The organism is Escherichia sp. E13S3 (assembly GCF_004212325.1).
Classification (GTDB): Bacteria; Pseudomonadota; Gammaproteobacteria; order Enterobacterales; family Enterobacteriaceae; genus Escherichia.
The window spans coordinates 1-42,932 of sequence record NZ_RHJR01000026.1; the positions used below are offsets into that span (position 1 = coordinate 1).

37 protein-coding genes and 1 pseudogene are annotated in these 42,932 nt (G+C 51.6%); 7 read left to right on the forward strand and 31 right to left on the reverse strand.

All coding sequences use genetic code 11. The features are described from left to right. Window positions 1–363 (reverse strand): helix-turn-helix domain-containing protein (locus D9597_RS22585; RefSeq protein ID WP_165383565.1); only part of this gene is annotated, 363 nt, incomplete at its 3' end. 22 nt (window positions 364–385) lie between these two features. On the opposite strand from D9597_RS22585, the pseudogene tnpA reads away from it, so the two are divergent. After that, window positions 386–804 (forward strand): annotated as a pseudogene (gene tnpA / locus D9597_RS22590) (IS200/IS605 family transposase). Between the two features lie 82 nt (window positions 805–886). Beyond that, window positions 887–1,732 carry an N-hydroxyarylamine O-acetyltransferase gene (nhoA, locus tag D9597_RS22595; protein WP_130224839.1) on the forward strand — a complete coding sequence of 282 codons (846 nt, stop codon included), beginning with the start codon at window positions 887–889 and terminating at the stop codon, window positions 1,730–1,732. Window positions 1,733–1,840: 108 nt separating this feature from the next. Here the strand turns inward: nhoA and D9597_RS22600 are convergent, their stop codons facing one another. The 7 genes from D9597_RS22600 to yddG form a co-directional block, all read right to left on the reverse strand. After that, window positions 1,841–2,734, reverse strand: coding sequence for a PhzF family isomerase (locus D9597_RS22600; RefSeq protein ID WP_130224841.1), 894 nt, complete (start codon window positions 2,732–2,734; stop codon window positions 1,841–1,843). A gap of 79 nt (window positions 2,735–2,813) precedes the next feature. Then, the gene (narI, locus tag D9597_RS22605; protein WP_130224843.1) at window positions 2,814–3,494 is read right to left on the reverse strand and encodes a respiratory nitrate reductase subunit gamma; all 681 of its coding nucleotides are present in this window, start codon (window positions 3,492–3,494) and stop codon (window positions 2,814–2,816) included. Continuing rightward, complete coding sequence (gene narW, locus D9597_RS22610; protein ID WP_130224846.1) at window positions 3,491–4,186, reverse strand: nitrate reductase molybdenum cofactor assembly chaperone; 696 nt, start codon at window positions 4,184–4,186, stop codon at window positions 3,491–3,493. Before narW ends, narI begins: the two co-directional genes overlap by 4 nt. Then, window positions 4,186–5,730: a nitrate reductase subunit beta gene (narH, locus tag D9597_RS22615; protein ID WP_130210513.1), complete on the reverse strand. Its 1,545-nt coding sequence runs from the start codon at window positions 5,728–5,730 to the stop codon at window positions 4,186–4,188. Before narH ends, narW begins: the two co-directional genes overlap by 1 nt. Beyond that, window positions 5,727–9,467 (reverse strand): nitrate reductase Z subunit alpha, encoded by a 3,741-nt coding sequence (gene narZ / locus D9597_RS22620; RefSeq protein WP_130224848.1) that lies wholly within the window; start codon window positions 9,465–9,467, stop codon window positions 5,727–5,729. Before narZ ends, narH begins: the two co-directional genes overlap by 4 nt. Window positions 9,468–9,548: 81 nt before the next feature. Continuing rightward, a complete protein-coding gene (narU, locus tag D9597_RS22625; protein ID WP_130224850.1) occupies window positions 9,549–10,937 on the reverse strand; it encodes a nitrate/nitrite transporter NarU in 1,389 nt (462 codons plus the stop codon). 278 nt (window positions 10,938–11,215) lie between these two features. Further along, entirely contained in the window at window positions 11,216–12,097 is an 882-nt protein-coding gene (yddG, locus tag D9597_RS22630; RefSeq protein WP_130210507.1) for an aromatic amino acid efflux DMT transporter YddG, read from the reverse strand. 231 nt (window positions 12,098–12,328) lie between these two features. Here yddG and fdnG point away from each other — a divergent pair, with 231 nt between their 5' ends. Genes fdnG through fdnI form a run of 3 tightly spaced genes read left to right on the forward strand, consistent with a single transcriptional unit; the run spans window position 12,329 to window position 16,919 of the window. Further along, on the forward strand, window positions 12,329–15,376 hold the full coding sequence (gene fdnG, locus D9597_RS22640; protein ID WP_138211548.1) for a formate dehydrogenase-N subunit alpha: 3,048 nt from the start codon (window positions 12,329–12,331) through the stop codon (window positions 15,374–15,376). 12 nt (window positions 15,377–15,388) lie between these two features. Beyond that, the gene (gene fdnH, locus D9597_RS22645) at window positions 15,389–16,273 is read left to right on the forward strand and encodes a formate dehydrogenase N subunit beta (RefSeq protein ID WP_001240583.1); all 885 of its coding nucleotides are present in this window, start codon (window positions 15,389–15,391) and stop codon (window positions 16,271–16,273) included. Next, window positions 16,266–16,919: a formate dehydrogenase-N subunit gamma gene (gene fdnI, locus D9597_RS22650; protein ID WP_000045648.1), complete on the forward strand. Its 654-nt coding sequence runs from the start codon at window positions 16,266–16,268 to the stop codon at window positions 16,917–16,919. Before fdnH ends, fdnI begins: the two co-directional genes overlap by 8 nt. 227 nt (window positions 16,920–17,146) lie before the next feature. Here fdnI and D9597_RS22655 read toward each other — a convergent pair whose 3' ends face one another. From D9597_RS22655 to bdm, 6 genes are all read right to left on the reverse strand, one after another. Beyond that, window positions 17,147–17,431 carry a HigA family addiction module antitoxin gene (locus D9597_RS22655; RefSeq protein ID WP_000781370.1) on the reverse strand — a complete coding sequence of 95 codons (285 nt, stop codon included), beginning with the start codon at window positions 17,429–17,431 and terminating at the stop codon, window positions 17,147–17,149. Continuing rightward, on the reverse strand, window positions 17,431–17,709 hold the full coding sequence (locus D9597_RS22660) for a type II toxin-antitoxin system RelE/ParE family toxin (RefSeq protein WP_000605676.1): 279 nt from the start codon (window positions 17,707–17,709) through the stop codon (window positions 17,431–17,433). Before D9597_RS22660 ends, D9597_RS22655 begins: the two co-directional genes overlap by 1 nt. A gap of 185 nt (window positions 17,710–17,894) precedes the next feature. Beyond that, the gene (adhP, locus tag D9597_RS22665) at window positions 17,895–18,905 is read right to left on the reverse strand and encodes an alcohol dehydrogenase AdhP (protein WP_130224852.1); all 1,011 of its coding nucleotides are present in this window, start codon (window positions 18,903–18,905) and stop codon (window positions 17,895–17,897) included. Between the two features lie 133 nt (window positions 18,906–19,038). Beyond that, window positions 19,039–20,736, reverse strand: a complete 1,698-nt coding sequence (gene maeA, locus D9597_RS22670) for a malate dehydrogenase (RefSeq protein ID WP_000433464.1) — start codon at window positions 20,734–20,736, stop codon at window positions 19,039–19,041. A 156-nt stretch (window positions 20,737–20,892) separates the two neighbouring features. Then, the gene (sra, locus tag D9597_RS22675; RefSeq protein ID WP_000841557.1) at window positions 20,893–21,030 is read right to left on the reverse strand and encodes a stationary-phase-induced ribosome-associated protein; all 138 of its coding nucleotides are present in this window, start codon (window positions 21,028–21,030) and stop codon (window positions 20,893–20,895) included. A 101-nt stretch (window positions 21,031–21,131) separates the two neighbouring features. Then, window positions 21,132–21,347 (reverse strand): biofilm-dependent modulation protein, encoded by a 216-nt coding sequence (gene bdm, locus D9597_RS22680; protein ID WP_000495763.1) that lies wholly within the window; start codon window positions 21,345–21,347, stop codon window positions 21,132–21,134. Between the two features lie 345 nt (window positions 21,348–21,692). On the opposite strand from bdm, the gene osmC reads away from it, so the two are divergent. Continuing rightward, on the forward strand, window positions 21,693–22,124 hold the full coding sequence (osmC, locus tag D9597_RS22685; protein ID WP_000152305.1) for a peroxiredoxin OsmC: 432 nt from the start codon (window positions 21,693–21,695) through the stop codon (window positions 22,122–22,124). A gap of 34 nt (window positions 22,125–22,158) precedes the next feature. Here osmC and D9597_RS22690 read toward each other — a convergent pair whose 3' ends face one another. Genes D9597_RS22690 through D9597_RS22715 form a run of 6 tightly spaced genes read right to left on the reverse strand, consistent with a single transcriptional unit; the run spans window position 22,159 to window position 27,872 of the window. Further along, on the reverse strand, window positions 22,159–22,929 hold the full coding sequence (locus D9597_RS22690) for a 3-hydroxybutyrate dehydrogenase (protein WP_130224854.1): 771 nt from the start codon (window positions 22,927–22,929) through the stop codon (window positions 22,159–22,161). Between the two features lie 11 nt (window positions 22,930–22,940). Further along, window positions 22,941–24,332 carry a GntP family permease gene (locus tag D9597_RS22695; protein ID WP_130224856.1) on the reverse strand — a complete coding sequence of 464 codons (1,392 nt, stop codon included), beginning with the start codon at window positions 24,330–24,332 and terminating at the stop codon, window positions 22,941–22,943. A gap of 45 nt (window positions 24,333–24,377) precedes the next feature. Continuing rightward, complete coding sequence (locus tag D9597_RS22700) at window positions 24,378–25,301, reverse strand: 3-hydroxyacyl-CoA dehydrogenase family protein (RefSeq protein ID WP_130224858.1); 924 nt, start codon at window positions 25,299–25,301, stop codon at window positions 24,378–24,380. After that, complete coding sequence (locus D9597_RS22705; RefSeq protein ID WP_130224860.1) at window positions 25,291–26,496, reverse strand: acetyl-CoA C-acetyltransferase; 1,206 nt, start codon at window positions 26,494–26,496, stop codon at window positions 25,291–25,293. The genes D9597_RS22700 and D9597_RS22705 overlap by 11 nt, the downstream gene beginning before the upstream one ends. A 9-nt stretch (window positions 26,497–26,505) precedes the next feature. Further along, window positions 26,506–27,162: a CoA transferase subunit B gene (locus D9597_RS22710; RefSeq protein WP_130224862.1), complete on the reverse strand. Its 657-nt coding sequence runs from the start codon at window positions 27,160–27,162 to the stop codon at window positions 26,506–26,508. Between the two features lie 2 nt (window positions 27,163–27,164). Next, window positions 27,165–27,872: a CoA transferase subunit A gene (locus D9597_RS22715; RefSeq protein ID WP_130224864.1), complete on the reverse strand. Its 708-nt coding sequence runs from the start codon at window positions 27,870–27,872 to the stop codon at window positions 27,165–27,167. 141 nt (window positions 27,873–28,013) lie between these two features. On the opposite strand from D9597_RS22715, the gene D9597_RS22720 reads away from it, so the two are divergent. Then, entirely contained in the window at window positions 28,014–28,904 is an 891-nt protein-coding gene (locus D9597_RS22720; protein WP_130224866.1) for a LysR family transcriptional regulator, read from the forward strand. 55 nt (window positions 28,905–28,959) lie between these two features. On the opposite strand, the gene D9597_RS22725 is transcribed toward D9597_RS22720, so the two are convergent. From D9597_RS22725 to D9597_RS22775, 11 genes are all read right to left on the reverse strand, one after another. Further along, window positions 28,960–29,886 (reverse strand): ABC transporter ATP-binding protein, encoded by a 927-nt coding sequence (locus tag D9597_RS22725; protein WP_130224868.1) that lies wholly within the window; start codon window positions 29,884–29,886, stop codon window positions 28,960–28,962. After that, window positions 29,879–30,865: an ABC transporter ATP-binding protein gene (locus D9597_RS22730; protein WP_130224870.1), complete on the reverse strand. Its 987-nt coding sequence runs from the start codon at window positions 30,863–30,865 to the stop codon at window positions 29,879–29,881. Before D9597_RS22730 ends, D9597_RS22725 begins: the two co-directional genes overlap by 8 nt. Then, window positions 30,862–31,758 carry a D,D-dipeptide ABC transporter permease gene (ddpC, locus tag D9597_RS22735; RefSeq protein WP_130210485.1) on the reverse strand — a complete coding sequence of 299 codons (897 nt, stop codon included), beginning with the start codon at window positions 31,756–31,758 and terminating at the stop codon, window positions 30,862–30,864. Before ddpC ends, D9597_RS22730 begins: the two co-directional genes overlap by 4 nt. Next, complete coding sequence (locus tag D9597_RS22740; RefSeq protein ID WP_130210483.1) at window positions 31,755–32,777, reverse strand: ABC transporter permease; 1,023 nt, start codon at window positions 32,775–32,777, stop codon at window positions 31,755–31,757. The genes ddpC and D9597_RS22740 overlap by 4 nt, the downstream gene beginning before the upstream one ends. Window position 32,778: 1 nt before the next feature. Continuing rightward, the gene (locus tag D9597_RS22745) at window positions 32,779–34,329 is read right to left on the reverse strand and encodes an ABC transporter substrate-binding protein (RefSeq protein ID WP_130224872.1); all 1,551 of its coding nucleotides are present in this window, start codon (window positions 34,327–34,329) and stop codon (window positions 32,779–32,781) included. A 13-nt stretch (window positions 34,330–34,342) separates the two neighbouring features. Then, window positions 34,343–34,924, reverse strand: a complete 582-nt coding sequence (gene ddpX, locus D9597_RS22750; protein WP_130210479.1) for a D-alanyl-D-alanine dipeptidase — start codon at window positions 34,922–34,924, stop codon at window positions 34,343–34,345. A gap of 257 nt (window positions 34,925–35,181) precedes the next feature. Next, the gene (gene dosP, locus D9597_RS22755) at window positions 35,182–37,581 is read right to left on the reverse strand and encodes an oxygen-sensing cyclic-di-GMP phosphodiesterase DosP (RefSeq protein WP_130224874.1); all 2,400 of its coding nucleotides are present in this window, start codon (window positions 37,579–37,581) and stop codon (window positions 35,182–35,184) included. A gap of 24 nt (window positions 37,582–37,605) precedes the next feature. Then, window positions 37,606–38,988, reverse strand: coding sequence for a diguanylate cyclase DosC (gene dosC, locus D9597_RS22760; RefSeq protein WP_130210475.1), 1,383 nt, complete (start codon window positions 38,986–38,988; stop codon window positions 37,606–37,608). 344 nt (window positions 38,989–39,332) lie between these two features. Next, complete coding sequence (locus D9597_RS22765) at window positions 39,333–40,652, reverse strand: glycoside hydrolase family 10 protein (RefSeq protein ID WP_130224876.1); 1,320 nt, start codon at window positions 40,650–40,652, stop codon at window positions 39,333–39,335. A 130-nt stretch (window positions 40,653–40,782) separates the two neighbouring features. Then, window positions 40,783–42,318: an acid resistance gamma-aminobutyrate antiporter GadC gene (gene gadC / locus D9597_RS22770; protein WP_130224878.1), complete on the reverse strand. Its 1,536-nt coding sequence runs from the start codon at window positions 42,316–42,318 to the stop codon at window positions 40,783–40,785. A 154-nt stretch (window positions 42,319–42,472) separates the two neighbouring features. Further along, window positions 42,473–42,932: pyridoxal-dependent decarboxylase (locus D9597_RS22775; protein ID WP_240780460.1), on the reverse strand; the 460-nt coding region annotated here is incomplete at its 5' end.

Sequence of the window (42,932 nt, forward strand, 5' to 3'; positions counted from 1 at the left end):
ATCGAGCTTAACGCCCTGCGGGTAGCGGAATGCATCATTCTGTCCCCGCTTTTTGAATCGGGGAAAAGCCGCACGCTTCTGGAAGAAATTTTTGTAGGCTCGCTCAAGGTCTTTCAGTGACTGTTGCAATGGCTGTGATGGGGCATCTTTAATCCATTGCGTTTCAGTGGCATTTTTCCACTCAACCAACCAGGAAGCCATTTTCGCGTAAGGGATGTATTTATTACCGGCCTCATGATTCTCATTCTGAAGCGCCAGAGCACGATTGAAAACGAAACGACATGCGCCTGCGAAGCGCCTCATTTCACGCTCCTGTTGACCACCGGGTCTTAACTGGAATTTAAATGCTTGTAGTCGCTTCACAGGGCAAACTATACTTTGGTCTATGAAAAAAGAAACCGATATCCGACGCGGAAGGCACTGTGTTTTCCTGATGCATGTTCACCTGGTCTTTGTCTAACCAAATACAGACGCCAGATTTTTGACCATGACGCGACAGAAAAACTACGCACTTACTTTTCAAATGTATGTGCTGATTTTGAAGCTGAACTGGTTGAAATGGATGGTGAACAAGATCATGTCCATTTGTTAATTAACTATCCACCCAAACTGGCGATATCCAGTCTGGTAAACAGCCTCAAAAGCGTATCGAGTAGATTGCTGCGACGAGATCGACCAGATATTGCAGTCAGGTATTACCACAAATGCGTTTTGTGGAGTCCCGGCTATTTTGCCAGTAGCTGCGGATGTGCGCCAATATCCGTCATCCGCCAATACATTGAACAACAGCAAACACCTGGTTAGGTGGAAAACCGCGCCTTATATCCCCACCCTGAAGGACGGGGTTTTATGGCGCACTGGATAAAACCACTAACGGAAACGCCTGATGACGCCCATTCTGAATCATTATTTTGCCCGCATTAACTGGTCGGGAGCTGCTGCGGTCAATATCGATACGCTTCGTGCATTACACCTGAAACACAATTGCACCATTCCATTTGAAAATCTTGATGTACTGCTGCCGAGGGAAATACAGCTTGATGATCAATCTCTGGAAGAGAAATTGGTGTTCGCCCGGCGTGGCGGTTATTGCTTTGAACAGAATGGCGTGTTTGAGCGGGTATTACGCGAGCTGGGTTTTCATGTACGTAGTCTGTTAGGGCGCGTGGTGTTATCTAATCCACCATCCTTACCGCCGCGCACTCACCGTTTGCTGTTGGTAGAACTGGAAGGTGAACAATGGATTGCCGACGTTGGTTTTGGTGGTCAGACGCTGACCGCGCCAATCCGTTTAGTGCCGGATATCGCACAAACAACGCCACATGGCGAATATCGGCTGTTACAGGAAGGGGGCGACTGGGTGTTGCAGTTTAATCATCATCAGCACTGGCAGTCGATGTACCGTTTTGATCTCTGCGAGCAGCAACAAAGCGATTATGTGATGGGTAATTTCTGGTCGGCGCACTGGCCGCAATCGCATTTTCGCCATCATTTGTTAATGTGCCGCCATTTGCCGGACGGTGGCAAGCTGACGTTGGCCAATTTTCATTTCACCCATTATGAAAATGGTCACGTAGCAGAGCAGCAGAATTTGCCAGATGCGGCGTCGTTGTATGCCGTGATGCAGGAGCAGTTTGGACTGGGCGTGGATGATGCGAAACATGGGTTTACTGTGGATGAGCTGGCGCAGGTGATGGCAGCGTTTGATACGCATCCGGAGGCGGGGAAATAGTTTGTGCCAGAGTGCCGGATGCGGCGTAAACGCCTTATCCGGCGGTTGTAGGCCTGATAAGCGAAGCGCATCAGGCAATTTGTTTTTCTGCCGTATATGGCAACGGTTTTAAAGATCAATTGCCCACTCGGCATGAAATAAAATCACCGCTGTACCAGAAATGGTGACATTCTCCGGCTGGTTATCGCGAATTGTCACCGTCACATCAATCACTCCATCGCGACCCAATGCGCGCCCCTGATGGCCTTTAACACGCAACATGCTGCCATCGTGGGGCAATACGTTGTGATATACCAACCATGCACCCATCGGACCATTGGCATTGCCGGTCACTGGATCTTCCACAATACCAATCGCAGGCGAGAACATGCGACCATCAGTTTCATTTTTGCCTGGACGGATCTGGAACGGAAAGAATCCATTGCAGCCAATCTGTTTACTGATAGCGGTTAGCGCAGCAAGGTCAGGCGAAAGGGCGTCGATATCCACTTCTGTTTTCAGCGGAATCATCACTTTTGAGTGTCCTGTTGTTGCGACCTGAATTGGCAAGCCTGGCAAAATATCGTCTTCAGTGAGATGAAGCGCGTTGATAATCGCCGCACGTGTCTCACCTTCCAGCGGTGGCTCAAAGCCAGGAGAACCTTGTTCCAGCGAAATACGATAATCATCGTTGTGCTTTTCGATAGTCACGCGGTGTTTTCCTGCCAGCGACGTTTGCCAGACGGTGCAATTTCCCAAACCTAAGACCTTCGAACGTACATAATGTGCTGCCACGGTCGCGTGACCACAAATCGGCACTTCAACTGTTGGCGTAAAGTAGCGGATGTGCACATCGCTGTCGTCGCTGTGCAGCAGAAAAGCAGTTTCCGAATGCCCTAATTCGCGGGCGATAAGTTGCATTTGCGCTTCACTGAGATTATCGGCAGGGAAAACAACACCGGCAGAATTGCCGCGAAACGGTTGAGAGGTAAAAGCATCGACGTGGTAAACCTGCGGTTTCATTAACGTTCTCCTGTGGCTGGAGAACTATCATAGCCTGCAACAGGCCGGAGAGCGAAGGGCTATCCGGCCAGGGTAATGATTATCGCCGCGAACGCACAATCTGATACCGACGAGTAAAGTACTCAAACGGCGCGCTCCAGACATGCACCAGTCGGGTGAACGGGAAGAGCAGGAAGATGGTCATCCCCAACACCAGATGCAGGCGAAAGATATAAGCTACACCATCAAGATGCGTCGATGCACCGCCCTGGAAAGTGACGATGCTTTGTGCCCATCCCACCAGCTTCATCATTTCACTGCCGTCCGGATGTTGTGCTGAAAAGGGAATGGTGGTTAACCCAAGAATGCACTGAATTAACAAGATGGCGAGGATCAGGATATCCGCACCAGAAGACGTCGCCCTGATACGCGGATTTGTTAAACGACGCACCAGTAGCCCCGCACCGCCAATCAACGTCAATACACCGCAAATACCACCGAGCACCATCGCCATCTGCTGTTTTACCGCCACCGGCAGAAACCACGCGTACATCCAGTGCGGCGTTAACATGCCAAACAGATGACCGAAGAAGATCCCCAGAATGCCGATATGGAACAAGTTCGACCACAGCACCATCCCGCGTTTATCCAGCATCTGGCTGGAGGCGGCGCGCCAGCTATACTGCCCGTAATCGTAGCGCAACCAGCTTCCGAGGATAAAAACCGTGCCACACAAGTACGGGTAGATATCGTAAAAAAAGACGTTCAGATACTGAATCATTTCCCACCTCCCGCACTGATGTCGACATACTGCGGTGCGACATCCTGGCTAAAGCGTCGCTGATATTGATTAAGCGGCGAGCTGTCACACGCCGTGGCGTTATCTTCAATAAACTTCACCTGTTCCTCTTCCCACACCGCATCCAGCGCCTGACGGGTGTCATCGCGCTCTTCGCTGCGAATTTGTTTAGTGACACTGTCACTTGAAAGTGTACTTCCCGCCAGATGCAGTAGGGCGTCAAACAACGAATACCACGGTGCCTCGCGTTGTTTTAAGCGTCCGCCAAGCAGGGCGAGGATCGGCGCAACGTTGAGTAACCCTTCTTTCGCCTGGTCGTCCGGCAGTACGCTTAAATACTCCAGATACAGCGGCAGATAATCAGGCAGTTCCCGACAATCCAGTTGCAGACCGACCTTTTCATATTCCGCCAGCAGGTTCACCATTGCCTGGCCTCGATCGCGGGACTCGGCATGAACGTGTTCGAACAGCAGTAGCGATGTGGTACGTCCACGGTCAAACACTTCGCACCATTCGGCCTGTTTATCCAGCAGCGGCGCGTCAAGCAGGTTACGGGTGAAATCCGTAAGCATCGGCGCGTCGCGGCGGATCAACGCCAGCGCGTCCTCCTTGCATTCCCATAACAGCTCGTCCGGATACTCCATCAACAGACCGATCACTTTGAGGATCTGCATTATTCGCCCTCCGCTTTATTGCGTACTTCGGTAATGTCGATGGCATCAATCCGGCTACTATTGAACAGGTTGAATTTGCTGTCCGAGCCGTGGCAACCGTCGCCAAAAGTAAAGCCGCAGCCGTTGCGTTCTGCGAAGGCGTCGCCCGCCATTTCACGATGACTGGTCGGAATGACAAAACGATCTTCATAGTTGGCGATAGCGAGATAGCGATACATATCTTCGACCTGAGCGACGCTCAAACCCACTTCGTCGATGGCGCGGGTATCCGTTACGCCTTCCACGGTTTGTGAGCGCATATAGTGGCGCATTGCCATCATCCGTTTCAGCGCCCGCAGTACAGGGCCGGTATCGCCGGCACTCAACATATTGGCGAGGTATTGCACTGGAATACGCAGGCTTTCGATGGCGGGGAGCACGCCTTCGCTTTTCGGCAAACCGCCCGCATCAGCGTAAGACTGAATCGGCGACAACGGAGGAACATACCAGACCATCGGCAAGGTGCGATATTCAGGGTGCAACGGTAGCGCCAGTTTCCAGTCCATCGCCATTTTGTAGACAGGCGAACGCTGAGCAGCTTCAATCACATTTTGCGGGATACCTTGTTTCAGGGCTTCCTCGATCACAGAGGGATCGTGCGGATCGAGGAATACTTCGCACTGGCGTTCATAGAGATCAACCTCGCGCTCGGTGCTCGCCGCTTCCTCGATGCGGTCGGCGTCGTAAAGCAGCACGCCCAGATACCGGATGCGACCCACGCAGGTTTCTGAGCACACGGTGGGTTGGCCTGACTCAATTCGCGGATAACAGAAGATACATTTTTCTGACTTGCCGCTTTTCCAGTTGAAGTAGATTTTTTTGTACGGACAACCGCTAATGCACAAACGCCAGCCACGGCATTTATCCTGATCGATCAGCACAATGCCATCTTCTTCGCGTTTGTAGATAGCGCCGCTGGGGCAGGTCGCCACGCAGCTGGGATTGAGGCAGTGTTCGCACAGGCGCGGTAGATACATCATGAAGGTGTTTTCAAACTGCCCGTACATCTCCTTTTGCATGGCCTCGAAGTTGCGGTCGCGGGCGCGTTTTTCGAACTCGCCGCCCAGCAGTTCTTCCCAGTTTGGGCCCCAGATCACCTTGTCCATCCGCTTACCGTCAATCAGCGAACGCGGGCGGGCGGTGGGAATATGTTTACCTTCCGGCGCGCTATGCAAGTGTTCGTAGTCGAAGGTGAAAGGTTCGTAGTAATCGTCAATCTGCGGGACGACCGGGTTGGCGAAAATTTTGGTAATCACGCCCATCTTGCTGCCCAGACGCGGACGGATCTTACCGTTGACATCGCGGACCCAGCCGCCTTGCCACTCTTCCTGATCTTCCCAGTTTTTCGGATAACCAATGCCCGGTTTGGTTTCGACGTTGTTAAACCATGCGTACTCCATGCCTTCGCGTCCGGTCCAGACGTTTTTGCAGGTCACCGAACAGGTATGGCAGCCGATACATTTATCGAGGTTAAGCACCATGCCGACTTGCGAACGTATTTTCATTTTTTCGCCTCCTGTACCTGATCGCGACCTTCATCATCCAGCCAGTTAACGTTCTTCATCTTGCGGATCATGATGAATTCGTCGCGGTTCGAGCCGACGGTGCCGTAGTAGTTGAAGCCCCAGGCCAGTTGCGCGTAACCGCCAATCATATGCGTCGGTTTCGGGCAAACGCGGGTGACCGAGTTATGAATGCCGCCGCGCATGCCGGTTACTTCCGAGCCGGGGATATTCATAATGCGTTCCTGGGCGTGATACATCATAGTCATACCCGGCGGTACACGTTGGCTGACCACCGCGCGGGCAGTCAGCGCGCCGTTGGCGTTAAACACTTCCACCCAGTCGTTATCGACAATGGTCAGTTCACGGGCATCGGTTTCGCTGATCCAGACAATCGGCCCGCCGCGAGAAAGCGTCAGCATCAGCAGGTTTTCACTGTAGGTGGAGTGAATGCCCCATTTCTGGTGCGGCGTCAGGAAGTTAAGTGCTTTTTCCGGGAAGCCGTTTGGCGGGATCTGGCGCATTTCACTGACGCTGCGGGTATCGATAGGCGGGCGATAAGCCACCAGACTTTCACCGAAGGCACGCATCCACGGATGATCCTGATACAGCTGCTGACGGCCCGACAGCGTGCGCCACGGAATTAACTCGTGGACGTTGGTGTATCCGGCGTTGTAAGAGACGTGATCGCTTTCCAGACCGGACCAGGTGGGGCTGGAGATAATTTTACGCGGCTGCGCCTGAATATCGCGAAAGCGAATCTTCTCGTCCTCTTTGTGCAGCGCCAGATGGGTATGTTCGCGTCCGGTGATTTCGCCCAGCGCCTGCCACGCTTTGACCGCCACATGACCGTTGGTTTCCGGTGCCAGCGCCAGAATCACTTCTGAAGCATCAATGGCGGTGTCAATCAGCGGACGCCCCTGCGCCGGGCCATCGCGTTTGGTGTAATTGAGTTTGCCGAGGAAATCGATTTCATCCTGGGTATTCCACGAAATCCCTTTACCGCCGTTGCCAAGTTTATCCATCAGTGGCCCGAGCGAGGTAAAGCGTTCATACGTAGCAGGGTAGTCGCGTTCCACCGCCACAATATTCGGCGCGGTTTTACCCGGGATCAGATCGCATTCGCCTTTGCGCCAGTCGAGCACTTCACACGGCTGGGAGAGCTCTGCCGGAGAGTCGTGTAACAACGGTTGCAGCACAACATCCGTTTCTTTGCCGAGATGTCCCACGCACACTTGCGAAAAGGCTTTGGCGATACCTTTGTAGATTTCCCAGTCGCTGCGTGATTCCCAGGCCGGATCGACCGCCGCAGAAAGTGGATGAATAAACGGATGCATATCCGAGGTATTCATATCGTCTTTTTCGTACCAGGTGGCGGTAGGCAGAACAATATCGGAGAAAAGACAGGTGCTGGACATACGGAAGTCGAGCGTCACCAGCAGGTCGAGCTTGCCTTCAATCGCTGCAGTTTGCCACTCAACTTCTTCCGGTTGGATTCCCTCCGTCGGTCCAAGTTCTTGCCCCTGAATACCACTTTCCGTACCCAGCAGATACTTCTGCATATACTCGTGGCCCTTGCCGGACGAGCCAAGCAGGTTAGAACGCCAGACAAACAGGTTACGCGGATGGTTGCTGCCGTTGTCCGGCTGTTCGCAGGCCATGCGTAACTCGCCTGACTTCAGTGCCTGGGCGGTAAATTCGGCGGGTGATAACCCGGCCTTGTCGGCTTCGGCTTTCAGGGATAGCGGGTTACGCCCCAGTTGCGGCGCAGAAGGTAGCCAGCCCATGCGCTCGGCGCGAACGTTGAAATCAATCAGATGACCGCTGTATTTACTGGCGTCGGCCAGCGGTGAGAGCAATTCCTGCGCGGTGACTTTTTCATAGCGCCACTGGCTGGAGTGATTGTAGAAAAACGAGGTGCTGTTCATCTGGCGCGGTGGTCGGTTCCAGTCGAGCGCAAAGGCCAGCGGCAACCAGCCGGTTTGCGGGCGCAGTTTTTCCTGACCGACATAGTGCGCCCAGCCGCCGCCGCTTTGCCCGACACAACCGCAGAAGATCAGCATATTGATCATCCCGCGGTAGTTCATGTCCATGTGATACCAGTGGTTGACGCCAGCACCGAGGATAATCATCGAGCGCCCATGCGTTTTATGGGCGGTATCGGCAAATTCGCGGGCGATGGTTTCAATATACTGGCGCGGTACGCCGGTAATTTGCTCACCCCAGGCTGGGGTGTACGGTTTGATTTCAGCGTAATCTTTCGCGCTGCTTTCATCTTCCAGCCCGCGATCGAGGCCGTAATTCGCCAGTACCAGATCATAAACGCTGACCACCGGACAGACACTGCCATCGGCTAATGTCAGGTTTTTAACGGGTAATTGACGCACCAGTACCGGATCGTGTTTTACGCTGCGAAAGTGCGGATTTTCAATGCCGCCAAAGTAGGGGAAGGCCACGCCTGCAACGGTGTCGTGTTGACCGAGCAGGGTTAACGACAATTCGGTTTCCGTACCGGCGGCAATGGATTCCAGATTCCATTTGCCTTTTTCTCCCCAGCGAAAACCAATCGAACCGTTCGGCACCACCAGTTCACCTGCGGTATTAACCGCCACGGTTTTCCACTGCGGATTGTTGCTTTCGCCCAGTCCATCCACCAGGTCAGACGCGCGGATCATGCGCCCGGGAACGTAGCTGCCATCGTCGCGAGGTTCAAGCATTACCAGCATCGGCATGTCGCTGTAGCGGCGGCAGTAGTTGATAAAGTAGTCGCTGGGATTATCGAGATGAAACTCTTTTAAAATCACATGGCCCATCGCCATCGCCAGCGCGCTATCAGTGCCTTGCTTTGGCGCCAGCCACTGGTCGCACAGTTTTGCTACTTCCGAGTAGTCAGGGGTAATGGCGATAGTTTTGGTGCCTTTGTAGCGCACTTCAGTAAAGAAGTGAGCGTCTGGCGTGCGCGTCTGCGGTACGTTAGATCCCCAGGCGATGATGTAGCTGGAGTTATACCAGTCTGCGGATTCCGGCACGTCGGTTTGCTCGCCCCAGGTCATTGGCGAGGCGGGAGGCAGGTCGCAATACCAGTCGTAGAAACTTAAACAGGTGCCGCCAAGCAGCGACAGATAACGCGTTCCGGCGGCGTAAGAAACCATCGACATCGCCGGAATCGGTGAGAATCCGGCAACGCGATCCGGGCCGTAAGTTTTGATGGTCCAGACGTTAGCAGCGGCAATCAGCTGGTTTAGTTCCTGCCAGTTGGAGCGGATAAAGCCGCCGCGCCCACGCACTTGTTTGTAGCTCAGGCACTTTTGCGGATCGTTCATAATCGATGCCCACGCCAGTACCGGATCGCTGTGCTGTTTAAGGGCTTCGCGCCACAGTTCAATCAGTCGTTTACGAATTAGCGGGTATTTCAGGCGATTAGCGCTGTAAAGATACCAGGAGTAACTTGCGCCGCGTGGGCAGCCGCGGGGTTCATGATTGGGCAGGTCAGGGCGAGTGCGCGGGTAGTCGGTCTGCTGGATTTCCCAGGTCACCAGGCCATTTTTAACGTAGATTTTCCAGCTACAGGAGCCAGTACAGTTAACGCCGTGGGTGGAACGCACGATTTTGTCGAATTGCCAACGCTGACGATAGCTATCTTCCCAGTCGCGGTTGCTATGCATCACCTGTCCGTGACCATCGGCAAAGGTTTCGCCCTTTTGTTTAAAGTAGCGAAAGCGATCCAAAAGTTTACTCATGACATGACTCCTGCTCCAGGAATGATTTGGGATCTGATGCCTTGTCGGATGCGACACGGTTGTACATCAGGCATCGATCTCTTATTTTTGGCTGAACTTCCGCCGACCATAAACCAGCCAGGTCAGCAGCACACAGATGATGTAAAAGATTAAAAACACTTTCATCGCGCCCACTGGCGAGCCGGTCATATTCAGCGACATGCCAAATGCTTGTGGAATAAAGAAGCCGCCCACCGCGCCGATGGCCGAAATAAAGCCCAGCGCCGCCGCCGTTTCAGTGATTGCTTCTCGCTGGGCCTGTTCATCGCTGCCGCCTTTCATCTTGACGCGATAAACCGTTATCTGGCGAAAGATGACAGCGATCATCTGGAAAGTAGAACCACTTCCCAAACCCGCGGTAAGGAATAACCCCATAAACACAGCGTAAAATGCGATGAAATTGCCGGAACCCGTGCCAGGTAGGGTAAGGAACAGCAGGGCGCTGAAAATCGCCATAAAAATGAAGTTGATCAACGTCACCCGCACGCCGCCAAATTTATCGGAAATAGCACCACCCACCGACCGCGCGATGGCACCGATAAACGGGCCAAAGAACGCCAGGCGCAGAATATTCACATCCGGGAACTGTGTTTTTGCCAGCATGGCAAATCCGGCGGAAAAACCGATAAACGAGCCAAAGGTAGCGAGATAGAGCAGACTCAGCAGCCACAGATGCAACCGTTGCAAAACGGGCAACTGGTCAGCAATTGACGCACGTGAACTGGCAATATCATTCATCCCTGACCAGGCGGCGATAGTGGCAATCGCCAGTAGCGGTACCCAAATCCATGCGGCATTCGCCAGCGACATCACAGAACCATCGGCCTGCGGTACGCCATTGACGCCAAGAAAAGCAAATACCGGTACAAAAATCACCAACGGCGCAACCAGTTGCATCACGCTGACGCCTAAATTCCCCAACCCGCCATTAATCCCTAATGCACTGCCTTGTTTGGCTTTCGGGAAGAAAAAACTGATATTTCCCATACTCGAAGCAAAGTTCGCGCCAGCAAAACCACAGAGCAAAGCAATAACAATAAATATCCCAAAAGGGGTATTCGGATTTTGCACAGCAATACCGAGCCAGACGCAAGGAATAATCAGAACCGCGGTACTAAAAACTGTCCAACGGCGTCCGCCGAATATAGGCACCATAAAGGAGTAGGGAACACGCAATAATGCGCCGGAAACGGAAGGTAAGGCGGTTAATAAAAAAAGCTGATCGGTAGTGAAATTAAAGCCGATTTTATTGAGATTAACGGCAACTGCGCTAAATAACATCCAGACACAGAAGGCAAGGAGTAAACAACTTACTGATATCCAGAGGTTTCTTCTGGCAATGTGTTTTCCTTTATTTTCCCAGAAGGCCGGATTTTCTGGCTTCCAGTCGCGCAAAAGGTAACGATTATTTTTCTCATTTTGTAGTGCCATATTCTTCCTCACATGCACACATTGTTAATGAAAAAAAGACAAGGCAGGACATTGGACGCAATGGTCCGTTATTAGAATTAAGAGTAAATAGAGTGGAGTGCTGATTGAAAGAATAGATAACAAAGCGAAACTGCGGGGGGAGAAAGCTGATTATCTGAATGGATATGTGTTACTGAATGTAACAGTGATGCATCATATTTGTTACTTATTCTTAGACTAACATACGGCAAACGTATTTGTTGCCGTATGAATCGTGGCTTTATTGTCGTAGCCTTTGCTTATCGTTGACGCGTTGCCAGCCAGCAGAGCAGGGAACCGCCGCAGACCATCAATGCGCCTTGCCAGAAAGAGAACGATAGCGGAGCACTGAGCAGCACGGCTGCAAGCGCTGAGGAAAGTACGGGCGTAAAATACGAACCGACTGCCATAATGGTGACGTTGCCATGTAAAATGCCGACGTTCCACGCCGCGTAAGCAAATCCTAAGGTAAATGCCGCTGAGATAAGTTTTATAATGACGGGCGTGCTAAATACCATCTCCGGTTGCGGCGTTAAAAAATAGTAAACCCACAAACTTGCTCCTGTCAGCAGGACGAAAACGGTAATACCATTAAATCCACGGGCATATTTATTGGTGACCGTGCAATAAGCGGCCCAGATAAAAGCACCAATAAAAGCCAGGCAATAACTCAACGGGCTGGTGGTGATATTGTTGATAATTTCATCCGGCTTGAGGCCATTTTCACCCCCTAATACCCAGCAGACGCCACCAAGGGCTAATAATAATCCTGGTACAATCAGCCAGTTGGTTTTCTGGCCATTAAACAGAATGGCAAAAAGTATCGTCAGACTGGGCCATAAATAGTTCACCATGCCTACTTCAATTGCCTGATGACGGGTTGCTGCATACCCTAAGGAAAGTGCCAGACAGATTTCATAGCTGACGAATAAGAAACTCCCCGCAAGTAAATAACCTTTGGGGATCTGCCGAATGCGCGGGAATCCTACGGTGAATATTAACAGCAGCCCGCTTAATGAATAAATAGCTGCGGCGCCGCCAACTGGACCGAGCCCCTCACTGACACCGCGAATCAATCCTACCATCGTGCTCCACAGGACGATCGCTATTAGCCCTATGAGCGTTGCTTTTTGTCGTGTCATGCTCGCTGTTTAGTCTCTCTTGCCGTTAAAAATTAAGCTGAAATTTATAGCATTTTTTTAACCAGGCTGTCAGGCAGTGGTGTGTTTTTCTACCGCCATTGAGGTAGGTCAATTTGCGCAGGCGGATTATTTTGTGGCAAACACGTGTTCTTTTTGATTTCGCGCAAAAAGATTCAGAATTTTACTGTTAGTTTCCTCGCGCAGTAATACCCCTGAAAAAAGAGGAAAGCAATGGACGTCAGTCGCAGACAATTTTTTAAAATCTGCGCGGGCGGTATGGCTGGAACAACAGTAGCAGCATTGGGCTTTGCCCCGAAGCAAGCACTGGCTCAGGCGCGAAACTATAAATTATTACGCGCGAAAGAGATCCGTAACACCTGCACATACTGTTCCGTAGGTTGCGGGCTATTGATGTATAGCCTGGGTGATGGCGCGAAAAACGCCAGAGAAGCGATTTATCACATTGAAGGTGACCCGGATCATCCGGTAAGCCGTGGTGCGTTATGCCCGAAAGGGGCCGGTTTGCTGGATTACGTCAACAGCGAAAACCGTCTGCGCTACCCGGAATATCGTGCGCCAGGTTCTGACAAATGGCAGCGCATTAGCTGGGATGAAGCATTCTCGCGTATTGCGAAGCTGATGAAAGCTGACCGTGACGCTAACTTTATTGAAAAGAACGAGCAGGGCGTAACGGTAAACCGTTGGCTTTCTACCGGTATGCTGTGTGCCTCCGGTGCCAGCAACGAAACCGGGATGCTGACTCAAAAATTTGCCCGCTCCCTCGGGATGCTGGCGGTAGACAACCAGGCGCGCGTCTGACACGGACCAACGGTAGCAAGTCTTGCTCCAACATTTGGTCGCGGTGCGATGACCAACCACTGGGTGGATATCAAAAACGCTAACGTCGTAATGGTGATGGGCGGTAACGCTGCTGAAGCGCATCCCGTCGGTTTCCGCTGGGCGATGGAAGCGAAAAACAACAACGATGCAACCTTGATCGTTGTCGATCCCCGTTTTACGCGTACCGCTTCTGTGGCGGATATTTACGCACCTATTCGTTCCGGTACGGACATTACGTTCCTGTCTGGCGTTTTGCGCTACCTGATCGAAAATAACAAAATCAATGCTGAATACGTTAAGCATTACACCAACGCCAGCCTGCTGGTGCGTGATGATTTTGCTTTCGAAGACGGCCTGTTCAGCGGCTATGACGCTGAAAAACGCCAGTACGATAAGTCGTCCTGGAACTATCAGTTCGATGAAAACGGCTATGCGAAACGCGATGAAACACTGACTCATCCGCGCTGTGTGTGGAACCTGCTGAAAGCGCACGTTTCCCGCTACACGCCGGACGTCGTTGAAAACATCTGCGGTACGCCAAAAGCCGACTTCCTGAAAGTGTGTGAAGTGCTGGCCTCCACCAGCGCGCCGGATCGCACAACCACCTTCCTGTACGCGCTGGGCTGGACGCAGCACACCGTGGGTGCGCAGAACATCCGTACGATGGCGATGATCCAGTTACTGCTCGGTAACATGGGTATGGCCGGTGGCGGCGTGAACGCATTGCGTGGTCACTCCAACATTCAGGGTCTGACCGACTTAGGCCTGCTCTCTACCAGCCTGCCGGGTTATCTGACGCTGCCGTCAGAAAAACAGGTTGATTTGCAGTCGTATCTGGAAGCGAACACGCCGAAAGCGACGCTGGCTGATCAGGTGAACTACTGGAGCAACTATCCGAAGTTCTTCGTTAGCCTGATGAAATCTTTCTACGGCGATGCCGCGCAGAAAGAGAATAACTGGGGCTACGACTGGCTGCCGAAGTGGGATCAGACCTACGACGTCATCAAGTATTTCAACATGATGGACGAAGGCAAAGTCACCGGTTATTTCTGCCAGGGCTTCAACCCGGTTGCGTCCTTCCCGGACAAAAACAAAGTGGTGAGCTGCCTGAGCAAGCTGAAGTACATGGTGGTTATCGATCCGCTGGTGACTGAAACCTCTACCTTCTGGCAGAACCACGGCGAGTCGAACGATGTCGATCCGGCGTCTATTCAGACTGAAGTATTCCGTCTGCCTTCGACCTGCTTTGCTGAAGAAGATGGTTCTATCGCTAACTCCGGTCGCTGGTTGCAGTGGCACTGGAAAGGTCAGGACGCGCCGGGCGAAGCGCGTAACGACGGCGAAATTCTGGCTGGCATCTACCATCATCTGCGCGAGCTGTACAAAGCCGAAGGTGGTAAAGGCGTAGAACCGCTGATGAAGATGAGCTGGAACTACAAGCAGCCGCACGAACCGCAATCTGACGAAGTGGCAAAAGAGAACAACGGCTATGCGCTGGAAGATCTCTATGATGCTAATGGCGTGCTGATTGCGAAGAAAGGTCAGTTGCTGAGTAGCTTTGCGCATCTGCGTGATGACGGTACAACCGCATCTTCTTGCTGGATCTACACCGGTAGCTGGACAGAGCAGGGCAACCAGATGGCTAACCGCGATAACTCCGACCCATCCGGTCTGGGGAATACGCTGGGATGGGCCTGGGCGTGGCCGCTCAACCGTCGCGTGCTCTACAACCGTGCTTCGGCGGATATCAACGGTAAACCGTGGGATCCGAAACGGATGCTGATCCAGTGGAACGGCAGCAAGTGGACGGGTAACGATATTCCGGACTTCGGCAATGCCGCACCAGGTACGCCAACCGGGCCGTTTATCATGCAGCCGGAAGGGATGGGACGCCTGTTTGCCATCAACAAAATGGCGGAAGGTCCGTTCCCGGAACACTACGAGCCAATTGAAACTCCGCTGGGCACTAACCCGCTGCATCCGAACGTGGTGTCTAACCCGGTGGTTCGTCTGTATGAACAAGACGCGCTGCGGATGGGTAAAAAAGAGCAGTTCCCGTATGTGGGTACGACCTATCGTCTGACCGAGCACTTCCACACCTGGACCAAGCACGCATTGCTCAACGCAATTGCTCAGCCGGAACAGTTTGTGGAAATCAGCGAAACGCTGGCGGCGGCGAAAGGCATTGCCAATGGCGATCGTGTCACTGTCTCCAGCAAGCGTGGCTTTATCCGCGCGGTGGCTGTGGTAACGCGTCGTCTGAAACCGCTGAATGTAAACGGCCAGCAGGTTGAAACGGTGGGTATTCCAATCCACTGGGGCTTTGAGGGTGTCGCGCGTAAAGGTTATATCGCTAACACTCTGACGCCGAATGTCGGTGATGCAAACTCGCAAACGCCGGAATATAAAGCGTTCTTAGTCAACATCGAGAAGGCGTAAGGGGGCGAACAGATGGCTATGGAAACGCAGGACATTATCAAAAGGTCCGCAACTAACTCCATCACGCCGCCTTCTCAGGTGCGTGATTACAAAGCAGAAGTCGCGAAACTTATCGACGTTTCCACCTGTATCGGTTGTAAAGCCTGTCAGGTGGCGTGTTCGGAGTGGAACGACATCCGTGATGAAGTGGGGCATTGCGTCGGGGTTTACGATAACCCCGCCGATCTGAGCGCCAAATCCTGGACGGTGATGCGCTTTAGCGAAACCGAACAGAACGGCAAGCTGGAGTGGCTGATCCGTAAAGACGGCTGTATGCACTGTGAAGATCCGGGCTGCCTGAAGGCGTGCCCGTCTGCTGGTGCGATCATTCAGTACGCTAACGGGATTGTCGATTTCCAGTCGGAAAACTGCATCGGCTGTGGTTACTGCATTGCCGGGTGTCCGTTTAATATTCCGCGCCTCAACAAAGAGGATAACCGGGTATATAAATGCACGCTCTGCGTCGATCGCGTCAGCGTCGGCCAGGAACCGGCTTGTGTGAAAACCTGTCCGACCGGGGCTATCCACTTCGGCACCAAAAAGGAGATGCTGGAGCTGGCGGAACAGCGTGTGGCGAAACTGAAAGCGCGTGGTTACGAACATGCTGGCGTCTACAACCCGGAAGGGGTCGGTGGTACGCACGTCATGTACGTGCTGCATCATGCCGATCAGCCGGAGCTGTATCACGGTCTGCCGAAAGATCCGAAGATCGACACCTCGGTAAGCCTGTGGAAAGGCGCGTTGAAACCGCTGGCAGCGGCTGGCTTTATCGCCACTTTTGCCGGGTTGATTTTCCACTACATCGGTATTGGCCCGAATAAGGAAGTGGACGATGACGAGGAGGAGCATCATGAGTAAGTCGAAAATGATTGTGCGCACCAAATTTATTGATCGCGCCTGTCACTGGACCGTGGTGATTTGCTTCTTCCTGGTGGCGCTGTCCGGGATTTCGTTCTTCTTCCCGACGCTGCAATGGCTGACGCAAACCTTCGGTACGCCGCAGATGGGACGCATTTTGCACCCGTTCTTCGGCATTGCGATTTTCGTCGCGCTGATGTTTATGTTTGTGCGTTTTGTGCATCACAACATCCCGGATAAGAAAGATATTCCGTGGCTGTTGAACATTGTCGAAGTATTAAAAGGTAATGAGCACAAAGTGGCGGATGTTGGTAAGTACAACGCCGGGCAAAAGATGATGTTCTGGTCGATCATGAGCATGATTTTCGTGCTGCTGGTGACCGGGGTGATTATCTGGCGTCCGTACTTTGCGCAGTACTTCCCGATGCAGGTTGTCCGTTACAGTCTGCTGATCCACGCGGCTGCGGGTATCATCCTGATCCACGCCATCCTGATCCATATGTATATGGCGTTCTGGGTGAAAGGGTCGATTAAAGGGATGATCGAAGGGAAGGTGAGCCGTCGCTGGGCGAAGAAACACCATCCGCGCTGGTATCGTGAAATCGAGAAGGCAGAAGCGAAAAAAGAGAGTGAAGAAGGGATATAATCTCTTTTGAACTTTAAGCTGAAAATGGCGCTGTAAAAGGCGCCATTTTCATATTGTAGACAACGTAGGCTTTGTTCATGCCGGATGCGGCGTGAACGCCTTATCCGGTCTACAAACCGTTCAAATCTAATAGATTGCAGTGAACGTGTAGGCCTGATAAGCGTAGCGCATCGGGCAATGTTGCGTTTGTTATCAGTTTCAAATGGCGCTTTATAAGGTGCTTTTTTTTATTGCGTAACCAGACGGCGCAGTCGCGACACATCCACCGTTTTTTCCGCCTCTGCCAGGCTCCAGGCGTTTTGCAGATTCAGCCACATTTGCGGCGAACTGCCGATCACCACGGAAAGTTTAATCGCCATTTCTGGTGTCAATGCTGCTTTTCCGGTCAGCAACCGGCTTGCCGTTGAGGGCGCAATTTCCATTGCTCTGGCAAACTCGCGCAGGCTGACATTAAGTTCGTCCAGTGATTCCTGAATAATGTCCCCCGGGCGGGGATGATTGGCCATTTTCATCAGTGATAGTCCTCGTAATCCAGTATGTATGCATCGCCATTGACGAATTCAAATGTGATTCGCCAGTTGCCCGAGACAGATATCGCCCAAATTCCATCGCGATCGCCGCTTAACGGGTGTAGTCGGTAACCGGGCATATCGATATCAGCAAGACAGCTTGCTGCATCAATCACAGCGAGTCGGTGGCGTAATCGTTTGACTTGCGTCGGTATAACGCCGGAGGTTTTGCCGAGAAGAAACAAGTCACGCAATCCCTTGTGTCTGAAATTCATTATCATCTCTTCATCCTTGTTCCCTCGAAAGGAACACTATCACTATTGTTCCGTGCAGCGCAACAAATTTCGCTACGTTTTCGCGAATTGTGAGGGGAAAGATGGGGGAGGAAAAGAAGAAGAGTGAAATTGCGGAAAGCGTCTCGCAAAACAGGCTGCGACTCGAACATGGCAGTCGCAGCAAAGGTCTCTTAGCGACGGAAATCAATCACCATACGGCCACGGATTTTGCCTTCTTCCATCTCAGTAAAGATGGTGTTGATGTCCGCTAACGGACGCAGGGCGACTTTCGGCACCACTTTGCCTTCGGCGGCAAACTGGAAGGCTTCGGTTAGATCCTGGCGCGTGCCGACCAGCGAACCGACCACTTCGATACCATCCAGCACAAGGCGTGGGATATCCAGGCTCATAGACTCCGGCGGCAGACCGACAGCCACAACACGACCGCCTGCTCGTACAGCATCAACCGCCGAGTTAAACGCAGCTTTAGCTACCGCTGTTACCACCGCAGCGTGAGCGCCACCGGTTTTCTCCTGCACAATTTTGGCGGCGTCTTTGGTGCGTGAGTTAATCGCTAAATCAGCGCCCATTTCGGTTGCCAGTTTTAACTGCTCATCATTGACATCAATGGCGATCACTTTGGCGTTAAAGACATTCTTCGCGTATTGCAGGGCGAGGTTACCCAGACCGCCAAGACCGTAGATAGCAATCCACTGTCCTGGACGAATTTTTGACAGTTTAACGGCTTTGTAGGTGGTGACGCCCGCGCAGGTAATACTGCTGGCCGCCGCCGAGTCCAGGCCATCTGGCACTTTTACCGCGTAATCCGCCACCACGATGCACTCTTCCGCCATCCCGCCATCAACGCTGTATCCGGCATTTTTTACCGAACGACAGAGGGTTTCGTTACCACTATTACAGTATTCGCAATGACCGCATCCTTCGTAAAACCACGCCACGCTGGCACGATCGCCTGGTTTTAATGAGGTGACACCTGGGCCAACTTCTGCCACCACACCAATACCTTCATGACCCAAAATCACACCGGTCTTATCACCAAAATCGCCATTCTTAACATGAAGATCGGTATGACATACACCACAACACTCCATTTTCAGCAGGGCTTCGCCATGTTTCAGTGAGCGCAGTGTTTTATCCGTAACGTCAACATGATGATCCTTCGTAACAACCGCAGCCTTCATAGTTCCTCCTTTTCGGATGATGTTCTGCATAGCAGGTGAGGCAAATGAGATTTATTCGCCACTACCCAGTATGGATGAGATCTGAAAAAGGGAGAGAAAAATTGCCCGGTAGCCTTCACTACCGGGCGCAGGCTTAGATGGAGGTACGGCGGTAGTCGCGGTATTCGGCTTGCCAGAAATTATCGTCAATGGCCTGTTGCAAAGCTTCGGCAGACGTTTTCACCGCCACGCCTTGCTGCTGCGCCATTTTGCCAACCGCAAACGCAATTGCGCGGGAGACTTTCTGAATATCTTTCAGTTCCGGTAGTACCAGACCTTCGCCGTTCAGGACCAGCGGCGAATACTGAGCAAGCGTTTCACTTGCCGACATCAGCATCTCATCGGTGATACGTGACGCGCCGGAAGCAATAACGCCCAGCCCGATGCCCGGGAAAATAAAGGCGTTGTTACACTGGGCGATAGGGTAGATTTTATCTTTCCATACCACTGGGTTAAACGGGCTGCCCGTGGCGACCAGCGCGTTACCTTCGGTCCAGGCGATAATGTCCTGCGGTGTGGCTTCCACGCGTGACGTCGGGTTAGACAGTGGCATCACGATCGGACGCGGACAGTGTTTATGCATCTCACGGATGATCTCTTCCGTAAACAGCCCGGTCTGTCCTGAGACGCCAATCAGAATATCTGGTTTTACATTGCGCACCACATCCAGCAGTGACAGCACATCGCTGTCGGTATCCCAGTCACTGAGGTTTTCGCGCTTCTGCACCAGTTTGGTCTGGAAAGGCAGCAGGTTCGGCATCTTGTCAGTCAGCAAGCCAAAGCGATCGACCATAAAGACTTTCTGCCGCGCCGCTTCCTCGCTTAATCCTTCGCGCTGGGTCTGGGCGATGATCATTTCGGCAATGCCGCATCCCGCTGAACCTGCACCGAGGAAGACGATTTTTTTCTCGCTTAACTGACCGCCTGCCGCGCGACTTGCCGCGATCAGTGTGCCTACCGTTACCGCCGCGGTTCCCTGAATATCATCATTAAAGGAACAAATTTCATTGCGATAGCGGTTAAGCAGTGGCATCGCATTTTTTTGCGCGAAGTCTTCAAACTGTAACAGCACGTCCGGCCAGCGTTGTTTCACAGCCTGGATAAATTCGTCAACAAATTCATAGTATTCGTCGTCTGTAATACGCGGGTTACGCCAGCCCATATACAGCGGATCGTTAAGCAGTTGCTGGTTATTAGTGCCGACATCCAGCACCACCGGCAGCGTATACGCCGGGCTGATGCCGCCACAGGCGGTATAGAGCGACAGTTTACCGATCGGAATCCCCATCCCGCCGATGCCCTGGTCACCAAGCCCCAGAATACGTTCACCGTCAGTCACCACAATCACTTTAATATTATGGTTCGGCACGTTTTGCAGAATATCGTCCATATTGTGGCGGTTCTGGTAAGAGATAAACACGCCGCGTGAACGGCGGTAGATCTCAGAAAAACGCTCACAGGCTGCGCCGACGGTTGGGGTATAAATAACAGGCATCATCTCATCAAGATGATTGTTTACCAGACGGTAGAAGAGGGTTTCGTTGGTGTCCTGGATATTACGCAGGTAGATGTGCTTGTCGATTTCGGTTTTGAATCCCTGATACTGGATCCACGCACGTTCCGCTTGTTCTTCGATGGTTTCGACCACTTCCGGCAGTAACCCCAGCAGGTTGAAGTTACGGCGTTCTTCCATGCTGAAGGCGCTGCCTTTATTCAACAACGGAAATTCCAGTAGTACAGGGCCAGCGTAAGGAATATAAAGCGAACGCTGTTTTTTTGTTTTTGGTTCCATGTCACTCACTCTTTTTTGAATATCCATCCCTGGGGTGCTTTTATCTTCTTTGCTTTACCGCCAGGGCGTCGGCCCCAAGTATAAAGCAGATAAAAACAAAAACACCATTGCGCAGGCAATGGTGTTTAATCGTCATTGAGGACTGATGGTTATGAATTACTTTTCAGCGGGGCGTTTTCTGCCGGTTGGGGTATTTACCACGCTGGATTTGTCACCTTCGGTAACTATTTTGCGCTGGTTAGAAATTTTATGATCCAGTCCAAGAATATGACGTGCCTGACGGTTCGATTTCATTTGTACTCCTCAATCCTGTAGCTAGTTTTAAGGACAACATCGCCGTAGCGAAGAAACACGTGCTAAACCCCTAAATTAGGTTGCCGATCAAGCATAGCAGCTTAAAGCGTAGGGTGCTGGCCGCTGATCACATAATTTATCGTTTGCTGGTAGATGTCACTGAGGATGTCGTTATCAGAGGCCTCGACCCATTTGGTCAGCTCCATGAGAATGTCATCTTCAGTGACAACACCGTGCTCTGCCCGAAGGCCTTGCTCAATGGCATTAACCAGAGCGGGTTCTGCTGTTGAATTTTCTGCCTGATAATAAGTAAACATAGTGATTCTCCGTGTCTGTGTATTTATGGTGTCTGCTACGGATCGCAGATTTATAAAGCACATTCAGCATGACAAATATTTACCGCTTCGTTGTTAAGATTAGTCCTGGTTGATGATTTTTATATTTTAACCCCATGATATTGATAGTTATTATTATTGTGATGAGTTGATTGATATTGAGGCAATATCTCTTGAGTTATATATTTCCGGCTATCTATTGTGGGAATTTAATTTAAGTGCAGAAGTAATATTTTCTGCCGGATTTTATTCGGAATATCCTGCTTATCCTCGTACTGTTTCTCACGTAGTCTATAATTTCCTTTTTAAGCCCACAGGAGAGCAAGAATGACAATCCATAAGAAAGGTCAGGCACACTGGGAAGGCGATATCAAACGCGGGAAGGGGACAGTATCCACCGAGAGCGGCGTGCTGAACCAACAGCCGTATGGGTTTAACACGCGTTTTGAAGGCGAAAAAGGAACTAACCCTGAAGAACTGATTGGCGCAGCGCATGCCGCATGTTTCTCAATGGCGCTTTCGCTGATGCTGGGGGAAGCGGGATTCACGCCAACATCAATTGATACCACCGCCGATGTGTCGCTGGATAAAGTGGATGCTGGTTTTGCGATTACTAAAATCGCACTGAAGAGCGAAGTTGCCGTGCCGGGTATTGATGCATCCACCTTTGACGGCATTATCCAGAAAGCAAAAGCAGGATGCCCGGTTTCTCAGGTACTGAAAGCGGAAATTACGTTGGATTATCAGTTGAAATCGTAAAGCGTTGCCGGATGACGCATCATCCGGCGAACTTTTACTGTGCTACCCAACCGCCATCCATATTCCACGCTACACCGCGTACTTGTGCTGCCGCATCCGAACAGAGAAAGAGTGCCAGTTCACCCAGTTGTTGCGGAGTCACAAATTCACGAGAAGGCTGTTTTTCTGCCAGCAAGGCGTCACGCGCGCTTCCCGCATCTTCACCTTGTGCAATGCGCTTATCAATCTGCTGTTGTACCAGCGGCGTCATCACCCAGCCAGGGCAGAGCGTGTTGCAGGTAATACCCGTCTGTGCAGTCTCCAGAGCAATGGTCTTTGTGAGTCCCACCACGCCATGTTTTGCCGCAACATAAGCCGATTTGTCTTTCGACGCAACCAGTCCATGCACAGAGGCAATGTTAATGATCCGCCCCCAGTTACGGGCGCGCATTTCCGGCAGTGCCAGACGCGTGGTGTGAAAGACCGAAGAGAGATTGATAGCGATAATGGCGTTCCATTTTTCAACCGGGAAAGATTCCACCGGGGAGACATACTGGATCCCGGCGTTATTCACCAGAATGTCGACACCACTAAATTCCCGCCGTGCGTAGGCCATCATGCTGACAATTTGCGATTCATCGCTGAGGTCTGCCTCATGATAGCCAGGCGTTTTACCCACACGAGAAACCGCATTGATTGCCGCGTCAACATCACCGAAGCCGTTGAGGATCACTTGCGCGCCGGCTTTTGCCAGTGTCTGAGCAATACCGAGTCCAATACCGCTGGTGGACCCCGTTACCAGCGCAGTTTTACCTTGTAAATTCATGATGATTTTCCTTAGACAATACCGGTGGTGTAGTACACGCCGATGATAAACAGCACGGCCAGACTTTTAATGATCGTAATTGCGAAGATACCGCCGTAAGCCTGACGGTGACTCAGCCCAGTGATTGCCAGCAGGGTGATCACGGCGCCGTTATGGGGCAATGTATCCATGCCACCGCTGGCCATAGATGCCACGCGGTGAAAAACTTCCAGTGGAATATTGGCAGCGTGCGCAGCGGCAATAAAAGTGTCGGACATAGCCGCAAGAGCAATACTCATCCCGCCGGAAGCTGAACCGGTAATACCGGCAAGCGTGGTGATGCTGATGGCTTCGTTAAGTAATGGATTTGGAATGGCGGCCAGCGCCTTCGAGAGCACCAGAAAACCGGGCAGGGCGGCGATAACTGCACCGAAGCCATATTCTGAGGCGGTGTTCATCGCAGCAAGAATTGCGCCACCCACCGCTGTACGGCTTCCTTCTGCCAGTCTTCCATGAATATTGCGATATCCAAAAATCACCACCAGCAAAATTCCGGCAATGAGCGCAGCTTCAACGGCCCAGATAGCGGTGATTTTGGCGACATCTGTGGTAATCGGGGCGGCAAGTCCCGGCAACGCCAGTTGGTGGCTCGCACCGTACCAAACAGGGATCCACCAGGTAAATAACAAGTTCAACAGCCCCACCAGAATCAATGGTGAAATCGCAATGAGTGGATTCGGTAAATTGATGTTGTCTGGCGTTTCAGGTTCATTAAGTAACTCTGTGCCGTAACCTTCATTTTTTGCCTGCGCTTTACGACGTTGCCGCTCCAGATAGATAAGCCCGACGGCAATGATAAACAGTGAACCAATAAACCCCAGCCACGGCGCGGCCCAGGCGTTGGTGCCAAAGAAACTGGTGGGAATAATGTTCTGAATTTGTGGCGTGCCGGGCAGAGCGTCCATAGTAAAAGAGAATGCCCCCAGAGCCACCGTTGCCGGTATAAGCCGTTTTGGGATGTTACTCTGGCGGAACAGTTCAGCCGCGAACGGATAAACGGCAAATGCCACCACAAACAGCGACACGCCGCCATAGGTGAGTAATGCACATACCAGCACAATTACCGGAATCGCATGCCGCCGCCCGAGAATGTTGATTGCAGCAGCGACAATCGAACGAGAAAATCCTGAAAGTTCAATCAGTTTTCCGAACACAGCTCCGAGCAGAAACACCGGGAAGTACAATTTCACGAAGCCGACCATTTTTTCCATGAACAAGCCGGTAAATGCAGGGCCAACAGCCCCCGGATCGGTGACAAGAACAGCGCCTAATGCCGCGATGGGGGCAAAAAGGATAACGCTGTATCCGCGATAGGCTGCCAGCATTAGCAGCCCAAGCGCGGCAAGGGCGATTAATACACTCATCGAGACTCCTCAATATCGTTGTTATAGTGGGTACAGCGAGAGAAGTTACGGTTTCAGGGCGAAGCGAAGCTGATGTTCCCGACGCTGCTGGATGTACTGCTTCCGCGATTCATCCCAGCGGTAAAATCCCTGACCGCTACGCACGCCGATGTCTCCACGCTCCACTTTATCGGCAACCAACGACATCATGTCGCTGCCAGTCGCCAGTTCAGGGAGCAGATGGCGACAAATATCCTGTACCGTCGAAAGTCCGGTCATGTCGGCGGCCTCCAGCGGGCCGACCATGGCATAACGTCGCCCAAGCGAGGCGCGCATGACCTGATCCACCACTTCGGCACTGGCGATGCCGCTTTTTACGATATGCAGGGCTTCACGCAACAGTGCAAATTGCAGACGGTTGCCGACAAATCCTGGCGCAGCGCGATCCAGCAACACCGCTTCCAGTTGCAGTGACACAAGCAAGTGTTGCAGCCAGTGCAAATGCTTTTGCTCGGTAACGCTGCCGGGGACAATCTCCACCAGCGGAATCAAGTGCGGCGGATGCCAGAAATGGGCGATCAGCAGTCGTTGCGGGTAGCGCATCTTCGCTGCCAGATCATCTGGCGGCAGACCGCTGGTATTGCTGGCGACAATGGCCTCAGGAGAAATAAGCGTTTCAAGCTCGGCATATAATGCGTGTTTGAGTTCAAGCCGCTCAGGGATCGCCTCAATCAGTAGTTGCGAGTCGGCGATGTCAGCAAGAGAGGTAGTGCCGTGCAGACGTTTAAGCACATTCTCTTTTTCCGGGGCAGTAAACTGTTCGCAGCTATTCAGTTCATCAAGAATTCCGCCTGCAACTGCGGGGATTTCTGCAATCCTGCTCTGCTCGGTATCGTACAGCCAGATATCATGACCAAAGCGGGCGAAATGAGTGGCAATCCCCACGCCCATCAATCCGGCGCCCAGTACTGCAAATTGTTCAGTTTGCATGGTGTTCTCCTGTGGTTCTTTCCAGCGTCAGCGCCACGCCCTGACCGCCACCGACGCACAGTGTCGCCAGCCCTTTTTGCGCATTACGTCGCGCCATTTCATAAATGAGAGTGACCAGAATGCGGCAACCGGAAGCGCCAATAGGATGCCCAAGTGCAATTGCGCCGCCGTTAACATTCACTTTGTCGCTATCCCAGTTCAGTTCGTCGCCAACGGCCAGCGCCTGCGCTGCGAAAGCTTCGTTGGCTTCAATAAGATCAATATCTTCCAGCGTCCATCCGCAACGCTTAAGACATTCGCGGGTAGCGGCGACCGGACCGATGCCCATAAACGCAGGATCGACGCCAGAAACGGCATAACCGGCCACCCGAGCCAGCACAGGGAGGCCAAGTTCGGCAGCTTTGCTGGCGCGCATTAACATGACTGCGGCGGCACCATCATTGATGGAAGAGGCATTTCCTGCGGTGACGCTTCCCGCCCCCGGAAGAAAGGCCGGTTTCAGTTGCGCCAGTTTTTCCAGTTGCGTCCCGGAACGTGGTTGTTCGTCGGTATTTACCCAGCGTGGTGGTTTTTTACCTTGTGGTACGCTGACCGGAGTAATTTCGTCTGCAAAGCGCCCGGCTTCCATTGCGGCAGCGGCTTTTTGCTGAGAACGTAGTGCGAATGTGTCCTGGCGCTCGCGACTGATGGCATATTTTTGCGCCAGGTTTTCCGCAGTAATGCCCATGTGGTAATCATTGAAAGCGTCCCATAGTCCGTCATGAACCACGCTGTCTTTCATGCTGGTATGCCCGAGGCGTAAACCGGCCCGCGCGCCATCAATAAAATAGGGCGCGTTGCTCATGCTTTCCTGGCCACCTGCGATAATGATCTGTGCATCACCGCAACGGATCGCCTGCACGGCCTGGTGTACGGCTTTCAGACCGGAACCACATACCAGGTTGATGGTGACAGCGGGTGTATCGTGACTTAACCCAGCTTTGAGCGCCGATTGCCGTGCCGGGTTTTGTCCGCTTCCGGCGGTCAGGACCTGACCGAAAATCACTTCGTCGATCTGTTCTGCTGCAAGTGCGGTTTTCTCCAGCAACGAACGGATAGTGGCAGCGCCGAGATCAACCGCAGAGAGTGGGGCGAGAGCGCCATGAAAACTGCCAATCGGCGTGCGCGTAGCGGCAACAATAACAACGTCCTGCATGGTGGTTCCTCAGTTGAATTGCATTTCCGGGACATGTTCTGGCACAAACAACTTACCGGCGGTTTTGGAGACGATTTCTGCAACGCTGATCCCCGGCGCGCGCTCGCGCAGAATGAAAGCGCCGTCAGCAATTTCCAGCAGAGCAAGGTCGGTTAAGACGCGTTTGATACAGCCGACGCCAGTCAACGGCAGGGTACAGTCGGAAAGCAGTTTGGATTCGCCGGATTTGGAGGCGTGGGTCATTACCACGATAATATTCCCGGCACCAGCAACCAGATCCATTGCACCGCCCATGCCTTTAACCATCTTGCCGGGGATCATCCATGAGGCAATGTTGCCATTCACATCCACTTCAAATGCGCCAAGCACAGTTAGATCCACATGGCCGCCACGGATCATGGCGAATGATTGCGCCGAGTCGAAAATTGCCGCGCCTTTCCGTGCGGTAACGGTTTGTTTACCGGCGTTAATCATGTCGGCGTCCAGTTCTTCTTCGGTAGGAAATGCGCCCATTCCCAGCAAACCGTTTTCTGACTGCAACATCACATCCATCCCGTCAGGAATGTAGTTTGCCACCAGGGTCGGGATACCAATGCCGAGATTGACGTAATAGCCATCGCGCAATTCGCGGGCGACACGCATCGCCATTTGTTCACGGGTTAACATGGTCAGACTCCTTTGCGGCTAAGGGTGCGTTGTTCAATGCGTTTTTCAAATTGCCCCTGAATGACGCGATTAACAAAAATCCCCGGGGTATGGATTGCGGCAGGATCAAGTTCACCAGGTGCCACTATTTCTTCCACTTCCACCACGGTGATTTTTCCGGCAGCAGCCATCAGTGGGTTGAAGTTTTGCGCGGTATGACGATAAATCACGTTGCCGTACCAGTCGGCTTTCCAGCCTTTGACAAGGGCAAAATCACCAGTGATAGCCTGTTCCATGATGTACGGGCGACCGTTGAATTCGCGGACTTCTTTCCCTTCGGCAACAGGAGTACCGTAACCGGTGGCAGTAAAGAACGCCGGGATGCCCGCGCCGCCTGCGCGCAGTTGTTCTGCCAGGGTTCCTTGTGGTGTGAGAATCGCCTCCAGTTCGCCGTTAAGCACCTGTTTTTCAAACAAAGCATTCTCTCCAACATAAGAAGCGACGACTTTACGGATCTGTCGGGTTTCCAGTAGTACTCCCAGCCCAAAGCCGTCTACGCCACAGTTATTGGAAACCACCGTTAATCCGGTTACTCCACGGTGGCGAACTTCAGCAATCAGATTCTCCGGGATGCCGCACAGGCCAAAACCTCCCGCCAGAATCGTCATCTCATTGGTAAGTCCTTCAAGCGCCTCGTGATACGTAGCGACCCGTTTATCCAGCCCAGCCATACAGTTGCCCTCCAGTTGTCCTTTCCAACATCATTAAGGGCAAAAAATGATTTGTTAATTTTAAATTTGTGACTCATTCATTTGTATTATTTATCAATTTAATGTTAATTAAATGTATTCAATGAGTTAGTGGGGTGCCAAATGAAAATGAGCATCAAACAGTTACGCGCGTTTTTAGCGGTAGCTCACACTCTGAACTTTGCTCATGCCAGTGAACGGCTGAATATGTCGCAGCCTGCGCTAAGTCTTGCCATTAAAGGACTGGAGGATGTCTTAGGGGGCGCTTTACTGCTGCGTACTACGCGAAAAGTGACGTTAACCCAGGAGGGTGAAACGCTATTGTCGATGGCACGGCCTTTGCTGGCTGACTGGGATAACACCGAGGAGGCTATGCGTCAGCGATTCACACTCAGGCGAGGCAAAGTGTCAGTGGCAGCGATGCCGTCATTTGCGGCCAACGTTTTGCCTCCGGTGCTGAAAACCTTCCGCGATTGTTATTCAGGGATTAACGTCACCGTGCACGATGTGGTGAATGAGCAGGTGATCGAAATGGTGAGCGAAGGGCGCGTGGAGATGGGGATTGCCTTTGAACCTGACTATTGTGGCCATTTGCATTTTACCCCGCTGGGCGTGGATCGGTTTGTCGCCATTGTTCCAGCCGATTCCCGACTGGCAACTCGGCAGCGCGTAAGCTGGCGGGATTTACTGACGCTCGATTTTATCACCCTCCAGCGACCGTCAGCCGTCAGGTTGATGCTGGAAGAACAGTTGGCACAAAGTGGAACGCAACTGGAAGTGGCGCTGGAAAGCCATCAACTGGTTACGGTTGGGCGGCTGGTGGCAAACGGGTTGGGAGGAAGCGCTGTGCCTGCACTGTGCCGCAGGCAGATGAGCGAACTGGGCGCAGTGTGTCTGGAACTGGACAATCCGGTGATTGAGCGACGGGTAGGCGTACTGCGTTCGTCACACCATAAGCTTTCTACTGCGGCGCAAGCGTTGATGGAAACGTTAAAAAAAACCTATGACACATAACGTTTCCACGTTTCCGTCGGCCAGAACAGACATGCAATAGCCGGATTCCGCATCTCTACAGCGCCCGCCAGCACCTGATCTCACGTCCGTCAGCCCGCGTCGTTAATGATTGCCGGACTTCACATCCACTGGTTGCCAGAGGGCAGCGTTCGCGGAAAAAACAGCCCTGTGGCAGCGTGCGGTTTCCTGGTAGTTCTGTTTTACGCAATGCCCATTCCTCCTCCAGCTGCTTATCAATGGCGGGGAGGGAATCCAGCAATAATCGGGTGTACGGATGTGCCGGAGTAGAGAGCACCTGCTGAGCGTCGCCCAGTTCCACAATCTGCCCGAGATACATCACCGCCACCCGATCGCTCATATGACGAATCACTGAGACATTGTGTGAAATCAGCACATAGGTCAGCCCGCGATTTTCCTGTAGCGCTACCAGCAAATTGAGGATCTGCGCCTGCACGGAGATATCCAGCGCCGAGGTGGGTTCATCAAGCACCATCACATCCGGTTGCGAAGAGAGTGCTCTGGCAATGGCGATGCGTTGTCGCTGCCCGCCGGAGAACGCATGAGGCAGGCGGTCGAGATACTCCGGTCGAATCCCCACCTGTACAGCCAGCTCCTCTGCCAGCGCCCGCCGCTGTAGCTCACTACCGCGGTTTGCAATCCATACCGGTTCCGTGATGATGCGCCACACCGGTAAGCGAGGATTGAGAGAAGAGAGCGGGTCCTGAAATACCATCTGCATTTTGCGCTGTGATCCTGAACGAGTGCACTGCCCGTGACTCGGTTGCAGCATACCCATCAGCAACTGCGCAAGGGTACTTTTGCCACAGCCGGATTCTCCGACGATCCCTAAGGTTTCACCACGGCGGATCTGCAAGTCTATGCCATTAATGGCATGAACAAACTCGGTAGTTCTGCCAAACCAGTTTTTGCGGGCAGGGAAATCGATATGGACGTCGCGTAACGTTAATAACGTGTCAGACACTGATGACCTCCTGCTGCGGATACCAACAGGCGCAGCGGTGGTTGTTGTCACCACACGCTGTCAGCGCCGGGACGTTTTCACACTGTGCACCTGCCGCATAGCAACGATCGCGAAAAGCACAGCCGTCAGGCAAACGGGTGAGATTTGGCACCGTCCCTGAGATGGCGGGTAAGGGCTGACGCGGTATTCCATGTTCCGGTGCACATTGCAGCAAACCAATGGCGTACGGATGCCGGGGAAGATGGATAACGTCTGCCGTCACGCCGCTTTCAATTACGCTTCCGGCATACATTACATAGACGCTATCGCACAGTTGCGACACCACGGCCATATCATGGCTAATGAACAGCACCGCAGTTCCGCTGGCGCGGGCTTTATGTTTAAGCAGGCGCAATACCTGCAACTGTACAGTGACGTCCAGCGCCGTGGTCGGTTCGTCGGCAATAATCAATTGCGGCTCGCAGGAGAATGCCAGCGCAATCATTACCCGCTGGCGCATACCACCTGAAAGTTCAAACGGATAGCGCGACATCACTTCTGCCGCATCCGGGATTTGCATCTCTTCCAGCAAAGCAATCGCTTTAGTTCTGGCTTCCCGACGACTTAATGGTTGATGATGACGGATCACGTCCATCATCTGAAGACCTATTCGACGTGTCGGATTGAGGGCGGTCATCGGTTCCTGAAAAATCATCGCTACCCGAGAACCACGCCACTGACGAAGCTGTTTTTCCCCAGCGTTAAGAACATCTTCTCCCAGCAGTAAAATCTGGCCTTGATGCACGCGATAACTGCCTACCGGCAGTAGTCGCATAATCAACATTGCGGTGACTGATTTACCTGAGCCGGATTCTCCCACCAGACCGACAATTTCACCGCGGTTAATCTGCAATGACACATTGTTGAGCGCGTGAACGTCGCCGTTAAAACCGGGGAAACTCAGATGCAGTTGTTGAAAATCCAGAACGGGTTGGGTCATGACTGCTTTCCTCCTGCTTTCGGGTCAAGCAGATCGCGAATACCATCGCCAAAGAGATTAAACCCGACGGCAGTAATCAAAATCGCTGCCCCCGGAAATGCACAATACCACCACTGATCGAGTACATAGTTGCGACCATTCGCCACCATCGCGCCCCATTCAGCACTCGGTTGTTGAGCACCCAGACCAATAAATCCCAACGTGGCGGCCATTAAAATCGCGCTACCAATATCCAGCGATGCCTGCACAATCAGCGGCGGCAGGGAGTTACGTAAAATATGCCAGTTGATCAGATGCCAGCGTGACGCGCCAAAAGTTTTCGCCGCCTGAACGTAAGTGTACTGGCGGACAACTAATGTTTGCCCCCGCGCCAGGCGTACATAAAACGGGATACGCACAATAGCAATCGCCAGCATGGCGTTAAACAAACTCGGCCCGAGAGCGGCAGCCAGCGCCATCGTCAGTACCAGCGAAGGAATCGACAGCATAATGTCCATAATGCGCATGATGATGGCGTCTGCGCGCCCGCCCAGCACGCCTGAAAGACAGCCGAGCAGCGAACCAATAATGCCAGCAATAGCGACCACCACTAATCCGGCGAGAACAGATTGCTGGCTACCGACCAGTACGCGGCTAAACAGATCGCGTCCCACTTCATCAGTGCCAAACCAGTGCGCCGCAGAAGGCGGCAAAAGGCGGGTAGTTAAATCAATGGCGTTGGGATCATGCGTCGCCAGCCATGGTGATAAAACCATCATCAGTAACACTAATACAATGATGACTGCGCCGGTCACGGTAAGCGGACTGCCTTTCAGCATCCATAACAGTTTTGCAAGGTTAAATCTCGTTCGTTTTTGCGGACGTACTACGGGTGTTTCCTCGCTTAGCATCATTCATCACCTCCGCGTCCGATACGCGGATCAATCCACAAATAGAGCAAATCCACCACCAGGTTCACCAGCACATAAGCAAACGAAACCACGACCGCAAAGCCCATCACTGCCGGGAAATCGAGCGCCTGTATTGATGTCACTACCCAGGCGCCCATTCCGGGCCAGGCAAAAACGGTTTCGGTGAGCACGGCGCCATACAGCAAATCACCCAGCGCCAGCCCCAAAACGGTAATCGAGGGGATCAACGCATTGGGTAGCGCATAACATAAAACGATATACCAGCCGGGCAAGCCGCTGGCCCGGGCGGTACGAATGTAGTCTTCACTCAATTGTTCCAGCATCGCCGAGCGAATTTGTCGGGCGACAATTCCCAGGTGAACGAACGCCAGGGTTAACGCCGGTAAGATGAGATGTTGCAGCGCATTGAAGAAGACTTCACCGTTTCCTTCAAGCAGCGCATCGAGCAGATAAAAGCCGGTTACATGTGTTGGCGGATCCAGCCAGTCATCAAGCCTTCCGCCACCTGGAAGAATTTGCAGATGACCATAAAACAGCACAATGACGCCCAGCCCAAGCCAGAACGCAGGTGTGGAGATTCCGGTAATTGCCATTAGTCGCACCAGATGATCCAACCAGCGATTTCGCCAGACGGCAGAGAGTATGCCCAGCGGGATGCCAATCAGGAGTGCCAGCAGCAGGGCGCAAACTGCCAGTTCCAGCGTCGCCGGGAAAAATATACGCAACTCTTCCAGCACCGGACGCCCGGTACGAATGGATGTTCCCAGGTCACCATGAAACAGATCGCTGACGTAGCGGTAAAACTGCACGTATAGCGGCTGGTCGAGCCCCAGTTGTTGGCGAATATTTTCCACGATAGCATCGCTGGCCCGGTCGCCTGCCAGCAACCGCGCCGGATCGCCGGGGATCAGGTGCGAGATAATAAACGTAATCACGCAGACGCCCGCCACCACGAGCACCAGCCCCCAGCAGCGTTGGCGTAAAATACTCCAGAAGGTCACGTTATTTACTCATGGTATTGATATTGAAGACCTGTTCCAGCATGGGATTAAACACGAAGCCTTTCACTTCTTTGTTCATCGCCAGTTGGTAGTTTTTCTGGAACAGATACACATAAGCAGCGTCATCAATGACGATTTTCTGTGCCTGCTGGTAGTCCCGGGTACGCTGCATCTGGTCGGTGGTCGCGAGTGCATTGCGCAGTAACTTATCGACCTCGCTGTTTTCATAGAACGAGCGGTTACCCGGCAGACCTTTTTTGTCTGACTCAAACCAGTAATTCATAAACATATACGGGTCGGCAAAATCCGGACTCCAGTTGCCAATCGCAATGTCGTAATCACCTTTACCCACTCTGTCGCGCATGGTGGCGTTTGCCAGTTTTTCCAGCTTCACATTGATGCCCAGCTTGTTGAGACTGGATTGTGTCGCCAGGGCGATCGGTTCCCAGTTCGGGTCGTTATCGGAATAGAGAAACGTCAGGCTGGTGGGTTTGCTCGCTACTTTATCCCATTCGGCTTTGGCTTTCGTTTCGTCATGGCTATATTGCATTGCCGTCGCATCGTATCCCCACATGCCTTCCGGAATCGGGCCGCGCATTTGTTTCCCGTTACCACTCAGAATGCCGTTAACCATGCCCTGATAATCGGTAGACCAGGAAATGGCCCGACGCAGATCCGCCTGATTAAGTGGCGCTTTGCTGTTATTCAGATACAGATAGGTGACGCGCAGTGACGGATACTCTGCCACATTGACTTTATTTTCCTGCTTCAGGGCGTTGAGTTGATCCACCGGCAGCGCATCGGCAATGTCAATGTCGCCACGGGAGAGCTGCAGGCGACGGGAGGCACTTTCACCAATAATTTTTACCGATACTCGCTTAAAGTTCGGTTTATTGCCGGGGTAATGCGGATTTGGCACCAGAACTAATTGCTGACCTTTTTGCCAGCTTTTCAGCATAAACGGTCCGGAACCGGCGGTGTTTTGCGCGAGGAAACCGCGGGCATCATCCGCAGCGTGTTCCTTTAAGACCGCCGGATTGATAATGGATGCACCGTCATTCGCCAGGGTGTACAGGAACGGTGCGAATGGTTGGCTAAGGGTAAACTTCACCGTATGTTCGTCAGGAGCGTCAATTTTTAAATCTTTGGGAAATGCTTCCGCTGGCCCCTGTCCGATTTTCAGCAACCGCTCAAAAGAGAGTTTTACAGCTTCGGCAGTGACCGGCGTGCCATCGGCAAATTTAGCGTTGTCCTTCAGGGTGAACGTCCACTCTTTTTGATTATCAGACGCTTTCCAGCTGCTTGCCAGATCGCCTTCAACGTCGGTTGAGCCTTTATCACCGTCCGTTTTGTACTGTATCAGTCGCTGATAAGATGGGTAGGTTACGGTCCAGTCGTTATTATCAATCGTCACCGCCGGGTCGAGGGTTTGTGGGTCGGCGGCCTTACCAATCACCAGCATATCTTTTGGTACGGCGGCGTGAGCAACCGGCAGTGTGGCGGCAAGGACGATTGCGATCAGTGTAGGGCGAAATGATATCGATCTTTTCATGACAGTTTCCTGGTTAACTAGCGTGCTGTGTAGTAGGAGATGCAAAACAGGCGAACTGGTCAGCGAGCAGCGGGTAACTTGCAGCCTGCGGTAATTCGAAGTGCCACCATTCGCTGGATATACCAATAAAGCCACCGCCAGTCATAATCGCATTCAGCAACAGGCGATTACGCTGGGCTGCGGGCGGTACGGAAGGGTGCCAGGCATGGGAGCGCTCGTGCATTTCATCGAATCCGGCCCCCATATCCAGAATGAAACCATGCTCATCACGAAGCGTCAGGTCAATTGCCGTGCCACGGCTGTGATTGGAGCCTACGGCCACATCAACGACATATTGCGGGTCAGGGCAGGCTTGCCACAACATTGCCTGTGCTTGTTGTGGGCGATACGCGTCGTAAATCACCAGTTGTAAGCCTGACAGTTGGGCGATACTGATGCTTTTCGCCAGCGCGGTAATCGCATCCTTGTGTAACAGGCAACGCGCTTGCTGATAAATCGGCTTGCCGGTGATGTTATCGCTACAGGCGTATTTCAAATCGATCTCCAGCTCAGGGAAGATAACGGCTAAATCAACCAGCTCGGTGGTATCCGACATAAACGGTTCCTGTATAAGACAAAAATTGCTGCGCTTTCCGCTTATGCAGATCTCATGCCATGTCGGGATAAGCGCCATAATGCTGGCTTAAAGTTATATTTTTTAACTTTTGATCAACATTTGTGCAGCGTAGTGCAGTTTTGGTGCAAGAGGGGGACTTAAAGGAGGAATCTCCAGGAATCGTAGCGGAAATCACAGTATTTAAGTGACAGTGTCACGTCAAATTAAACCCCGCGAGTGCGGGCGAGAGAAAATTGTCAGATTTTCAGCGGTAACACGCTGCTCATCCAGCCTGGAATTTCTTCGGCGGGCAGGGGGCGGGAGAAGAAATATCCCTGAATAACGCGACAGTGGATCTTGCGTAGCATCTCAAATTGTTCTTTGGTTTCGACGCCTTCCGCCACGACGGTTAAATTGAGGCTTTGCCCAATGCTGGTAATGGCTTCAAGTAAGGCACGGATGCGTTTTTCGGTCAGACAACGATCGACAAAGCTTTTGTCGATTTTGATTTCCGTTACCGGAAGACTGACTAAACGGGATAAACCAGAAAAGCCAGTGCCGAAATCATCGACAGATAAACCTACGCCCATATCGCGCAGGATCTGAATGCGCTTAAAGATTTCGGTATCGTGTTCCATCATCATGCTTTCCGTGATTTCCACCGTCAGCTGGTGGCCGTCAATACCCCAGGCTTGCATTGCATCAGACACCTGATTGGGTAGCTGATTGCTGCGAAAGTGCAGCGCAGACAAGTTAACGGAAAGCGCCGGGATATGAATATTCTGGCTACGCCATTCTGCTAGCTGGCGGCAGGCTTCAGCAATAACCCAGCGACCAATGTTTTCGATTTCGCCAATCTCTTCAGCAAGGGGGATAAATCGTGAAGGGGGAACATGACCATGCTGTGGGTCATACCAGCGAGCGAGGGCTTCGATACCATACAGCTCGCCGGTTTCCGCAAAGATCTGCGGCTGATAAACCAGTTTTAGTTTGTTGTTGCTGATAGCTTCTTTCAGCGCCGCACCAAGAATCAGACGCTCTTTCACCATTTCGTTCATTACCGGGCTAAAGAATTGCCAGCCGTTACCGCCGTTTTTGCGAATAAAATCCATCGCATTGTGGGCAGTCGAAAGCAGGTAGTCCCGGTTTTTACCAACGTCGTAACTGATACCAATGCTTAAGGTTAGCGGGAATGGTTTATCGTCAATCATGACCGGTTTATTCACGACGTTGCGAAGTTCATCGGCTATTTGGGTAATGTTACTGACGTCGTTTTCCGGACTGATGAGGACAAACTGTGTACCTTCAATACGACAGAGATACTGGTCAGGTTTGATCTTTTCGCGAAAGCGATTGACCACTTCCAGCAATGCCTGATCGGCCCACGCATAGCCAAGGCTGTCGATGACATCCTGAATATGGTCAATGCCAATAAGATACACCACCGGAGAGACGGCATTTTCTACCAGGTCATCGAGATAATTGTGTAGGTTATTGCGGTTTGGCAAACCGGTCATCGGATCAAACTGAATGAGCTGCTCAATATGCTGGCGACTTTTTTCCTGTTCCAGTGCCAGGGCGGCCATATGCTGGCTGATATCCGCCACTCGTTCGATAAACGCGCTGGTTACCGCCCCGGACGCTGTTTTGATTTTCAGAATCCCGGCAGGCGCGCCATCGCGCTGGCGAATGGTGACTGACCAACTTTGCGCATTCTTTACTTCCGTCCCATGAGAGGATGACGCCCAATGCACCGGCATACCATTACGCAATGCATACAACGACACATGGGATTCATGAAGAATGGATTCTATATTCCGGCAGATGATTTCGCCCATTTCATGAAATGGCGGGCTGCTACACATCGCGGCGAGAATATTGCCTTCAAGCTCACGAATTTGTCGTTCTTCGGTGATATCAGAGAAGGTCATCACCAGGTTTTGCAGATTAGCCAGCACATCATAAACTGGGCTAATAGAAGCTTTAATCCAGATTTTTTCCCCCGTGCGCGTTAACAACAGAAATTCATCCTGATCACGTGCTGTTTTCCATAGCAGTTGCTGTAAGCGAATACGATTATCTGCCGGATATTCAGGGATGTTAAGCAAAGTATCGGGCTGCATACCGCTGGCTTCGCTGATGCAGTAACCAAACATTTCAGTAAACGCGCGATTGCACTGCACGATATGGCGTTCCGGGTCCAGCACAATGACCGGGCGGTCGAGATGGTCAACGGCAATAATTAACTGCCGGGTCTGTTCTTTCTGTGCCATTTCTACGCTGGCATCACGTACCAGCGCCAGGTAATAAATTTTCCCTTCGGCAGTGACTTTGGATAGCGCGAAACGGGTCCAGATTTTACTGCCGTCTTTTTTCTCCAGCTGCAATTCCCGGCTCATACCTTCGACCCGCGCTTTACCGCCTTCGCGGTTATGGCGAATATATTCTGGATGCGCAGGGCGCAAATTATGGGGAATCAGCATATCAATGTTATTGCCTATCACCTCTTCGCGATTATAGCCCCAGAGCTTCTCCGCCGCAGGATTAAAAAACATTACTTCGTCATTTTCGTTAATTAACACCGCGCCCATCATATTTTGCTCAAGGGCGGGAAAAAAAATGCCGTCGGCGGCATTTTCTGCATCGGTTAGCTTCATGATTACCTCTGCATCCGGGAGCATCTAAAGACTGGCTTTCCAGAGTTCAACACGGTTTCTACCTCGTCTTTTCGCGATATACAGAGCTTCATCGGCTATTTGAATTAAGCGTTCATAATCAGGATGCCCATTAAACATGGCAGCGCCAATGGACAAAGAAAGGGTGATGTCTTCGCCATTTGCGGCTTTCAGTTTGGTTTTTTCCACCCGGCTGCGGATCCGCTCTGCGGTACGCAAAGTGTCATTTTCTGAAGCTTCAGTCAGCACTATGATAAATTCATCGCCACCGTAGCGAAAAACATAGTCACTGCTACGTACGTTGTCGTAAAACGCCTGTGAGACCTTACGTAAAATCTCATCGCCTGTGTTATGTCCCCATGTATCGTTGATCTCTTTGAATTTATCTACATCGATGATCAGAACAGACAATGGTGTACCGGCCCGATTGGCATGGGCAATTTCACGTTTAAAGATAGTCGGCAAGAAACGGCGGTTAAGTAATTTCGTCAGTACATCCATACCCACTTCATGACGCGAGACTTCTTCAAAGAGTTCACGCAGTAAGGTGATAATCTGCGATACGGTATTTCGTATCTGTAATAAAAACTTCACGCGCAGACTTTTGTTACTCAAATTTTTGGCATTGAGCATTGTCTGATGAAAAACCCCGTCGAAATCCTGAATAAGGCGAGAGATATGACCAACTTCAGCAATGCCACTAAAATAATGGCGACCTTTATGGTTAAACCACAGGCCAAAATCAGCCTGACTTAATGGTAAGCTGCTGCCTAAATCAGAATCCAACAGGACTTTATAAATAATATCTATTTCCCATGAAAGTAATGAGGCTATTTGGCGTTCTTTTTCTTCTTCGGCGTTTTCCAGTAATGAGAAGATACGATAGTTCTCGTCTTCTTTAGCCGCGCTACTGTCGCTAAAGGTAAATGCTCTGGTCATCACTTCCATGGCTATGTCGATACTGTTAATCGAAAAGTGATAAACCTGAAGTTTTTCAGAAGGTGAATAATCAGAGGAAAATATTACCGGGTAGAGGATTTTTTTCAGCACGCGAAAACCCATCTCGACAATTTCTACCGGAATGCCAATACGAGCATGGACTTCGGCTACGGTATGTTGGATCTGTATAAGTCTTTCAACATCGTCCGTTTGCGCAGAGAGCACATTGATAATCCACGTTTCCATCGCACTTTTAAGTTGCCTTTCAACCTGTTCGTTACTCAAAAACTCTTCGGCATGCGGGTCAGTGCGTACAATTCGATAAAACTCAACACTTAAGTAATGAGCATGCGTTACGGCAATTTCTGCCGCTTTGTTACGAATGAGGGGGTCGACCTGAGCAACTAATCCGGTCCACTCATCTTTCATTCTTTTAAAGTACATCTCCATAATTCATACCCTTATACGGCTGGAAAGGCAGACGGAATCGAAAAACGCAACTCGTTTGGACAGGTTTATGGCACCATATTCTCCTGAAATATGAAGATATACCGAAACGAAATAAATGACTTATGACCGTTTTAATCTACGTTACTGGTCTTCTGAAGAGTATAGCCCATCGTGATTATTTTTCGGTGATGGTTAATATCGTATGGTTTTTCATATTCATACGTTTTTATCAGGGGAATTATAACAATTCGACTTAAGTTGATTTGATTATTCGTTGAGAGTGTTTTGTTGATGACAAGCCGGTGTTTAAAGCACCGGCAGTGTCATAAAGTAAGAAAGGGCGTTTAGCTTCCCCAACGGCTTTGCAGATAGCTAACTGCCTGTTGAGTTTGCGGCTTGTTCAGATAGTCTTCGCGGAACAAAATTGTGCCGCTAATTTCTGGCACGGCGTCGTTAAGATCGAGCTGCTTTTTCAGTTCTGGCACGCCGCCGTTAACCATCCAGTCTGGTTCTATCTTTGAGGGTTCGCCGACTTTATAGAAGGCGATACCAATATAAAGACGGGTTTTGGTTGGTTTGACGACATCTGCCCACCATTTTGCCAGCACGTCATAACGTGCGGCGCTACGCGAGAACGGCCAGTAAATTTGCGGGGCTATATAATCCAGTAAGCCTTGTTCGACCCAACGACGAGTGTCTGCGTAGGATTCATCATAAGCTGCGGCCCCACGCGTATCAGAACCGAGCGGATCGTGTGAGCGATTGCGCCAGACGCCTGCAGGGCTTACACCAAATTCGACTTCCGGTTTAATGCTTTTAATGGTGTGCGACACCTTAGCAATTAACTGCTGGGTATTGTTGCGCCGCCAGTCGGCTTTTGACGCAAATGCACCACCGTATTTGCGGTATGTCTCGTTATCGTTAAGCCGTGAATCCGGCGATTCAGTATAAAAATAGTCGTCAAACTGCACGCCATCTACCGGATAACGAGAAACCACTTCAGCAACTATCGATGTGATCCAGTCCTGAACTTCAGGGATCCCTGGGTCGAGAACAAAACGGTCACCTGACGTCCTGATCCAGTCGCGATGTTGAACATAGACGCTGGCCGGTTGTTGAGACAGGGTGCTATTCAGTTCCCTGATAGTTCCGGGCTTCGTATTAACCGACACGCGGTAGGGGTTAAACCAGGCATGTACTTTCATCCCACGCTTATGGGCTTCGTCGAGAATAAATTGCAGCGGATCGTAACCAGGATATTCACCAATTTTGCCGGTCATTAGATCGGACCACGGCAAAATCTTCGACGGCCAAAGGGCAGTGCCGTCGGGCTTCACCTGGAAAAAGACCGTGTTAATTCCCAGTCGTTGCAAGTTTTCCAGTTTGTCGATCATCGCCTGCTGTTGCACGCGGACCCGGCTGGTGGGGTTGCTGATGTTAACCGAGGAGACGGGAGGCCAGTCGAGGCGGGACACCGTGGCCAACCAGATACCGCGCATAGGTTGCGACGACTGTTGTGCGGTCGCTGGTGGTTTTGAGCCTGCTGGTGGTGTCGTCATTGAATCTGGAGGCGTGCTTTTACAACTACACAGTAAAAGAGCCAGTGCAACCAGTGCCGCTGGCCTTTTAATCGCGGATTTCACAGTTCGGGAGCAGATATCCATATATGCTTATTTCCGGTAAACAGATGTGCGCTTATTCTCGTACTTATCTGGGGCAAGTCAATACGGCAATAAGTACGCAAAAGGGAGCGATTAATTTTCGCTCCCTTGTGTTATTACCACTCAGACACGGTTAGTGTTTCTTATCGTTCATCACAATATAGTGCGGTGAACGAGCACGTGGATGCAGGAAGAAGTGACCTTTCGGCGCGTTCTGGCTGTTAATTGGCTCCAGTGTAACACCTGTATTCGCTTTGCCTTTACGGTCATGAATGGCATAGAGAATAAAGGGCAGGGCAAGTACCACCAGGAAACTAACGACCAGTAATTCGACATACATATCGGTAGAGTCACCCTGGATGTTATCCGGCGGCAGGAAGGAAACAATAAACGCCATAATTGAAGTCAGCAGACCGACAATAGCCACGACCAGTTTCACCACTTTACCACCAGGGATATTAAATGTGCGTTTTAAGTCAGGATGTTTAAGAACCAACACAATGTAGCCAATAAACAGCATGAAATAAGCACACAGATAAATCACCACCGTCAGCGCCAGTGCGATCAGGAAGGACATGTTGTTACCACCACCGGTGTTGGTGAGGATGATCAACGCGATAGAGGTAATCACCAGCTGGGAAATTACCAGCGTTACCGGCACACCATTTTTGTTCATTTTAGCGAACGCGGCGGGCAGTAGATTTTTCTGCGCGGTGACATACATCCCACGAGAAGGGCCAACAATCCATGAGGCGATTTCCGCCAGAACACCCAGCAGCAGCAGGGCAGAGATAACGCGAACCGTCCACTCAATTTCCGGTGCCACATGAGACATCAGCACGGTGAATGTTTGCATTACACCTGCGGACAGGTTGATTTCATTACCCGGAATCACCATCGCAATGGACAAACCGCCTACTGAACTTAAGCAAATCGCTGCTACCATCAGCAGTAACATTGCCAGCGGATAGTCGCGCCCGGGGTTGCTCATTTCATTGACGTGGGTCGCGGAAGCTTCTACCCCCATATAACTCAAAATGAAGGCGACAAACACAACCAAAGTGCCAACTTTCGAGAAATCAGGGAAGAAGGTTTTGGCATCCATTTCGATAGCAACCGGTGCTCCGGAGTGCAGATAAATCGCTGCTAATGCAATCAAAATAAATGCAGGCAGTAGAATACCCGCGAAGAAACCCACTTTCGCAATTCGCGCAGTATATTTAGTACCGCCAAACTGAGTTAATGCCAGCGCCCAAAGAATAATCAGCGCCGCGATAGTTTTCGTTACCGGCTCTTCATTCAGTGCTGGCCATTTCAGAATGTAGGACAGCGCCCCTAACACGAAATAGAGCATTGGAATAAAGCCAATAGCGATTTGCAGATAGCCAAATGAGATTGCAGCGAATCCCCATTTCGGCCCCAGGGTATTTGATACCCAGGCGAACACACCACCTTCTTCCCAGCCGTCCACGGTAGCCATTTCCGCAGCACAAAGACCAACGGGAATAAACCATAAAATCCCGCCTAAGAGCAGGAAGAAGACCAATGAAAAGCCAGATGTTGCGAAGGTAGGGTATTCATAAACAGCCATTACCATCGACGCCGTGATGGCGAAGAACCCGAGTAATGTTAGCTGCTTAGCTTTACCTGTCTGTACTGATGTAGCCATATTATCCCCCTAAAACGGTTGTCCTGTGGAACCGCACCTGTTTTGCTCTGAAGTGCCTTCAGAACAATTTTTTCCGTTGCTAATGCCAGTGAACAGACTTCGGAAATTGTCCCGAAACGGTTCGTTTCGGGACACCGTTACCGCTTAAACGTTATCAGGTATGTTTAAAGCTGTTCTGCTGGGCAATACCCTGCAGTTTCGGGTGATCGCTGAGGTATTTCAGGGAGGCTTTGTAGTCTTCCAGTAACAGTTCAGCGAAGTCCATTTCGAAGCCACGGCGGCACATAATGCGCATTACCACGATGTCGGTGGCCTCTCCGCCGAGGGTAAATGCCGGAACCTGCCAGCCGCGCAGACGCAGACGTTCAGAGAGGTCATACAGGGTATATCCTGGATTTTCCCCGTCTTTCAGTTTGAAGCACACTGCCGGGATACCTTCATCCGGGCGACCGGTACAGATGAACTCATACGGCCCCAGTTTGGCGATTTCATCCGCCAGATAAGCAGCAACCTGGTAAGAGGCGTTCTGTACTTTGGTATAACCTTCACGACCGAGGCGCAGGAATTCATAGTACTGGGCAATCACCTGACCTGCCGGACGGGAGAAGTTGATG

Coding starts and splice junctions, on each gene's coding strand:
- nhoA (WP_130224839.1), top strand. CDS start 887: ATGACGCCCATTCTGAATCATTATTTTGCCCGCATTAACTGGTCGGGA.
- D9597_RS22600 (WP_130224841.1), bottom strand. CDS start 2,734: ATGAAACCGCAGGTTTACCACGTCGATGCTTTTACCTCTCAACCGTTT.
- narI (WP_130224843.1), bottom strand. CDS start 3,494: ATGATTCAGTATCTGAACGTCTTTTTTTACGATATCTACCCGTACTTG.
- narW (WP_130224846.1), bottom strand. CDS start 4,186: ATGCAGATCCTCAAAGTGATCGGTCTGTTGATGGAGTATCCGGACGAG.
- narH (WP_130210513.1), bottom strand. CDS start 5,730: ATGAAAATACGTTCGCAAGTCGGCATGGTGCTTAACCTCGATAAATGT.
- narZ (WP_130224848.1), bottom strand. CDS start 9,467: ATGAGTAAACTTTTGGATCGCTTTCGCTACTTTAAACAAAAGGGCGAA.
- narU (WP_130224850.1), bottom strand. CDS start 10,937: ATGGCACTACAAAATGAGAAAAATAATCGTTACCTTTTGCGCGACTGG.
- yddG (WP_130210507.1), bottom strand. CDS start 12,097: ATGACACGACAAAAAGCAACGCTCATAGGGCTAATAGCGATCGTCCTG.
- fdnH (WP_001240583.1), top strand. CDS start 15,389: ATGGCTATGGAAACGCAGGACATTATCAAAAGGTCCGCAACTAACTCC.
- fdnI (WP_000045648.1), top strand. CDS start 16,266: ATGAGTAAGTCGAAAATGATTGTGCGCACCAAATTTATTGATCGCGCC.
- D9597_RS22655 (WP_000781370.1), bottom strand. CDS start 17,431: ATGAAAATGGCCAATCATCCCCGCCCGGGGGACATTATTCAGGAATCA.
- D9597_RS22660 (WP_000605676.1), bottom strand. CDS start 17,709: ATGATAATGAATTTCAGACACAAGGGATTGCGTGACTTGTTTCTTCTC.
- adhP (WP_130224852.1), bottom strand. CDS start 18,905: ATGAAGGCTGCGGTTGTTACGAAGGATCATCATGTTGACGTTACGGAT.
- maeA (WP_000433464.1), bottom strand. CDS start 20,736: ATGGAACCAAAAACAAAAAAACAGCGTTCGCTTTATATTCCTTACGCT.
- sra (WP_000841557.1), bottom strand. CDS start 21,030: ATGAAATCGAACCGTCAGGCACGTCATATTCTTGGACTGGATCATAAA.
- bdm (WP_000495763.1), bottom strand. CDS start 21,347: ATGTTTACTTATTATCAGGCAGAAAATTCAACAGCAGAACCCGCTCTG.
- osmC (WP_000152305.1), top strand. CDS start 21,693: ATGACAATCCATAAGAAAGGTCAGGCACACTGGGAAGGCGATATCAAA.
- D9597_RS22690 (WP_130224854.1), bottom strand. CDS start 22,929: ATGAATTTACAAGGTAAAACTGCGCTGGTAACGGGGTCCACCAGCGGT.
- D9597_RS22695 (WP_130224856.1), bottom strand. CDS start 24,332: ATGAGTGTATTAATCGCCCTTGCCGCGCTTGGGCTGCTAATGCTGGCA.
- D9597_RS22700 (WP_130224858.1), bottom strand. CDS start 25,301: ATGCAAACTGAACAATTTGCAGTACTGGGCGCCGGATTGATGGGCGTG.
- D9597_RS22705 (WP_130224860.1), bottom strand. CDS start 26,496: ATGCAGGACGTTGTTATTGTTGCCGCTACGCGCACGCCGATTGGCAGT.
- D9597_RS22710 (WP_130224862.1), bottom strand. CDS start 27,162: ATGTTAACCCGTGAACAAATGGCGATGCGTGTCGCCCGCGAATTGCGC.
- D9597_RS22715 (WP_130224864.1), bottom strand. CDS start 27,872: ATGGCTGGGCTGGATAAACGGGTCGCTACGTATCACGAGGCGCTTGAA.
- D9597_RS22720 (WP_130224866.1), top strand. CDS start 28,014: ATGAAAATGAGCATCAAACAGTTACGCGCGTTTTTAGCGGTAGCTCAC.
- D9597_RS22730 (WP_130224870.1), bottom strand. CDS start 30,865: ATGACCCAACCCGTTCTGGATTTTCAACAACTGCATCTGAGTTTCCCC.
- ddpC (WP_130210485.1), bottom strand. CDS start 31,758: ATGATGCTAAGCGAGGAAACACCCGTAGTACGTCCGCAAAAACGAACG.
- D9597_RS22745 (WP_130224872.1), bottom strand. CDS start 34,329: ATGAAAAGATCGATATCATTTCGCCCTACACTGATCGCAATCGTCCTT.
- ddpX (WP_130210479.1), bottom strand. CDS start 34,924: ATGTCGGATACCACCGAGCTGGTTGATTTAGCCGTTATCTTCCCTGAG.
- dosP (WP_130224874.1), bottom strand. CDS start 37,581: ATGAAGCTAACCGATGCAGAAAATGCCGCCGACGGCATTTTTTTTCCC.
- dosC (WP_130210475.1), bottom strand. CDS start 38,988: ATGGAGATGTACTTTAAAAGAATGAAAGATGAGTGGACCGGATTAGTT.
- D9597_RS22765 (WP_130224876.1), bottom strand. CDS start 40,652: ATGGATATCTGCTCCCGAACTGTGAAATCCGCGATTAAAAGGCCAGCG.
- gadC (WP_130224878.1), bottom strand. CDS start 42,318: ATGGCTACATCAGTACAGACAGGTAAAGCTAAGCAGCTAACATTACTC.